The sequence below is a fragment of the Ruegeria sp. BHSC223 genome (genome assembly GCF_059613025.1).
This window is the reverse complement of the sequence record NZ_JBXWRR010000008.1, coordinates 1-56,835: the sequence shown is the minus strand read 5'-3', so window position 1 is coordinate 56,835 and position 56,835 is coordinate 1. Positions and strand designations below refer to the sequence as shown.

At 65.6% G+C, this 56,835-nt stretch carries 49 protein-coding genes (1 of these 49 only partly in view); 27 read left to right on the top strand and 22 right to left on the bottom strand.

The features are described from left to right. From AC2FNY_RS13630 to AC2FNY_RS13605, 6 genes are all read right to left on the bottom strand, one after another. Positions 1-202, bottom strand: partial view of a c-type cytochrome gene (locus tag AC2FNY_RS13630; RefSeq protein ID WP_234137964.1) — the beginning only. The gene continues 206 nt to the left of window position 1, outside the view; 202 of the gene's 408 nt are visible here — the first part of the coding sequence; it begins with the start codon at positions 200-202; its stop codon lies off the left edge, out of view. A 115-nt stretch (positions 203-317) separates the two neighbouring features. After that, the gene (locus AC2FNY_RS13625; protein WP_496802796.1) at positions 318-1,109 is read right to left on the bottom strand and encodes an ABC transporter permease; all 792 of its coding nucleotides are present in this window, start codon (positions 1,107-1,109) and stop codon (positions 318-320) included. After that, on the bottom strand, positions 1,106-1,837 hold the full coding sequence (locus AC2FNY_RS13620) for an ABC transporter ATP-binding protein (protein WP_496802795.1): 732 nt from the start codon (positions 1,835-1,837) through the stop codon (positions 1,106-1,108). The genes AC2FNY_RS13625 and AC2FNY_RS13620 overlap by 4 nt, the downstream gene beginning before the upstream one ends. Then, on the bottom strand, positions 1,834-2,280 hold the full coding sequence (locus AC2FNY_RS13615; protein ID WP_496802794.1) for a hypothetical protein: 447 nt from the start codon (positions 2,278-2,280) through the stop codon (positions 1,834-1,836). Before AC2FNY_RS13615 ends, AC2FNY_RS13620 begins: the two co-directional genes overlap by 4 nt. A 13-nt stretch (positions 2,281-2,293) precedes the next feature. Further along, positions 2,294-3,250, bottom strand: a complete 957-nt coding sequence (locus AC2FNY_RS13610) for a YVTN family beta-propeller repeat protein (RefSeq protein ID WP_234166815.1) — start codon at positions 3,248-3,250, stop codon at positions 2,294-2,296. A 5-nt stretch (positions 3,251-3,255) separates the two neighbouring features. Further along, positions 3,256-4,437 (bottom strand): ABC transporter substrate-binding protein, encoded by a 1,182-nt coding sequence (locus tag AC2FNY_RS13605; RefSeq protein ID WP_496802793.1) that lies wholly within the window; start codon positions 4,435-4,437, stop codon positions 3,256-3,258. A 156-nt stretch (positions 4,438-4,593) separates the two neighbouring features. Between AC2FNY_RS13605 and pedF the strand changes: the two genes are divergently transcribed. The 6 genes from pedF (at position 4,594) to AC2FNY_RS13575 (ending at position 10,638) form a co-directional block, all read left to right on the top strand. Next, the gene (pedF, locus tag AC2FNY_RS13600) at positions 4,594-5,268 is read left to right on the top strand and encodes a cytochrome c-550 PedF (protein ID WP_496802792.1); all 675 of its coding nucleotides are present in this window, start codon (positions 4,594-4,596) and stop codon (positions 5,266-5,268) included. Between the two features lie 2 nt (positions 5,269-5,270). Continuing rightward, positions 5,271-6,182, top strand: coding sequence for a substrate-binding periplasmic protein (locus tag AC2FNY_RS13595; protein ID WP_496802791.1), 912 nt, complete (start codon positions 5,271-5,273; stop codon positions 6,180-6,182). Between the two features lie 115 nt (positions 6,183-6,297). Next, positions 6,298-6,822: an SRPBCC family protein gene (locus AC2FNY_RS13590; RefSeq protein WP_496802790.1), complete on the top strand. Its 525-nt coding sequence runs from the start codon at positions 6,298-6,300 to the stop codon at positions 6,820-6,822. Between the two features lie 34 nt (positions 6,823-6,856). Further along, entirely contained in the window at positions 6,857-7,342 is a 486-nt protein-coding gene (locus tag AC2FNY_RS13585) for a (2Fe-2S)-binding protein (RefSeq protein WP_234137973.1), read from the top strand. Between the two features lie 51 nt (positions 7,343-7,393). Then, a complete protein-coding gene (locus tag AC2FNY_RS13580) occupies positions 7,394-9,760 on the top strand; it encodes a xanthine dehydrogenase family protein molybdopterin-binding subunit (RefSeq protein WP_496802789.1) in 2,367 nt (788 codons plus the stop codon). A 95-nt stretch (positions 9,761-9,855) separates the two neighbouring features. Continuing rightward, positions 9,856-10,638 (top strand): FAD binding domain-containing protein, encoded by a 783-nt coding sequence (locus AC2FNY_RS13575; RefSeq protein ID WP_496802788.1) that lies wholly within the window; start codon positions 9,856-9,858, stop codon positions 10,636-10,638. 97 nt (positions 10,639-10,735) lie between these two features. On the opposite strand, the gene AC2FNY_RS13570 is transcribed toward AC2FNY_RS13575, so the two are convergent. Further along, positions 10,736-12,802, bottom strand: a complete 2,067-nt coding sequence (locus AC2FNY_RS13570) for a 4Fe-4S binding protein (RefSeq protein ID WP_496802787.1) — start codon at positions 12,800-12,802, stop codon at positions 10,736-10,738. 176 nt (positions 12,803-12,978) lie between these two features. On the opposite strand from AC2FNY_RS13570, the gene AC2FNY_RS13565 reads away from it, so the two are divergent. Further along, positions 12,979-13,566, top strand: coding sequence for a PQQ-dependent catabolism-associated CXXCW motif protein (locus AC2FNY_RS13565; protein WP_234166810.1), 588 nt, complete (start codon positions 12,979-12,981; stop codon positions 13,564-13,566). A 7-nt stretch (positions 13,567-13,573) separates the two neighbouring features. Here AC2FNY_RS13565 and AC2FNY_RS13560 read toward each other — a convergent pair whose 3' ends face one another. From AC2FNY_RS13560 to murJ, 8 genes are all read right to left on the bottom strand, one after another. Further along, a complete protein-coding gene (locus tag AC2FNY_RS13560) occupies positions 13,574-14,530 on the bottom strand; it encodes a quinoprotein relay system zinc metallohydrolase 1 (protein WP_496802786.1) in 957 nt (318 codons plus the stop codon). Next, the gene (locus tag AC2FNY_RS13555) at positions 14,530-15,312 is read right to left on the bottom strand and encodes a quinoprotein dehydrogenase-associated SoxYZ-like carrier (protein WP_234166808.1); all 783 of its coding nucleotides are present in this window, start codon (positions 15,310-15,312) and stop codon (positions 14,530-14,532) included. Before AC2FNY_RS13555 ends, AC2FNY_RS13560 begins: the two co-directional genes overlap by 1 nt. Positions 15,313-15,387: 75 nt before the next feature. Beyond that, entirely contained in the window at positions 15,388-18,594 is a 3,207-nt protein-coding gene (locus AC2FNY_RS13550) for an efflux RND transporter permease subunit (protein ID WP_496802785.1), read from the bottom strand. Continuing rightward, entirely contained in the window at positions 18,587-19,567 is a 981-nt protein-coding gene (locus tag AC2FNY_RS13545; RefSeq protein WP_234183247.1) for an efflux RND transporter periplasmic adaptor subunit, read from the bottom strand. Before AC2FNY_RS13545 ends, AC2FNY_RS13550 begins: the two co-directional genes overlap by 8 nt. Before the next feature lie 145 nt (positions 19,568-19,712). Further along, positions 19,713-20,309: a VTC domain-containing protein gene (locus tag AC2FNY_RS13540; protein WP_234137984.1), complete on the bottom strand. Its 597-nt coding sequence runs from the start codon at positions 20,307-20,309 to the stop codon at positions 19,713-19,715. Next, positions 20,306-22,540 (bottom strand): hypothetical protein, encoded by a 2,235-nt coding sequence (locus AC2FNY_RS13535; protein WP_496802784.1) that lies wholly within the window; start codon positions 22,538-22,540, stop codon positions 20,306-20,308. The genes AC2FNY_RS13540 and AC2FNY_RS13535 overlap by 4 nt, the downstream gene beginning before the upstream one ends. A 5-nt stretch (positions 22,541-22,545) precedes the next feature. Further along, entirely contained in the window at positions 22,546-23,181 is a 636-nt protein-coding gene (locus AC2FNY_RS13530) for a DUF4956 domain-containing protein (RefSeq protein WP_496802783.1), read from the bottom strand. Between the two features lie 242 nt (positions 23,182-23,423). After that, positions 23,424-24,947: a lipid II flippase MurJ gene (gene murJ, locus AC2FNY_RS13525; RefSeq protein ID WP_234183251.1), complete on the bottom strand. Its 1,524-nt coding sequence runs from the start codon at positions 24,945-24,947 to the stop codon at positions 23,424-23,426. 202 nt (positions 24,948-25,149) lie between these two features. Here murJ and AC2FNY_RS13520 point away from each other — a divergent pair, with 202 nt between their 5' ends. Both AC2FNY_RS13520 and AC2FNY_RS13515 read left to right on the top strand, forming a co-directional pair. Then, a complete protein-coding gene (locus AC2FNY_RS13520; RefSeq protein ID WP_496802782.1) occupies positions 25,150-26,223 on the top strand; it encodes a GNAT family N-acetyltransferase in 1,074 nt (357 codons plus the stop codon). Continuing rightward, positions 26,220-27,269 carry a GNAT family N-acetyltransferase gene (locus AC2FNY_RS13515; RefSeq protein WP_496802781.1) on the top strand — a complete coding sequence of 350 codons (1,050 nt, stop codon included), beginning with the start codon at positions 26,220-26,222 and terminating at the stop codon, positions 27,267-27,269. Before AC2FNY_RS13520 ends, AC2FNY_RS13515 begins: the two co-directional genes overlap by 4 nt. Here the strand turns inward: AC2FNY_RS13515 and AC2FNY_RS13510 are convergent. Beyond that, positions 27,266-27,973: a hypothetical protein gene (locus tag AC2FNY_RS13510; protein WP_496802780.1), complete on the bottom strand. Its 708-nt coding sequence runs from the start codon at positions 27,971-27,973 to the stop codon at positions 27,266-27,268. The genes AC2FNY_RS13515 and AC2FNY_RS13510 overlap by 4 nt on opposite strands. Before the next feature lie 30 nt (positions 27,974-28,003). Continuing rightward, positions 28,004-29,146, bottom strand: coding sequence for a glycosyltransferase (locus AC2FNY_RS13505; protein WP_496802779.1), 1,143 nt, complete (start codon positions 29,144-29,146; stop codon positions 28,004-28,006). A gap of 234 nt (positions 29,147-29,380) precedes the next feature. On the opposite strand from AC2FNY_RS13505, the gene AC2FNY_RS13500 reads away from it, so the two are divergent. From AC2FNY_RS13500 to AC2FNY_RS13465, 8 genes are all read left to right on the top strand, one after another. After that, positions 29,381-30,580 carry a sugar transferase gene (locus AC2FNY_RS13500; protein WP_496802778.1) on the top strand — a complete coding sequence of 400 codons (1,200 nt, stop codon included), beginning with the start codon at positions 29,381-29,383 and terminating at the stop codon, positions 30,578-30,580. A 9-nt stretch (positions 30,581-30,589) separates the two neighbouring features. Then, positions 30,590-31,870: a polysaccharide deacetylase family protein gene (locus tag AC2FNY_RS13495; protein WP_496802777.1), complete on the top strand. Its 1,281-nt coding sequence runs from the start codon at positions 30,590-30,592 to the stop codon at positions 31,868-31,870. After that, the gene (locus tag AC2FNY_RS13490; protein ID WP_496802776.1) at positions 31,867-33,102 is read left to right on the top strand and encodes a glycosyltransferase family 4 protein; all 1,236 of its coding nucleotides are present in this window, start codon (positions 31,867-31,869) and stop codon (positions 33,100-33,102) included. The genes AC2FNY_RS13495 and AC2FNY_RS13490 overlap by 4 nt, the downstream gene beginning before the upstream one ends. Then, positions 33,099-34,067, top strand: coding sequence for a sulfotransferase family protein (locus AC2FNY_RS13485; protein ID WP_496802775.1), 969 nt, complete (start codon positions 33,099-33,101; stop codon positions 34,065-34,067). Before AC2FNY_RS13490 ends, AC2FNY_RS13485 begins: the two co-directional genes overlap by 4 nt. Then, positions 34,055-35,836, top strand: a complete 1,782-nt coding sequence (locus AC2FNY_RS13480) for a hypothetical protein (RefSeq protein ID WP_496802774.1) — start codon at positions 34,055-34,057, stop codon at positions 35,834-35,836. Before AC2FNY_RS13485 ends, AC2FNY_RS13480 begins: the two co-directional genes overlap by 13 nt. After that, complete coding sequence (locus AC2FNY_RS13475; RefSeq protein WP_496802773.1) at positions 35,833-37,230, top strand: O-antigen ligase family protein; 1,398 nt, start codon at positions 35,833-35,835, stop codon at positions 37,228-37,230. The genes AC2FNY_RS13480 and AC2FNY_RS13475 overlap by 4 nt, the downstream gene beginning before the upstream one ends. Next, entirely contained in the window at positions 37,227-38,369 is a 1,143-nt protein-coding gene (locus AC2FNY_RS13470) for a glycosyltransferase (protein WP_496802772.1), read from the top strand. Before AC2FNY_RS13475 ends, AC2FNY_RS13470 begins: the two co-directional genes overlap by 4 nt. A gap of 100 nt (positions 38,370-38,469) precedes the next feature. Further along, positions 38,470-39,318, top strand: coding sequence for a fumarylacetoacetate hydrolase family protein (locus AC2FNY_RS13465; RefSeq protein WP_238905777.1), 849 nt, complete (start codon positions 38,470-38,472; stop codon positions 39,316-39,318). A 12-nt stretch (positions 39,319-39,330) separates the two neighbouring features. Here the strand turns inward: AC2FNY_RS13465 and AC2FNY_RS13460 are convergent, their stop codons facing one another. After that, the gene (locus AC2FNY_RS13460) at positions 39,331-40,242 is read right to left on the bottom strand and encodes a LysR substrate-binding domain-containing protein (protein WP_238905778.1); all 912 of its coding nucleotides are present in this window, start codon (positions 40,240-40,242) and stop codon (positions 39,331-39,333) included. A gap of 112 nt (positions 40,243-40,354) precedes the next feature. Between AC2FNY_RS13460 and AC2FNY_RS13455 the strand changes: the two genes are divergently transcribed. The 9 genes from AC2FNY_RS13455 to AC2FNY_RS13415 all read left to right on the top strand — a co-directional run bounded on the left by AC2FNY_RS13455 (position 40,355) and on the right by AC2FNY_RS13415 (position 51,015). Further along, entirely contained in the window at positions 40,355-41,413 is a 1,059-nt protein-coding gene (locus AC2FNY_RS13455; protein WP_496802771.1) for a dipeptidase, read from the top strand. Between the two features lie 50 nt (positions 41,414-41,463). Continuing rightward, positions 41,464-43,068 (top strand): ABC transporter substrate-binding protein, encoded by a 1,605-nt coding sequence (locus AC2FNY_RS13450; protein ID WP_234166790.1) that lies wholly within the window; start codon positions 41,464-41,466, stop codon positions 43,066-43,068. Further along, a complete protein-coding gene (locus tag AC2FNY_RS13445) occupies positions 43,069-44,127 on the top strand; it encodes an ABC transporter permease (protein WP_234145533.1) in 1,059 nt (352 codons plus the stop codon). Beyond that, positions 44,124-45,038, top strand: a complete 915-nt coding sequence (nikC, locus tag AC2FNY_RS13440; RefSeq protein WP_496802770.1) for a nickel transporter permease — start codon at positions 44,124-44,126, stop codon at positions 45,036-45,038. Before AC2FNY_RS13445 ends, nikC begins: the two co-directional genes overlap by 4 nt. Beyond that, positions 45,035-45,889, top strand: coding sequence for an ABC transporter ATP-binding protein (locus AC2FNY_RS13435; protein WP_234138038.1), 855 nt, complete (start codon positions 45,035-45,037; stop codon positions 45,887-45,889). Before nikC ends, AC2FNY_RS13435 begins: the two co-directional genes overlap by 4 nt. After that, entirely contained in the window at positions 45,886-46,650 is a 765-nt protein-coding gene (locus tag AC2FNY_RS13430; RefSeq protein ID WP_234145534.1) for an ABC transporter ATP-binding protein, read from the top strand. Before AC2FNY_RS13435 ends, AC2FNY_RS13430 begins: the two co-directional genes overlap by 4 nt. A gap of 350 nt (positions 46,651-47,000) precedes the next feature. Continuing rightward, on the top strand, positions 47,001-47,942 hold the full coding sequence (locus AC2FNY_RS13425; RefSeq protein WP_234145535.1) for an ABC transporter substrate-binding protein: 942 nt from the start codon (positions 47,001-47,003) through the stop codon (positions 47,940-47,942). 83 nt (positions 47,943-48,025) lie between these two features. Next, positions 48,026-49,039 carry a quaternary amine ABC transporter ATP-binding protein gene (locus AC2FNY_RS13420; protein ID WP_234138048.1) on the top strand — a complete coding sequence of 338 codons (1,014 nt, stop codon included), beginning with the start codon at positions 48,026-48,028 and terminating at the stop codon, positions 49,037-49,039. Continuing rightward, complete coding sequence (locus tag AC2FNY_RS13415; RefSeq protein ID WP_496802769.1) at positions 49,039-51,015, top strand: ABC transporter permease; 1,977 nt, start codon at positions 49,039-49,041, stop codon at positions 51,013-51,015. The genes AC2FNY_RS13420 and AC2FNY_RS13415 overlap by 1 nt, the downstream gene beginning before the upstream one ends. Positions 51,016-51,186: 171 nt before the next feature. Here the strand turns inward: AC2FNY_RS13415 and AC2FNY_RS13410 are convergent, their stop codons facing one another. Next, the gene (locus AC2FNY_RS13410; RefSeq protein ID WP_234145537.1) at positions 51,187-52,536 is read right to left on the bottom strand and encodes a trimethylamine monooxygenase; all 1,350 of its coding nucleotides are present in this window, start codon (positions 52,534-52,536) and stop codon (positions 51,187-51,189) included. 165 nt (positions 52,537-52,701) lie between these two features. On the opposite strand from AC2FNY_RS13410, the gene AC2FNY_RS13405 reads away from it, so the two are divergent. Next, positions 52,702-54,003 (top strand): ABC transporter substrate-binding protein, encoded by a 1,302-nt coding sequence (locus tag AC2FNY_RS13405; RefSeq protein WP_496802768.1) that lies wholly within the window; start codon positions 52,702-52,704, stop codon positions 54,001-54,003. Positions 54,004-54,039: 36 nt separating this feature from the next. Here AC2FNY_RS13405 and AC2FNY_RS13400 read toward each other — a convergent pair whose 3' ends face one another. From AC2FNY_RS13400 to AC2FNY_RS13390, 3 genes are all read right to left on the bottom strand, one after another. Beyond that, positions 54,040-54,759: a FadR/GntR family transcriptional regulator gene (locus tag AC2FNY_RS13400; protein ID WP_234138067.1), complete on the bottom strand. Its 720-nt coding sequence runs from the start codon at positions 54,757-54,759 to the stop codon at positions 54,040-54,042. Between the two features lie 133 nt (positions 54,760-54,892). Next, entirely contained in the window at positions 54,893-56,266 is a 1,374-nt protein-coding gene (locus tag AC2FNY_RS13395; RefSeq protein WP_496802767.1) for an ammonium transporter, read from the bottom strand. A 152-nt stretch (positions 56,267-56,418) separates the two neighbouring features. Continuing rightward, on the bottom strand, positions 56,419-56,835 hold a 417-nt coding region (locus AC2FNY_RS13390; protein WP_496802853.1), incomplete at its 5' end, for a hypothetical protein.

The window sequence follows — 56,835 nt, the reverse complement described above, 5'->3', positions numbered from 1 at the left end:
GATAGGTACCGGCCCCGCGCCCCAGCACGTTTTCCAGCGGTGGGCCATAGCTCTCGTGATCAGTGTCCGAGGCATGGCAGCGCCGGCATTCGGCATCATAGAGCGCCGCGCCGGCCTCGATCTTGATCTGTTCGAATTTGGTGTCGGCCAGGGCGGGCGAAGCCGCCATCATCAGCGCCAGCGCATAGGAAACAGGTCTCATTTCTCACTCCTGAATGAGGTCCCCGCCGGGGCGGGTGCAAGCGCGCGTTTCCTGTTGCCGTCATAGCAAGCGCTGGAGCGGTTTTCCCTTGTTCTTTGGTCGAAGGCGGGGCGGCTCAACCCTTGCGCCGCAGCAGGCCGCGCGCCGGGTCATACCCCCAAAAGGCCAGCCCCAGAAACACCGCCCCCGCCAGCACGGTCCAGCCCAGCGCGGGTCCGTTGAACTGGCCGTAGAGCGCAAAGCGGATCAGTTCGACCGCATGGGTGAACGGGTTCAACGCGCAGATATCGCGCAAAAGAGTCGAGCTTTCGGCCATCTTCCACAGCGGGTAGAGCGCGGTGGACAAAAAGAACATCGGAAAGATGACAAAGTTCATCACGCCCGCGAAATTCTCCAGCTGCCGGATCAGCGAGGACAGCGCCAGCCCCAGCGCGCCCAACATGATGCCCGCAACCACCAGCGCCGGCAGCACCGCCACATAACCCCAGACCGGAAGCTGGATGCCAAAGGCCGCCGCCACCGCCAGAAAGCAATAGGTTTGCAGGATCGAAATGGCGGTCGAGGCAAGCAGCCGGCAGAACAGGAGCCACCAGCGCGGCAGGGGCGAGGTCAAGAGCAGCCGCATCGACCCCATCTCGCGGTCATAGACCAGGCTGAGGCTGGATTGCATGCCGTTGAACAGGGCAATCATGCCGCAGAGGCCCGGCACGATATAGACCTCGTAAGTGATATAGGTCTGATAGGGCGGTGTGATCGACAGGCCCAGCGCGGCGCGAAACCCGGCGGCAAAGACCAGCAGCCAGATCAGCGGTCGCACCAGCGCTGCCACGAACCGCCCCCGCTGGCGGACAAAGCGCAGCGCCTCGCGCAGGACGATGGCGCGCAGGGCGATCAGCGCGGCATTCATGCCCGTTCCCCGATCCGGTCGGATGTCTGGGACAGGAAATGCTCGCGCAGGGGCAGCGCCCCGCGTAGCGTGCCCGCGGTGCCGTCCTGCAACAGCCGCCCGCGATGCAGGATCAGCAACTGGTCGTCATCCTCGATCTCGTCGGTCAGATGGGTGGCCCAGAGCACGGTCAGCCCCCGCTCGCGCGACAGCGCATGCACATGGTCGGTGATCGCCTTGCGGCTGGCCGCGTCCAGCCCCACGGTGGGTTCGTCGAGCAGCAGCACCGAGGGGTCGTGGATCAGGGCGCGCGCAATCTCGGTCCGGCGCCGGTGGCCGCCATTCAGGTCGCGGGCGCGCTCGTGGGCGCGGTCGCTCAGGTCGAGCCGCTCCAGCGCCGCGGCGATCCGGGTTTGCGCGGTGCGCCCCGACAGCCCGTGGAGGGCGGCGAAATAGGTCAGGTTGCGCGTCACGCTCAGATCCAGATCCAGCGTCGGCTGCTGGAACACGACCCCGATCCGCGCCAGCGCCGCGCGCGGATTCTTAGACAGGTCATGCCCGGCGACCGAGATCTTGCCCGAACGGGTGGTGAAAAGCCGGGTCAGCAAGGAAAACAGCGTCGATTTCCCCGCACCATTGGGCCCCAGCAACGCCGCAAACCGGCCCGGCGCCACGTCAAAACTGACCGTGTCCAGCGCCTTGCGGCTGCCATAGGAATAGTCGAGATTTCGGACACTTAGCCCTGTCACTTGATGGTGATCTCCAGCCGCTGGGTTTCGCCGGTGCTGCCCGGTACCTTAAGGTAATAGCGGCCCGGCTTGATCGCGACAAAGCCTATCTCCATCTCGCCCGCCTCGTCGAATTCGACCGAGTCGAGGCCCAGCGGCCGGATTTCCAGACCTTCGACCACGATCTCGTCGATCCAGATGGCGCGAAAGAACTCAGGCCCCACCAGCGCCAGCTCCTGGCTGCCGTCGCCCTGGATCTCGAACTCGTAATAGGTGCCCGATTGCAGCACCCAAGGCGCATCGGCCAGCGGCATTCCGGCCGACAGGATGATTGGTGGCAGGTCCTCCTTGTTCTTGGCCGAGAGCAGCCCGGCCAGACCCAGCCGACCGTCATCGCCGTCGGCCTGTGCGTTCAGGGGCAGGGCCGCAACCAGAAGGGCGGCAAGACAGGGTTTCAGCATCATGTGTCCTTTCCTCTCACGGGCGCAGGGCGGCGCCCCAGGGGAAGCGCCCGACCTTGATGGATTTGATCGCCTCGCGGCGGGCCACGTCGATCACCGTTACGTCTCCCGAGACACCGTTGGTGGTGAACAAGAGCGACTTGTCGCTGTTGAACGCCATGTGCCAGACCCGGCGGCCCACCAGGATGTAATCGACCACCTCATAGGTGGCGGTATCCACCACCGCCACATGGTTCGAGGGGCCAAGCGCAACAAAGGCGGTTTTCTCATCCGCCGTCAGCTCGAACCCGACCGGCTGCACCCGGTCGGGATGCACGCCCTTGACCTCGAAGGCGATCTTGGCCTTTTCGGCCTGCGTGGCCACGTCGAACACGGTCACCGTGCCACCGATCTCGGAACTGACCCACAGCTCGGCCCCGTCATGCACGAATTCTGCGTGGCGCGGGCGGGCATCGACCAGCGTATTGGCAAAAAGCTGGCGCGTCTCGGTGTCGATCCAATGCGCCATGTTGGTGGTTTCAGAGGTGGTGATGGCGATGCGGCCATCGGGGCTGACCGCCATGCCCTCGGGTTCGATGCCCACGTCGATCTGGGCGATGACCCGGCGGGTTTCGGTATCGACCACGGTGGTAATCGCGTCATCCTCGTTGGCGATATAGAGATGCCGATCATTGGGGTGCAGGACAAACTGCTCGGGGTCTTCGCCCGAAGGCAGGTCATGCAGGATCTCACCCGTCTCAGGGTCCATCACCTGCACCGTGTCGCTGTCCGAGGCACAGATATAGACCCGGCTGAAATCGTGGGAAAAGGTGATGCCGCGCGGCCGCTCGCCGGTGGCGATGGTGCGCACCACCTCGAGCGTGGCGACGTCGATCACGCTGATCGTGTCGTCCTTTTCATTGGTGACCCAGATTTCCTCGGCGGCCAGCGGCGCGGCGAGGGTCAGGGCCAAAAGGGCAAGGGCAGTCCGCATGAGGCTCACTCCTGAAACGCGGTGCAACGGGATTCGGGCGCGTCGAGGCCCAGCGTGTCAAGCTCGCTGCGCTGGTGCAGGAAGCCCTCGACCGGGGCCTGCATCACCACCGCGCGCTCGGTAACCACCGGGATCGGCTGACGCAGCTGACCGTTCCAGGGGCGAAAGCTCATCGGGCGGCCCTTGAAGCCGGCCAACTCGAACGCGTCCGAGAGGATATAGGCGCGCAGGGTGGCGGGATCGGTGCTGTTGGTGCGGGTGACCGCCTCGCCCAGCACACGCAGCGCCGCCCAGGCGGCATAGTCGCGCGGGCGCATGTCGCGGCCGGTCAGGTCCCAGAACCGCGATTGCAGCTGTGCCGCGCCCCATTGTTCCACCACCCGCGACCAGGTCACCGGCACCAGCCCCTCGGACCCGGCCACCGGTCGTGGCGACCAGGTGTTATAGGCGATATAGCGCCCGAAATCGCCGATCTCGTCGGCGACCAGCAGGATGTCATGCTCGGCGAAATCCTGGGTGAACAGAGGCACTTCCTGGCTGGCATTGCGGCGCATGTCGGCGTCAAAGGGCCAGGGTGTGTCGGCCACCATCTTCAGGCCGAACTTGGCCGCCGAGCGACGGAGCGCCTCGGCATAGGCCAGGTCTGGGGCGCCATGGCCCGTGATCATGGCCAGCCGCGAGAACCGCTTGCGCTGCAATACCTGCATCAGCGCATCCGCCCGCATCGCCAGCGAGGGCACCGTGTGCAACAGGTTGGCGCGGCAGTCGGCATCGCGTAGCGCGCTCTCTTCGGCAGCGGCGTTGAACAACAGCGCGCCCTGCGCCTCGGCCAGATCGGCGATGCGCAGCACCGCCTCGGCGGGGGCGTCGATGACCAGCATCTGCGCCTCGGCCAGCGCCGCGCGTGCCGCCGCCTCGAGATCGCCGCCGATCGCGACCTCAAAGGTGTCGAGCATATAGGTCTGGCCCAGAAATCGACCGCTGGTCCGGTTGTCCTCCAGCCCCAGCCGGGCGCCGTCGAGGCCCAGCCCGGCGGGCTCGGGATCGAGATTGGACAGGACCGGCGGACGCTCGACCTCCTGCCGCAGATAGGCCACGCGCAGCTGCACCTCGCCCAAGGCGGGCAGGGCGGCCATTCCCATCGCCAGTGCTGCGATGATCGGTCTCAGCAGGCTTTGCACGCGCATTCTCTCTCCCTTGTCGGCCAAGGCTAGAGCGCGCGTGCGGGACGGTTCTATTCGACCAAAGTCCACATTCCCCGGCAGATCAAACCAAGGTCGAATACCAGCGCAGGGTTCGAGGCGTTATCACCAGCCCCGAACGAGGAGACTGGAGGACCGCAGATGATCAACGCTGCAAAAGCAGGTGCATTGGGCCTGTGCCTAAGCGCGGGGATGGCGCTGGCGCATGGAGACGTCGCACCGCAACCCGTCAACACCGACGCCCTGCCTGATGTGGGCGAGGAATGGCTGATCGAGAACCCCTATCGCGCAGAGGCGGCGGGAGAAGAGGTCTGGGCCGCCGCCATCCGGATCGGCGATTCCGGCTATAACCAGAACTGCGCGCGCTGCCATGGGCTGGGCGTGGTGTCGGGCGGTCTGGCGCCGGACCTGCGCTATCTCGAGGCTGCCGAATACGGCGATGAATGGTATGTCGAGCGGTTCCGCCACGGCTATACCCAGAACGGGATCACCAAGATGCCCGGCTTTGGCGAGTTGCTGGGCCAAAAGGCCGCCTGGGCCATCCGCACCTATATCGAGACCCGGCCCGACGACGGCGCGCTCGACGCCCATACGCCGCGCCTGAAAGAGATCCGCGACCAGCTTGCGGCGGGCGAGGGCGATGCCGCCGTATTGGCTGCCGAACTGACCCAGATCGCCGCCGAGGTCGAGACCGCCTCGGGGGCGCCGGTGGCCGACAGCGCCGCCTCGCGCGCGGCGATCCTGATCTCGGGCGACGCGCCTGATTTCACCGCCGCTGCCGAGGCGCTGACCATCGGCCTGTCGGCGGCCCATTGAGCATGGCGCGGGCGGGGACGCTGCGGGTCGCGCTGGCGGGGTTGCTGCTTGGGACCGGCTTGGCGCCGGCCTGGGCACAGACCCGCTGCGCCGATCACGTGCCCCAGGCCCGTCCGCAGAATGCCAGCCGCGATATCGTCGGCGCCGATCTGGACACCATACAGGAACGCGGCTGGATATCCTTCGCCGTCTACGAGGACTATCCACCCTGGAGCTGGGAAGAGAATGGCGCGCCAAAGGGTGTCGATATCGATCTGGGCCACCTGATCGCCGGGGAACTGGGGGTTGAGGCCCGTTTTACCCTGGTCGCGGCGGGCGAGAACCTCGAGGCCGATCTGCGCAACTGGATCTGGAAGGGGCCCATCGTGGGCGGGCGGGTCGCCAATGTGATGCTGCATGTGCCCTATGACAGCAACTTTGCCTGCCGGGTCGAACAGGTGGTGTTCACAGGACAATACCATGTGGAGCGGATGGGGATCGCCTTTGGCAAGGCAGAGTATCCCGAGGACAAACCGGTTCCGGCCTATTTCCGCTTTGACACGGTTGGGGTCGAGAACGACTCGATTGCCGATTTCTACCTGACCGCCTTTCCCGGCGGCCAGCTGCGCGGCAACATCCGCCGCTATCCCGACATGGGTGCGGCGATGGCCGGGCTGGCGGCGGGCGAGGTCAAGACCGCGATGGGGCCGCTGGCGCAACTGGAACATGGACTGACCGCGGATCTGGATGTGCACAGCCCGCCCTTGCCGGGCTTTGCGACAGGCAGCTGGACCGTCGGGGTTGGGGTGCATTTCGCCTATCGCCCGCTGGCCTATGCCGTCGACGATGCTATCGTTGCCGGGATGGGCGACGGTCGGATCCAGGAAATTTTCCGCAGTTACGGGCTGACCTTTTCGCCGCCCGAGCTGCGCTGACAGGGCGATCGACGCGCCCCGCAGGCGGCCCTTCCAGGGACGTCTACACCCAAGGTCGAATGGAACAACCCGACCGCGCCGCGTAGCGTGGTCGCAACGGACGGAGACGAACGACATGGAACTGAGCGATTCAAAGGTGATCGCGGCGGACCGGGAAACGGTCTGGGAGGCGCTGCTCTCGCCCGATGTGCTGAAGGACTGCGTACCCGGCTGCCAGGAGATGAGTGGCAACGCCGAGGACGGGTTCGAGGCCACGGTGGTGCAAAAGGTCGGGCCGGTAAAAGCCACGTTCAGGGGCGGCGTGACGCTGTCCGACATGGTGGCGCCCGAAAGCCTGACCCTGACCGGCGAGGGCAAGGGCGGGGCGGCGGGCTTTGCCAAGGGCGCGGCGCGCGTGCGGCTTGAGGCGGGCGAGGATGGTACCACCGTCCTGTCCTACGAGGTCGAGGCCAAGGTTGGTGGCAAACTGGCCCAACTGGGCAGCCGGATCATCGACGGTTTCGCGCGCAAGATGGCCGACCAGTTCTTCACCCGCTTTCAGGAAGTGCTCGAGGGGCCGGCTGAAGCGGATGGTCCCGAGACCGAAACCACTGATGATGCAAAAAAGAAAGGCTGGTTCAAACGGGTGATTTCCGGTTGAATTGCCGAAACGAGACACACAAGGGAGGATTGTCGTGCCTGAGATAAACATGGTTGTGAATGGCCGGAGTATGCGGGCTGAAGCTGAGCCACGTGCTTTGCTGTCTGATTTCCTACGCGAGGACCTGTCGCTAACGGGGACGCATGTGGGCTGTGACACCGGTCAATGCGGTGCGTGTGTCGTGCATGTGGACGGCGTAGCGGTGAAGTCCTGCAACATGCTGGCTGTCGAGGCAGCGGGATGCGAGGTTTCGACGATCGAGGGTCAGGCGGGGCCGGACGGGACGCTGAACGCGTTGCAGCAGGCGTTTCAGGATCATCACGGTCTGCAATGCGGTTTCTGCACGCCGGGGATGGTGATGTCGGCGGCGGCGCTGCTGAAGGAGAACCCGACGCCCAGCGAGGCCGAGGTGCGGGCGCATCTTGAGGGCAACCTGTGCCGGTGCACGGGCTATCACAACATCGTCAAAGCGATTTTGGCAGCGTCCGGTCAGGACGTGAGCGGGATCGCGGCCGAATGAGGCCACGCGGAGCTTTCCGCGGACCATTCTGATATCTGGAGGAGACGAGACATGCCCAAGGACAGTGGCATCGGGGCCAGCAGCAAGCGACGCGAGGACGTACGCTTTCTGACCGGCGCCGGCAATTACACCGACGACATCAACATTCACGGCCAGGCTTACGTGCATTTCCTGCGCTCGGACGTGGCGCATGGGCGGATCGTGTCGCTGGACACGTCTGCCGCGGCGGCGATGCCCGGCGTTGTGCGCATCTTTACCGGCGCCGATTTCGAGGGCGTGGGCGGTCTGCCCTGCGGCTGGCAGGTGACCGACAGGCATGGCCAACCCATGGCCGAGCCGGGGCATCCGGTTCTGGCGCAGGGCAAGGTGCGCCATGTGGGCGACCCGATCGCGGCGGTTGTGGCCGAGAGCCCCGAACAGGCGCGCGACGCGGCCGAGGCGATCGAGGCCGAGATCGAGGAACTGCCGGCGGTGATCGACATGAAGGCGGCGCTGGCCGAGGGCGCGGCGAAGGTGCATGACGATCTGCCGTCGAACCTCTGCTACGACTGGGGTTTCGTCGAGGAGAACAAGGGCGCGGTGGACGCGGCCTTTGCCGAGGCGGCGCATGTGACAACGCTGGAACTGGTGAACAACCGGCTGGTGGCCAACCCGATGGAACCGCGGGTGGCGATCGGCGATTATGCCCGGGCGACGGGGGAGTCGACGCTCTACACCACCAGCCAGAACCCGCATGTGATCCGGCTTCTGATGGGGGCCTTCGTGCTGGGCATCCCCGAGCACAAGCTCAGGGTGGTGGCGCCCGATGTGGGGGGCGGCTTTGGCTCGAAGATCTTCCACTATGCGGAAGAGGCGTTCTGCACCTTCGCGGCCAAGGCGCTGGCGCGGCCGGTCAAATGGACCTCGTCGCGGTCCGAGGCCTTCATGTCGGACGCGCATGGGCGCGACCATGTGACGAAGATCGAGCTGGCGCTGGACGCCGACAACAACTTCACCGCGCTCAGGACCGAGACCTATGCCAACATGGGCGCCTATCTGTCGACCTTTGCGCCGAGCGTTCCGACCTGGCTGCATGGCACGCTGATGGCGGGCAATTACAAGACGCCGCTGATCTATGTGAACGTGAAGGCGGTGTTCACCAACACGGTGCCGGTGGATGCCTATCGCGGCGCCGGGCGGCCCGAGGCGACCTATCAGCTGGAACGCGTGATCGACAAGGCGGCGCGCGAGCTGGGGGTCGACCCGATCGCGCTCAGGCGTCAGAACTTCGTGACCGAGTTCCCCTATCAGACGCCGGTTGCGGTGGTCTATGACACGGGCGACTACAACGCCACGATGGACAAGCTGGAAGAGATCGCCGACATCGCGGGTTTTGCGGCGCGGCGGGCGGAGTCCGAGGCGCGCGGCAAGCTGCGCGGCCTGGGCGTGAACTGCTATATCGAGGCCTGCGGCATCGCGCCGTCGAACCTGGTGGGCCAGCTGGGTGCGCGGGCGGGTCTTTACGACGCGGCGACGGTGCGGGTGAACGCCACCGGCTCGATCTCGGTGATGGTGGGGGCGCATAGCCACGGCCAGGGCCACGAGACGGCGTTTCCGCAGGTGGTGGCCGAGATGCTGGGCATCGACGAGAGCATGATCGAGATCGTGCATGGCGACAGCTCGAAGATCCCGTTCGGCATGGGCACCTATGGCTCGCGCAGCCTGGCGGTCTGCGGTTCGGCCATGGTGCGGGCGACCGAGAAGATCATCAACAAGGCCAAGAAAATCGCGGCGCATCTGATGGAGGCCAGCGAGGCCGATATCGAGCTGAAGGGCGGCCAGTTCACGGTTGCGGGCACGGATAAATCCGTGGCCTGGGGCGACGTGACGCTGGCGGCCTATGTGCCGCACAACTACCCGTTGGAGGATATCGAGCCGGGGCTGGAGGAGACGGCGTTCTACGACCCGTCGAACTTCACCTATCCGGCCGGGGCCTATGCCTGCGAGGTGGAGGTGGACCCCGAGACCGGTAAGGTGACGGTGGAGCGGTTCAGCGCGGCCGATGATTTCGGCAATATCGTCAACCCGATGATCGTGTCGGGGCAGGTGCACGGCGGCCTGGGCCAGGGGATCGGCCAGGCGCTGCTGGAAAACTGCGCCTATGATCCGGAGACCGGGCAGCTTTTGAGCGCGTCCTACATGGATTACGCGATGCCGCGCGCCGATGACGTGCCGTTCTATGCTGTGGATCATTCCTGCGCCACGCCCTGCACCCACAACCCGCTGGGGGTGAAGGGCTGCGGCGAGGCCGGGGCCATCGGCAGCCCGCCTTCGGTGGTGAACGCGGTGATCGACGCGCTGCAATCGGGCGGCAAGGCGGTCACCCATATCGACATGCCGATGAGCCCGTCGCGGGTCTGGTCGGCGATGCAGGGCTGAGACGAGAGGGCGGACCGGGGGCCAGCCCCCGGACCCCCGGGATATTTTCAGCAAGAGGAAAGGGCAGGACCCGGCCCTCTTGGAGGAGGAACGAGATGTATAATTTCGAGTTTGAGCGGCCCGGCAGCGTGGCCGAGGCGGTTGCGGCGCTGAAGAGCGAGGAGGCGCAGGCGCTGGGGGGCGGGCAGACCCTGATCCCGACGCTGAAACAGCGGCTGGCGGCGCCGGCGAAGCTGGTGTCGCTGGGCGGCATCGCCGAGATGAAGGGTGTGTGTCTGAACGACGATGGCTCGCTGTCGATCGGCGGCGGCACCACCCATGCCGAGGTGGCGCGCGCGGCGGCGGCACATTACCCGGCGCTGGCGGCGCTGGCCGGCGGCATCGGCGACCCGGCGGTGCGCAACCGGGGCACGATCGGCGGCAGCCTGGCCAATAACGACCCCTCGGCCTGCTACCCGTCGGCGGCGCTGGGGTCGGGGGCGACCATCGTGACCGACCGGCGCGAGATCGCGGCGGACGACTATTTCCAGGGCCTGTTCACCACGGCACTGGAAGAGGGCGAGATCATCACCAGCGTGCGCTTCCCGGTGCCGGAGAAGGCCAATTACCAGAAGTTCCTGCAACCCGCCTCGCGCTTTGCGCTGGTGGGCGTGTTCGTGGCGCACTATGCCGGCGGCACAAGGATCGCGGTGACCGGCGCGTCCGAAGATGGCGTGTTCCGCTGGAGCGCGGCCGAAGAGGCGCTGGCCAGCGGCGCCGCGCTGGACGGAATGGCACCCGAGGCGGACGGCATGATCGCCGACCTGCACGGCACCAAAGCCTATCGCGCCCACCTGACAGGCGTCCTCACCCGCCGCGCCCTCCAGGCCATGGCCTGACACCAAAACCCGCGCGCGCCAAGCCGCGCGCGCGGACCTCTTCTCAAAGAGCAACATCGCAGAGTTTGCAAAGGCAAACTCTGTCAACAAAATCTCATCAGAGATTTTGGGGGCTTTGCATCGAGCGCCGGCGCGCCAGGATCAGCGGCACGCATTGATTGGGCGAGTCGTGAATGGTCACGCAGTCGAGACACTGGAAGCATTCGTCATAGTCGATTTCTCCGCCCGGCCGGATGGCGCGATAGTTGCAGCGTACCCGGCAGAGCTGGCAGGGGCTGCCGCATTCGGGTCGGCGCGGAATCCAGCGACGCAGGCGCAACAGCCCGCCAATCGCCATCAGCGCACCCAGCGGGCAGACATAGCGGCAGAACCCCTTGAAGGTCACCATGGAAATCACGACCCAGGCCCCGGCATAAAGCGCGAAATACCATTCGCGCAAAAAGAAGGTGGTGATCGCGGTCTTGAACGGCTCCACTTCGGCTGCGGTTTCCAGTTCGCCGGGCGCCAAGAGCACCACCGCCACCAGACCGGCCAGCACCGCGTATTTCAGCCATTTCAATCGCCGGTCCCAGGCGTCGGGCAGGGGCAGGCGAGGCAGGCGCAGCCAACGACCCAGATGATGGGCGAATTCCTGCATCGCGCCATAGGGGCAGAGCCAGCCACAGAACAATCCGCGCCCCCACAGCAGGAACCCCAGCACCGCAGCGCCCCAAAGCAGCAGCGAGACCGGATCATAGAGCAGGAACGCCAGACTGCCGCCATCCAGAGCACCCCGCAGCACTGCCAGCGGGGTCACCACCGACAGCTGGCCCTGTGCCCACCAGCCGATAAAACCCAGTGTTATTGCCAGCACCCCCAATCGCAGCGGGACATAGGCGCGCAGCGCCGCCAGCTGGCTTTGTCGCAGCAGCAGCGCCGGCACCAGCAACCCCAGAAACACCGTGAGCAGGCCGATATCGAACGCGCGTCCACGCAGCGCCTCTTGCCAGGGCGGCAGCGCCGTGGGGCCGGTCTCGGACAGAAAGAACCGTTCGGGCGTGGCATGGGTGAAACTGAAGCTGCGCGCACCGATCACCGGCTGGAAACTGCCATGGGCGCGTTGCACTTGCAGGGTCAGCTCCCAGTCCGAGGCCGGATCGAAACCCAGCCGCCGGTCGGCCCGCAGGATCATTGCGCGGCCTTCGGGCAGGCCGGACGCCAGTTCGACAAAGAGATCCGCATCGCGCAGGGCTACCGGCAGGCTGCCTTGTTCCGCCGAAACCAGATCGGGGGCGGTGTTGCGAACGAAATCCTCGCCCACCAACCCGTGACGCGCGGTCTCGATCAGCAGGATCGGTTCATCATGGGGAGAGAGCGTCTGAAACTGCTGCAATTCTTCCAGCGTTTGCGACGACAGGACGGCGCGGGCAATCGCGGGCGGACCCAGATCGAGGATCCAGAGGTCGACAAAGGGCGCTTGGGGATCGGCCAGCGCCTGCGCGTCGTCGCCCGCCCAGAGGGTGCCGTCGAACCCTGCCTGCACCTGCGCGTTGCTGACCACGTGATGGCTGGCGATCCCTTGGGCCACTAGCGCGGCCCAGTCGAGCGGTTCGTCATGATCGGGGTCGGGCGCGCGCGGCGGCGCGGTGGCGATGCCCTGCATGCGTTCGCGCGCCACGGCCAGGCTGGCGGCCAGCACGGTTTCATGGGCGATGCGGACCGAGGCGGTCGCCTTGGTCACCCCGTCCAAATAAGTCAGTGCCGAGGCGCCGCCGCCGCTGTTGCCATAAGGCGTGCCCACCACCATCGGCGTGGCGATGTTGAGACCGCGATACTGCTCCAGAAACTTCTCGAACGGGGCCACGCCCAGACCCGAGACAAAGATCGGCTCGTTCTGCTCGATCAGGCGCACCTCGATAAAGCTGCCCGACGCGTCCAGCAGGACCAGCAGGTTGACCGGGGTACCGGAAAAGCCGGGCAGGGGCGCCAGCGGTTCGGTTTCGAACACGTAGCCCGCCGGTTTCCCATAGACGTCGATCAGCGCGTAAACCCCGGTCTCGTCGATCTGTTCGCCCAGCAGCAGTGGCGGTTTGACATAGGCGGCGAGCTCGTCCGGGGTGAGCGGATCGGCGGTGGCCACGAAGGCTGCCAGCATCAGGCAGAATGAGAGCACAAGCGCGCGCATGGCGCCAAGGCTAGGCCGGGTTTTCGGGCCGTGACATTGGACCAAGGTCTTAGGACTGGCCGTTGAAGAACGTGGGGCAAGCAGAAGCAATCTCTGGATACTTCAACTTATTAGCGCTTGACAGCTTGTGCGATCCGGGTCCCAATCGCCCAACCCTGGGGCAATGGAGATCGTGCATGCGGCTTGTGGCTGCACTGTTGGCAATTGCCTTGTTGGTGGATGCGGGTTCGGCTTTGGCCGAGACCTCTGACGCCATCCGCGCGCGCAAGCCCGACCTGTTCCATCCTGAAACCGGCCTCAGGATCGACCGTCATCGGGCACCGGTGCCCGAGGATATTCCGCCGCCTGCAAGCAAGATCTCGGCCCTTTGGGCGCGCAAGCTGATCGCGCGCGGTGCGGTGGCGCTGGATGTCTATGGTGCGTCGCAATCGCGCTATGACGAGTTGGACGGCACCTGGCTGGTGCCGGAACCGCGCCAGAGTCTGCCGGGCGCGGTCTGGCTGCCCGAGGTCGGGCGCGGGGTGCTGGAACCTGCCATGCAGGCCTATCTGGAGCGCGAGTTGCAGCGGCTGACCGGTGGCAGCAAGGCCCGTGCCATCGTGGTGTTCTGCGTGGCCGATTGCTGGATGAGCTGGAACGCCGCGCAGCGGATCGCCGGGTTGGGGTATCTTCAGGTGCACTGGTTCCCGCTGGGCACCGATGGCTGGCGCGAACTGGGCTGGCCGCTGGAGCCGGTCGAACCGGTGCCTGTTCCGGTGGACTGACCGGGCGCTAGTTCGCGCGCGGTAGCACCGCGCGCTCCACGCCGGGGAACAGATGCGCGACCGAGCGGTGAAACTCCTGCGGTTGCGCGCCCATGGCGGCGAACTCCTCTGGCAGCGGCAGATCCATCACCTCGACCATGTCGAGGCCGGTGCGGGCGGCATCATGCAGGGTCTCGTCCAGCCAGGACAGATAGGCGCGGGTCTGGCGCAACGCCGCGCCGGTGCGGTCGAACGGACCATGGCCCGGCAGCACGGCGGGGGCGCCCAGCCCTTCGAGCGTGGTGAGCGCCTCTTGCCAGCGCGCCAGATCCGCGTGCGGGGTGGTGGGGGCGCGGTCGAGAAAGGCGAGATCGCCGGTGATCAGCAACCCGGTTTCAACATCGACCAGCGCCAGATCGGCCTCGGTATGTCCGCCGAGCGGCAGCGCGGTGAACCGGCGACCGTCTATGGTCACTTCGCCCCCGTCCAGCGCGGTATTGGGCGGCACCGGCTCGGTGCCGCGCATCCAGTCGCCCAGCAGCCGATACATGTTGTCGGCGAAGGCGTCGCCGTCGCGGCGGGCGGCCTCCAACGTCTGGCCCAGGGCAAGGATCGGCCGGTCGACAAAGACCTGGTTGCCAAAGAAATGATCCGGGTGGTGGTGCGTGTTGACCACCGCCGACACGCCGCGCAGGTCGAGCGGTCGCAGGGTTGCCGCCAGCGCCTCGCCATAGCGGCGCGAGGGGCCGCTGTCGATCAGGATCAGCCCCGATTGCCCCTGCAGCACCGCACAATTGACGATGGCGCCGCCATTGACCTTGTCGAAATAGTCGGTGACGCCCTCGACCATCCAGACGCCGGGCAGCACCGGGCGCGGCGCCAGATCATAGCGCAGCTTTGCCTGCGCAAAGACCGGGGCGGCGGGCAGGGCGGACAGTCCCAGCCCGGCGGCGGCACCGGCCAGCAGGGCACGGCGGCTTGGCATCAGTTGACTTCCTCGCCCGTCAGCGTGCCCGCGATCCGGTTGCCGTTGTTGTCGCGCCCGCTGACATGCAGCAGCGGCGGCATCCGCGCGGGGTCGAAATAGAGGGTAAAGGCCGGGTCTTCGTTTACCGGCTCGCTCAGCGCCAGCCGTGCCAGTTCCTGTCCGGCGTCGTTGGTAAAGCTGAGATCGCGGATGATGAAGACCGGGATGCCATCGGCCAGCCCGGTATCCATCGGGTGATCCACGATCAGCCGGGCCCGCCCGGTGGCGGCCCAGAGCCGGCCATGGATCTCGCCCAGCTTCTCCTCCCAGTCGTCCGAGGCATAGGCCTGCGCGGGTGCGGTACAACCGCCGCCCGCCGCGTCGATCAGGGTGCCGCCCACATGCCAGCTGCCGCTTTTGGTGCGGACCGAGGCGCGCACGGCGGTGGCCTGGTCGATCTTGAAGCGCAGCGCCAGTTTCGCCTGCGCCTCGCCGGGGAAATAGCTGAGGATCTTGGGGATCGGGCCGTAATCGGCTGTGACCACGATCTCCTCGACATCGGGGATGGCGGTGGCGTCGATCAAGAGCGGCACGTGAAACGCATCCTCGGCCGCGGCGGGCGCAAACACGCGCACCCGGTCGTCGAACCGGATATCGGCGGGGTCGCCCAGGATCGCGATCTGGTGGTCCTCCCACATGCCCGAGGCAAAGGGATCGTCAAGCGGCACTTGCGGCGTGTCGGCGGCCAGCGCCGCACCCGCCAGCAACGTGGCGCACAGGGAAAGCCCGTATCTGAACATCTCTCTCTCCTCCGCGCCGCATTGGGCCAGATGGCGGCGCGAAGGGCAATGGCACTTTGGTTCTATACCGCCTGCTCAGGTCTTGAACACGCGGTAGATGGCCGGGATCACCAGCACCGTCAGCAGGGTCGAGCTGAGCAGCCCGAAGAGCAGCGACAGCGCCAGCCCCTGAAAGATCGGGTCGGTCAGGATCACCGCCGCCCCGATCATCGCCGCCACCGCGGTCAGCAGGATCGGCTTGAACCGGATCGCGCCTGCCTCGATCAGCGTCTCGATCTTGTCCAGCGACGGGTCCGCATGGCGGATGAAATCCACCAGCAGGATCGAGTTGCGCACGATGATCCCCGCCAGCGCGATGAAACCGATCATCGAGGGCGCCGAGAAGGGTGCGTTGAACAACCAATGCCCGATGATGATGCCCAGAAAGGTCAGAGGCACCGGCGTCAGCACCACCAGCGGCAGCCGGAACGAGCCGAATTGCGCCACCACCAGGATGTAGATGCCCAACAGCGCCACACCAAAGGCCGCGCCCATGTCGCGGAAGGTGATCCAGGTGACCTCCCATTCGCCGTCCCACAGCAGGGTGATGCCGCTTTCATCCTCGGGCTGGCCGTTCAGACGGATCTGGGGTTTGCCCCCTTCGGGCCAGTCCATCGCGTCCAACGCCTCGGCCACCGCGAGCATACCATAGAGCGGCGCCTCGAAATCGCCGGCCAGTTCGGCCATCACCATCTCGGCGGCGCGCCCGTTATGACGGAACACGGGGTACGAGGCGCGCTCTTCGCGCAGCTCGACCACATCGCCCAGCTCGACCACGCCGCGCGCGCCCGGCAGCACATTGGCCGGAACCGGGGTCGACAGGAACCGTTCGTCCACCACCCGGTCGGCGCTGTCGCGCGCGACCTCGATGGGGATCGGGCGGCGGCCCTCGCCCCGGTGCGAATAGCCCACCGTCTGGCCCGCGTTCAGGATCGCCAGCGTCGAGAACACGTCATGCTCCTGCACGCCGAAGAATTCCAGCTGATCGGTCGAGACCGTGGCCCTGAGGCGGCGGGCCTGAGTGCCGAAACTGTCATCCACATCGACCACGAAAGGCACGCTTTCGAACGCCTCGCGGATGCGGGTGGCGGCGGCGCGGCGGCTGTCGGCATCGGGGCCATAGACCTCGGCCAGCAGGGTGGCGATGACCGGCGGGCCGGGGGGCGGCTCGACGGTTTTCAGCACCGTGCCCTCGGGCAGGTCGAGCGTGGAGATCCGCTGGCGGATATCCAGCGCGATGTCGTGGCTGGTGCGCTCACGTGCATCCTTGGGCAGCAGGTTGATCTGTACATCACCCAGTTCGGGCCGGGCACGCAGATAGTAATGGCGCACCAGCCCGTTGAAGTTGAAGGGCGCCGCATCGCCCGCATGGGTCTGGGCCGAGATCACCTCGGGCAGATCCAGCACGCGACGCGCCACCTGTTGCGCTACCGCGTCGGTCTCCTCGACCGAGGCGCCTTCGGGCAGGTCGATCACCACCGAGAGTTCGGACTTGTTGTCGAACGGCAGCAGCTTGACCGTCACGTCACGGGTGTAAAGCGCGCCCAGCGAGCCGAAGGACAGAACCGCCGCCACCAGCAGGAACAGCCCGCTGCCGGATTTGGTGCGCAACAGCGGACGTGCCACCGCGCGATAGAGACGCCCCAGCGTGCCGCCATGCTGGGCGGCCTCGTCATGGGCATGGGCGGGCGCGCGACCGGCGATCTTGACCATCAGCCATGGGGTGATGATCACCGCCACGAAAAAGGAAAAGATCATCGCCGCCGAGGCATTGGCGGGGATCGGGCTCATATAAGGCCCCATCAGCCCCGACACGAACAGCATCGGCAGCAGCGCCGCCACCACGGTCAGCGTGGCGACGATGGTGGGGTTGCCCACCTCGGCCACCGCGCGGATCGCCTTTTGGGTGCGGCTGGCGCTGTCGGGCATGGCCCAGTGACGGGCGATATTCTCGATCACCACGATCGCGTCATCGACGAGGATGCCGATGGAAAAGATCAGCGCGAAGAGAGACACCCGGTTCAGCGTGTAGCCCATGACCCAGGCCGCAAAGAGCGTCAGCAGGATGGTGACCGGGATCACCACCGCGACCACGATGCTTTCGCGCCAGCCGATCGAGAACAGCACCAGCACCACGATGGACACGGTGGCCAGGCCAAGGTGGAACAACAGTTCGTTGGCCTTTTCATTGGCGGTCTCGCCATAGTCGCGGGTCACCGTGACCTCGACACTGTCGGGGATCAGGTCGTGCTCCAGAAGATGCACCCGGTGCAGGATCTCTTCGGCCACCACCACGGCATTGGCCCCGGCGCGCTTGGCCAGCGCCAGCGTCACTGCCGGGCTGCGGCGGATCTCGCCGCTGTCGTCGCGGGTGACATTGGCCACGATCCGCTCGGACGTGTCGGGGACAAAGCGCACATCGGCCACGTCGCGCACATAGACGGGCCGGTTGTCGCGGGTGGTCAGCAGCAGGTTGGCGATCTCGGCGGGCGCGTGCAGCGTCTCGCCCGCCACCAGCGCGATCTGTTCGCCGCCGTCGCGCACCAGCCCGGTGGCCAGCGCCCGGTTGGCGCCCTCGACCTTGGCCGCCAGCTGTTGCAGCGTCACGCCGAACAGCGCCAGCCGCTCGGGGTCGGGCGCGATGCGGATCGCCTCGGGCGCCTCGCCCACCAGATAGGTCAGGCCCACATCGCCGATCTTGGCCAGTTGCACCTGCAATTCCCGCGCGATGCGGGTCAGATCGTTGGCCGAGACATCCCCGGCCCCGTCGCGCGGCGACAGGGTCAGCGAGACGATGGCCACATCGTCGATGCCGCGCCCGACGATCAGCGGCTCGCCGATGCCCACCGGGATGCGGTCCATGTTGGCGCGCACCTTGTCATGCACGCGCAGGATGGCGGTATCGGCAGGGGTACCGACCAGGAACCGGGCGGTGACCATGGCAAAATCGTCGCCGGTCTGCGAATAGACATGATCCACATCGCCGATCGCCTTGACGATGGTCTCCATCGGTTCGGTGACCAGTTTCACCGCATCCTCGGCCTTGAGCCCCGGTGCCTGGATATGGATATCGACCAGCGGCACCGAGATCTGCGGCTCTTCCTCGCGTGGCAGGCTGATCAGCGCCACCAGCCCCATGGCAAGGGCCGCAAGGATCATCAGCGGCGTCAGGGCCGAGCCGATGAAGCCGCGTGTCAGCCCGCCCGCGATGCCCAGGGGCGTGTCCTGCGATTTGTCACTCATGTCCGGCCACCAGCACTTCGCCACCCTTGAGGCCGGACAGGATTTCGATCAGGCTTTCGCCCTCGGCCTCGACCGGTGTTCCGATCACCACCACACGTTCGGTGGCGCCGCCATCCGGCCCGGCGACGCGCACGAAATCAAGCCCCATGCGCGAGGCGACCGCCGCGGGTGGCACCGCCACCACCTCGGCCCGGCCCACCGGCAGGCGCACCAGTACCCGGCGCCCGATGAATTCGGAGGACAGGCCAGCAACCTCGACATCGGCGATCACCCGGCCATTCTCGATCTGGGGATAGAGCTTGGCGAGGGTGCCGGTCTCGGCCCCCTCGATCCCGGCGATGGCGATGCTGTCGCCCTCGGCCAGGAAATCGGCATGCCGCTCGGGCACCGCAAGGCGCAGGAAGAAACCGCCACCGCCGATCACCGCGATCATCTCGCCCGGCAGAACCACCGAGCCTTCGGTCACCGGCACATCGATCACCGTACCGGTGATCGGCGCCAGGATGCGGCCCTCGTCGGTGCGTTGCAACAGGACGTCCCGCTGGGCGCGGGTGGTGCCGATGCGGCCCTCGATCACCTGCACACGGGTGCGCAAGGCGTCGACATTCTGTTCGGTGGTCACCCCGCGTTCCAGCAGGTTCTGGCCGCGTGTCAGCTCGGCCTCGGCATTGCTCAGCTCCGATCCCAGCGCGTTCAGCTGCGCGTCGATGGCGCGCAGTTCCAGCTCCAGCTTCTCGTCCACCGTGGTGCCGATCTGCTGGCCCCGGGTGACGGCGCTGCCCTCGGCCACGGTGATTTCCTGCAAGATGCCACCCAGCCGCGAGCGGGCGGGCAGGCTGTCGCGCGGTTCGACCTTGGCAAAGACCGTTTTCCATTCGGTGACAGTCACGCGGCGGGCGGTGGTTTCGGCCAGCACGGGCGCCGCGATCAACGCGGCAAGGCTCATCAGCAGGGCAGGGAGGATCACTTTCATAGGGCACCTTTCGGTTCGGTCGACCGATCTGGGTGACGGGTCGAAACCGCTTGGTTTATATATATTCAAAAAAACGATTGCGTTTCAATGGGCGGCCCGTGTTTTTTGCATAAAACACAGCGCCAAAGCGTCGCGCCGGGGGGCGTTATGCGCGGGCGATTACTGCGCTTATCCCGTTGCAAAACTTGGAAAAACGCCGTCTGGGGACGGGCAGGACATGGTGCAGCGCATCCAGAGGCGCCCCGGCGGGGGCCTTGAGTTCGCAAACGGTCCAGGACTCGCGATGCGCCAGCTGTCCGTCAGGGCGTGCATAGGAGATGTCGCGATCAAAGGTGATGCGCAGCCCGTTCAGGCTGTAATAGGAGCGGCGATAGCTGACCGCGACCATCGGCATCAAGGTGCCGTAGTCGCGGTCGAAATGACCCTGTCTCAGCAACCGTGCTTCGGTTCCGGCATCGACGGGCCGGGTGGTCTTGAACCGTCCCTCGACCGAGGAGATCTTGGTCTCCAGCACCGCGCCTGCGTCGGTCTGTTCGGGATAGCGGCGCAGGCGAACCTTCTTGCGCGGCAGCACCCCTTCCTCTGAGTCCGAGAACATCTGCAACCCGGTGGTGTCGAAATAGACCGAGCGGATCAGCCGCGCGGGATAGAGCGGCACCATGCCACGGCCTTGCAGATCGGCTTGCAGGCGGGCCATGTCGCTTGCCGTCAGAACCACCTTTTCTTCGATCCGGAAACTCATCCGCTGTCACCGCGCGGATCGAGGACCGAGTCGGCGTCGACCCAGCCCGCCGGACCGTTGCATTGGCCGGGACCAAGACGCAGATAGGCGCCGGGGAATTCCTGTTTCTTGCGAAAGACCTCGTGGCAGAACAGCGTGGCCTCGATCCCGACCCGGTCGACGGTCACGCTTGATCCGTCCTTGGACGAGATGCCGATGGCGCTGGCACGCGCGTCCAGATCGCCGATGGCGACCGCGCTTGCCTCGCCGACCGACACCGCCTTGTCGCCGCAGTTGGCCGCCAGCACCAGATCGAACCGATAGTGGCCGCCGCTGAGATCCAGACAGTCGTTGCCCGCGCCGGTGATCCGTGCCTCGGCCACATGCAGATCGGCAAAGTCCATGTCCACCGCATCCGAGGCGGCACCGTGGACCTCGAGCAGCGCGATGTCCCCCCGGCTGGAGACGATGTTGACGCCGTCTTCGCATCCGCCGCCTTCGGCGCTGATCCGCACCCGGGAGAGGGTCATGCCATAAAGGGTCAGGCAGCCGGTCAGCCCATAGGGGTTGAACCGCTGCTCGGGCGGAGCCTCGGCGGTGGCGGGGGGCGGGGGCAGGCCCTTGAACGCGATCTCGACCCCCTCCAGCCGGTCGCCCATCAAGAGGACCCAGTCGTCGGGTGCCGACTGGGTCAGCACCAGCCGCCGGCCTTGCGGGTCCGTCTCGATGGCAAGGCCCGGACTGTGGCGCAGGGTCAGGCCCCAGCCGCTCAGGGGCGTGGTGGCATAGGCCGTGCCATCCGCTGTTTGCGCGGTCAGGGTCATGGTCAGTTGCATGCCGTCCAGCACCGCGCCGGACAGGGCCGCCACATGGGCGGCGCGGTCCAGAAGCTGCGTTTCGCAGGTGTCGCGGGAGCAGAGCTCTGCTGTTGCGATCCCGCTGACCGGATCGGCGGCGGCGATGTCCCGGCTGCGGGCCTCGGGCAGTCGCTGGAAGAGGCGCGCGCGGAAGACGGGCCAGGGATCGGCGAGGGCGGGCCCGGTGCCCTCCGAGGGCAGGACCAGCGCGGGCATGTTCGCGGCCAGACGGTCCAGCAGATGGGCCGCCGCATCGGGTGCGCAGCCGCTGTCGCAGAGCGCCCGGTAGCGCGCGGTCAGGTCGGCGCCGTCCAGCGCGGCCACCGCCGCTTGCAGTCGGGCCATGCGTTCGGCGCTGAAATGCGGTGCATAAAGCACCTTGTCGAGTGCGCGCAGATAGCGCGGATCGGTCCGTTTCGGATCGGCCTCGCCATCGTAATAGATCGGCTCCATGCCTTGCAGAAAGGCGTTCCAGTAGAATTTGCGGTTATGCGGGCGCAGCCCGTGGCTGGCGCGCATGGCGAACATCAGCGCGGCATAGTCCCACCAGATGCGCGCGGCCTCGGCGCTGTCGGTTGCGGGCACAGGCATGCCGGTCAGGGCCTGCGAAGGATCGGGCGCATGGGCGTTGCCATAGGTGGCGTAAGCGGCCTGCAACCGGGTGAAGGCATCTGCCGTCATCGCCACCGAGGCAGCACCGCGCTCGGCCCATTTGTCGTTGACCACCCGCGCCAGGCCCAGATCCTCGTACAGATAGCCGCCCCGGTCCGACCACAGCGCCAGCAGCGCCTCGTCGCCCTCGAACATGGGGCCCTCGCGGCGGCGGTTGTGTTCCAGAAACTCCTTGGCCACGGTTTCCTGCCATAGCATCCGCACCGGCGTGCCGTTCTGCACCACATCGACGACCCGGGTACGCGGCGCCAGAAAGCCCAGCCGCGACAACAGCAGGGCGGCCAGCACCTCGTTTTCGGAATTGCGGGTTTTTTGCAGAAACAGCTTGAACCGTACCGCATGGGCGATATTGCCCTCGTCCAGACGGATGTTCAGGCTTTGCAGCAGGCGGCCCCGGTCCAGCTCCACATGATCCTTGAAATCGCCGTTCTGGCGCAGTCGGGCCGGGTGGTCGCAACGGCCGAAATCGTAGAATACCGAGACGGTTCCGTTAAAACTCCGCTTGTATTTCTCGGCGATCTGTTCGCCATCCGACGTAATGATCCGCAGCCCGTTGCGGGCCCATTTTCGGGCCTTGTCGACACTCACTTCGATCCGCCGGACCGAAGCAATATCCGCCAGTTCCGCCCGGTATTGCCCGGTCGGAAAGTCGCAGCCCGCCTCTGCCACCGGCGCCAGCAGCAGGGCGGGCGCCATGACCAGAAGATGCAGCCGCCGCCACATGGCGTTCAGGCCGCCGCAAAGGCGATGCGGGTGATCCCGGTCTGGCCGTTGACCGCACCGCTCAGCGCCAGCAGGTCCTGCCGCGAGGGGCTGGCAAAGCGATAGACGACTCCCTCGGGCGTCTTGTCGAACCCGACCAGCGCGGCATGGCCCAGCAGGTCGGGCATCTCGGTTTCGGAGAACACCTCGAGCGTGTGCAGCGCATTGCCCTCGGTAAAGGACGTTGTGTAGAGCGGCACCCCCCGGACCCGTCGCGACCAGCGGTTGAACAGTTCCGCCGCCACCAGCGTTCCCACCGCGCTGCCGACCAGCAGCACTAGCCACGAGACGCTGACCGCCGCCGCGATCCCGCAGGAGATCATCAGAAAATAGGTCACCAGTTCCAGCGGCGATTTCACCGGGTTGCGGAAACGCACGATCGACAGCGCCCCCACCATGCCCAGCGACAGCGCGATAATGCCCGAGATGACAGAGGTCAGCGAATAGGTGACCAGTGGCAACAGAAGCAATGTCAGCGTATGTGAAAAGGTCCGGATCCAGGTCTGGCCTGAAAAGATCACAGCCTGGCGCACCAGCAGCGAAGCGCAAAGCAGCAGTGCAACCGCCAGCAGCTTGTCCAGTTCGGATGACAATACGCCCATATCCCCCTCCCGAGATGTGCGACAGTCCTGAAGGGCGGCAACACCGAACCTGCGCCATGCTTACGCGCGTCACATGGCTGTCCAGCGAAATCGGCAAGGCCCCCACCTTTGGATCACGCTTCTTGCGACCGATGCCTTCGACCCCCCGAGGCAACCGGATACGATTATCCTAATCAGTAACTTGCCTTGTGGCCACGGTAATCGACCACGTTGGAAACTGTCTGTTTCCTAAACCGGTACCCCTAGCGCCGCCTGCGACGCAAAAGCGCCAGCAGGGCCTGCATTTCAGGCAAGCGCAACAGAGCGCATCCAGCCAGGAACAGCAGTCCGACGGTCAGCGCATGGGCGCACAGCAGGGCCAGGTCGCCCAGGTCCAGTTGCCACCAGACCAGCGTCGAGACCGCCGCCGCCACCACCGCGGCGCCGATCATCAGGGCGATCTCGCGCAGGTCGTGCCAGGTGCCCAACGCGCCGTGGCGGCGATGGAGCGCGCGTGCCAGCACCAGCGCCGACCCAGTCGAGGCCAGCAGGATCGAGCTTGCCACCCCCTTGAGGCCGAACAGCGCGCCCAGCGGCAGGCCGGCGGCAAAGCGGATCAGCAGCGCGACCGCCGAGAACCACAGGAACACCCGCACCAGCGGCAGCCCGTCATCGGCCAGCGTCGCGGGCAGAAAGGCGGCCAGCACCGCGTTCACCAGCAAGAGTGGCGCCAGGAAACGCACCAGATCGGCGGTGGCGGCGGTGTCCTCGGCGGTAAAGGCGCCACGTTCCAGCAGAAAGGTAATGAGCGGTGTTGCCGCGATCATCACGAAAGCCACCAGTGGCAGGGTCAGGAACAGGCTGATCCGCACGGCGGCGGCGATGGTGGGGCGGGCGCCGGCCTCGGCCCCGGCGGCATGGGAGTATTCGGTGTAATAGGCCGAGTTCACGGCCGAATTGACGGCGCCGGGGGCCGCGCTCAGCAGGCGCTGGGCGACAAACATGATGGTAACGCCACCCAGGCCGGTCAGCGAGGCAAGCGCCGCGTCGGCCCAGCCCATCGCCATCTGTGCGGCGGCGTTGATGGTGACGGCGGCAGCCCGGCGCGGGGTGGTCGACCGGCGCGGCATCGAAAGCCCGCCACGGTCCATCCGGCGCAGGTCGCGCAGGCCCTGAACCACGATCATCAGCGCCATAAGCGCGACCCCGATGACCAGCGCCCATGACAGCGACAGCGGCGTCACCGCCGCGCCCATCACCAGGAGAACCGGCAACAAGGTCACGCGCGGCAGCAGCCGCGCCAGCGTGGTCAGGCCAAACCGGCGGCGGGCAAAGTTGAACGCGCCCGCAAGCGCGGCGATCCCGGTCAGCGGCAGGCACAGCGCGACCACGCCCAACAGCTCGGCCGCCTGTGCCAGCCGGTCGTCGTCGAAGCCCGGCGCCAGCAGCCGTACCACCGGTTCGGCAAAGACCCACAGCGCCAGCGCGATCAGGCTGAGCAACCCCACGATGGGGATGCCGAAACGCAAGAGCGCCCGCCGCATGCCGGCATGACCGCCGCTCTGCACCTCGCGCACGAATTCAGGCACCGCCAGCTGGTTGGTCGCCTCAAAGGCCATGGCGATGGCCGACAGTACGAAGCGGCGTACGGTGAAATAGGCATCTGCTGCCGGGGTGGTGCCAAAGGCGGCGGTTTGCAGCACGATCAGCAGAACGCTGAGCAGCAGCCCCACCAGCTTCAGTCCGGTCATCAGCACGATATTGGCCAGCAGGCGCGCGGCGGACATGATACGGGTCAGGCCTTTCTGCCGGGGGCTGGGCCGCGCCCGAACAGACGGGCGGCGGTCGCGTCCGCCGGGAAACAAAGTGTTTCGGTGCAAATCATCGAGATTAAGGTTGAATGCTTTCCAGCCTTGCATGCAACATGAATCATTCGTTCCGTCCGCCACATTGTGCAGTGGGTGGGGGCGGAAACCGTCGGGGGGACGGATGTACGCGTATGAACGCATTACCGATCCGGCCGGGTTCGCCGCGATCGAAGGTGAGTGGCACGCGCTGGCCAAGGCCAGCGGTGGCGGCGTCTTTGCCAGCCACGCCTTTCTTCTCAGCTGGGCCGAGACATATGGCCGGGGCCGCCCGCTGGTGGTCTCGCTGTTGCGCCACAAGGGAAAGCTGGTGGGCGCCATGCCGATGTTCCGCACCGGACAGGCCCGCGCGGTGGCCGCCATGGGCGAGGGACGGGCGGGCATGGCGCAATGGCTACTGCATCCCGACCTGCCCGATGCCGACGCGGCGCTGGCGGCGCTGCTGCGGCCCGACTGGCTCAGCTTCTGGCGGCTGGAGCCGCTGGAGACCCCGGATGCCGAGATGCTCGAACGCGCGGCCCGGCTGGCCGGGCTGGCGGTGCGGCGCAAGGCCACCATGAGTGCCTGCAGCGTGACGGCCAATGGCGATTTCGACAGCTATCTGGGCGGGCTCAAGTCCAAGACCCGGCAGGTGTTCCGGCGCAGCGAGCGCAAGCTGGCCGAGATGGAGGTGCGCGATCTGCGCTCGGACCGGGACGGGCGCGCGGCGCTCGACGCCTATCTGGCGGCCTCGCGGGCCTCGTGGAAGGGGCTGACCGGCACCGGGTACGGGGCCGCGCCCGAGGGCGTTGCGTTTCTCGAAAAGCTCTTTGCGAGGCTTGGACCCGAGGCCTGTTTCTTTGCCGCCCGACAGGTGGACGATGTGGCGATCTCGGGCCGCTTCGTTCTGGTGCATGACAATATGCATTACGGAATGGCCAATGATTTCAACGAGGAATACGCCGAACTTGCGGTGGGTCGTAACTCGGTCATGCAAAGTGTCCGCGACGCGTTCGAGGGGGGCGCGGCGGGCTTCGACTTTACCCGTTGCAATGGGTTGGTGCGCGAGGTCTCGACCGACGAGCGCCCGATGGAACGGCTCTTGATTCACCGGCCTGGCGATCCGACGCTGGCGGCCTTCTTTGCCGCGCGCGGGGTCCGGCGGTTGCGGCGCAAGGCCAGCGGCTGGCAAAAGGGCCGGCGCGGGGTTGTGTCGTGAAGGTCGTGCTGAGCCGCGATCTGACGCCCGGACAGCACGCGGCGGTCAGGACCTTTTGCGATGCCAGCCCCGGCTACAGCTATCTGCAGGATCCCGACTGGCCGGGCCTCATGCAGGACGAGGGCGGGCGGCACAGCTATCGGCATGTGCTGGTCGAGCGCGATGCGGGCGGGCTGGCCGCCTATGGTGTGCTGCGGCTCAGCCGGGTGCCGGGCGGTTTGGCGCTGGGCGCGTTCCGGCGCGGTCCGGTGGTGGCCGCCCCCGCCGATCTGGAACCGGTGTTGGCGGCGCTTCTGCCTGCCCTGCGCAATGCGGGCCTGATCACCGTCGCCATGAACCCGCGATGGGAGGATGCCGAGGCCGAGACCGTTGAACGCCTGCTGGCGCGGCTGGGCGGGCAGGTGGCCCCGCCTGCACGGCAGCGCCTGCACAGTTGCACCGGCCTGATCGATCTTGCCCCGACGCCCGAGGAGATCTTTGCCGCCTGCACCGCCCATGCAAGGCGCAACCTGCGCAAGCTTGACAAGCTGGACCTGACCCTGCGCCCAGTCGCGGCCGGGGCCGAGATGGCGCGGGTCCGCGACTGGACCCAGGCCTTTGCCCGCGCGCGGGGTCTGACCACGCGGGGCCTGCCGGGGCTTGAGGCGCAGCGCGACTGGATCGCCCGCCATGGCGGCGCGCTGATACTGGTCGAGGCCGAGGGCGCCCCGGTCGGGGCCTTTTCCCTGCTGCGCGACGGGCCGCGCGTGCTCAACATGTCCAATGGCTGGGCCGATCCCGATGCGCGCCTGCCGCGGTCCTACCTTGTCTATTGGTACGCGATCCGGCGCTGGGCGGGCGGCGCCGAGCCGGGCGGGCCGCGCTGGCTGGACCTGGCCGGACGCGACGACCCGCGCGTGCCCCGCAGCGATGCGGGGGCCGAGGGGCGCGAGCGGTTCAAGGACGGGTTTTCCCAGCGCCACGCGGTGCTGCCCCGGATGTACCGGTTCGTTCTGCGCCCGCTGCTGGCCCGGGTGCTCGACGGGGTCGAGTATCTGCGCGGCTAGGGCCAGCGTTCCAGCGTGACGGCGCCCAGATAGAGGATGACGGTCTCGGGGTTGGAATTGGCGGTAATGCCGATCTGCAAGCGGTCGATGGCGGCGCGCTCGGCGGGCACATCGGGCAGGGTGCGGCCCCGGTTGTCGAGAACCTTTTGCCCGTCGAGATAGACCTGCGATCTGCCGGGCGCCGCATCGGTGCCCAGGTTCAGCTCCCAGGTGACCATATGCCATCGGCCCGTGGTCAGCGCGGGCGCGCTGTCGTCGGTCCAGGCATGGCCGCCACCGATCTTCTTGCGATCCACCCGCAGGCGGCCGTGGCGGAGGTAGAGCCGCAGCCCGGGATTGCCGGATGGGCCGCAGAACTTGCATTCCAGATCGAACAGGTGGATCGAGTTCGCCGGGGTGCCGAGGGGCAGGAACAGCTCGGCCGTGACCCGGATGCGGGCGCCGGGGCCAAGCGGGTCAAAGGGCAGGATCAGCGCCGCCTTGCCCACCTTACCCGCCTGTTTCGCTCCGGCCCGTGCCCGGATCACCTGTCGGGTGCCGACCGGGTCGGGAGCGGGGGCAAGGGTGCCGTTCTGCTGCTGCAGACGCAGGTCGGGGCGGGCCATCAGTTCCGGCGCGCTTGCGTGATGCTCGGCCAGCGGCGTTGCCTGCGCCGTGGCGGCGGCGATCAGCAGCGGGACAAGCGATCTGAACAGCGGGTGCATCGGGGCCTCGGCTCTGGTCGCCTCAGGCTGTCATTCCGAAGGTCGCACTGCAAGGGGGGCGATCCGGTCGGCAAAGATACGCGCCGCGGCAGCATGCGCATACAACCCGGCCTGCGCGGGGGCGGCGGCCAGCGCCGCGCGCAGGGCCTCGTCCTGGCCCGCCATCTCGGCAATGCCCAATGCCATGGCGTCGGTGTCGCCGATGGGAACGATCCGGCCAGCCGCCCCGGCCTGACCGAGCAGCCGCCTTGGCCCGTCGCAATCGGTGGCCAGCACCGGCGTACCCTGGGCCAGTGCCTCGACCACCACATTGCCGAACCCCTCGCGATGCGAGGGCAGCACGAACAATCCGGCGCCCGCCATATGCCGCGCCACGTCCGGGCTGTAACCGGGCAGGGTGACCCGGTCCTGCAAGTCCATCGCCGCAATCAGCGCCTCCAGCTCGGGCCGGGCCTCGCCCTCGCCGAGGATGGTCAGCCGCAACTCGGGGCGGGTCCGCAGGGCGTGGGCAAAGGCGCGGATCAGGTCGGCATGCCCCTTGGCCGGATGCAAGCGACCGACCGCCAGCACCTGCGCCGGATCACGGGGCGGGCCGTCGCCTTGTACCACTTGCGTGGACAGCGCCAGCGCCTCGGGCGACAAGACCGGGTTGGGCAGGGTTGCCACCGCCGGCCGGTCCAGTTCCAGCGCCGCCAGCCAGTCGGCGCCCAGCCCCTCGGTCGGGGCCACCAGCAGATCGGCCATCGGATAGAGCCGACGCATCAGCCAGCGGCGCATGCCCGGATGGCGCGCCGTCGCCAGATAGGCGGCGGGAGAGCTGTGCTCGCTGATGATCACCGCCGGGCGCTGGTGGGCGGGCAGCAGCCGGGCCGCCATCAGCGCCGCGATATTGCGCGCATTGGTGCCGGAGTAGACCGCGTCCATCCCTGCCAGCGCCGCGCGCAGTGCCCAGAGGGAGGTCATCGCCCGCTGCCCGCCCAGATCGACGATCTCCACCGTGTCAGGGATTTGGTCCAGCAACTCGCCGGTACGGTTGCCCAGGATCAGGCGGATCGCGAACCGATGACCTTGCAACTGTTGGATCAGCGCGACAGTCGATGTCTCGATACCACCGCTGCGCAGATGCGGCAGCAGAACGGCGAGCGAGGATCGTGAGTCGAAAGAACTACACATGATCGGATCGCGCAAAAATTGTGGGCGAGCTACGATTGCAGCCTCTTGTGAGCGACATTCTCATATCATGACAAAACAATAGCGACCATCGAGCTTAACTGTATCGGAAACAAACTGTTTCCAGCCACTTATTATGTTCAAGGTTAATGTGGCGATAAGGTGTCAACATTGTGACCGTTTCAAAAGTTGGAGTCCTTTCAGGGGCGCGCGGGACGGGTATGAGGGGTTTGGCAGATGAAGAGAGACATCTATGAGGTCGATGCCGACCTTGCCGGTCTCGACGCGGGGGTGCGCCTGTTTGAGACGATGGCCCCGCTGCCGGCACAAATGTTACGCGAAGCGCAGTTTGCGCCCGGACTGAATGACGGGGCATTCGCCCCGTGGCCAGCAAAGTCACAGCGGCGTGAGAGAGCGTCTGCACCGCGTGGGCTAATGTCACCGGCGATCGTCAGATCGGGCTATGTGCCGCGCTATCCGCTTTTTGACACAGCATTGAACCGGGTGCTTGCCGGTCTGGTTCTGCTGGCGATGGCGCCAGTCATGTTTATCCTTTCGATCTTGGTCTTGCTTTCGTCCGGTCGACCTATCTTCTATTCCGGTTCGAGATTAGGTAAAGGTCGCAAGTCATTCAAAATATTGAAATTTAGGACGCTCGTGCCTGATGCTGCCGCACGGACCAGCCAGTCTACACTGCCAAGGGGAACCCTGTTGGAAACCAATGTCGGGTCCTATTTGCGCAAGTCCCGGCTGGATGAGCTGCCGCAGCTGATCAACATTCTCAGGGGCGACATGGTCTTTTTTGGCCCGCGCCCAGTACGCCCCGAACTGCTGGAACTATACATGCGCGAGGCGAGCGGCTTTGCGCTGCGGTTCAACGTCAAGCCAGGCCTGGTGGGCATGTCGCAGGCGCTGTTGCCGCATTCGGCTGGCAAGCGGCTGCGCGGGCGGTTCAACTCTCTCTGCTGCCGGGCGCCGATAAACTACTGGGCGACGCTGGGTTTCGTGCTGCATGTGGGGCTGACGGTGCTGCGCCGGGCCGGGCGTGGGGTACTTGACATGGTTCTGCACCTGGGCAGCCCGGCGATGCGGTTCAATTTTCTGCGCTCGGGCTTTCACCGGCCCCGCCACACGGTGGCGCAGTTCGAGATGGAAGGCGAGACGGTCACCGCCGGCGTGGTCGGCATTTCGGATCAGATCGTGCAATTCGTCAGCCCGCTGCCGCCCCGGCGCCGGTGTTATGCGCTGACCGTCGACCGCAAGCTGGCCTCGGGTCGGCACCTGCGGATCGGGCTTGAGGCCGAGGTGAAATCGGTGTTTCCGCTAGGTGTAGGCAAATCCGGATTCCTGTGTCATGCCTCTTATACGGCGCGCACCCCTTATCAGCGGTACCGGATCGAGCGCTATCTGCTCGACGAGACCGTGTTGTCGACCTGAGGTGCCGTGATGTCCGATGCCCGGCCCCTGACTGCGCATACCACCGCACGCCGCGCCCTGCGTCGGCGGTTGCTGGGGGGGCTGCTGTCAGTGGCGCTGATCTGCGGCCTGTCTGGCGGTGCCCTTGCTGCGCTGACCGGGGCGGCGGTTTGGGCATTTTGGCTGTTGGCGGCGGTTGCCGGTTATCTGGCGGCGGCGCGCCTTTGGCGGCTGGAGCCGGGCAATCCCGTACTGACCTATCACAGCGTCAGCGATGATGCCGCCTGGCTGCCCTGGCAAGCAGAGATCTCGATCCGTCCGGCCTCGCTCGACCGGCAGCTGCGCCTGTTCCGCCGCATGGGGATGCAGATCGTTGACAGCGAGACCCTGGTGCGGGCGCGGCTGGCGGGGCGGCCGGTGCCGGGCAACTGGATGGCGCTGCATTTCGACGATGGCTATCTGGACAATTGGGTCGCCGCCACGCCGATCCTGCGCCGCCATGGCGCCTGTGCAACGCTATTCGTGTCCACAGATTTTATCGCACCGTCGCAGCCCTTGCGCCCGATGATGGGGCACGAGGAGCCGCTGCGCTGGGATGGGTATCTGAGCTGGGACGAGCTTCGCGCGCTCGAGGCCGAAGGCACCTTTCGCATCGAGGCGCATGGCACCGATCATGGCCGCATCGCAACGGGACCCGAGACGGTCGACCGCCTGACGCCCGAGAACGCGGGGCGGCTGTCGTGGATGCAATGGGCGCGGATGCCGGGGGACAAGCATGACTGGTACCTGCGCCGCAACCGGCCGGTGCCGATGGGCAGCGCCGTGCCGGTCAGCGCGCCGGCGCTTGCCGCGCGGGGCTGGTCGTCGGATACGGGTCAGGAAAGCGATGCCGCCTATGATGCGCGGGTGCGGGCGGTGCTGGCCACCAGCCGTGCGGTGATCGCCCGCGAGATGGGCCGCGCGCCGATGCTGTTCTGCTGGCCGCAAAACCAAACTAGCGACCGCGCGCGGGCTCTGGCGCGCGAGGCGGGGTTCCTTGCGACCACGGCGGGGCAGGCGCGCAACGCCGCATCGGACCCGGCGGCGATCCTGTCGCGGGTTCATATCGGCGAAGACTACGCAGGCTTCCGCTGCGGCTGGATCGACGATCTGGCGGTGCGGGCGCAGATCCGCTGTTTCCAGGGTTACGTGGGATGGGTCGCCGTGTTGGGCGCAGTGGGCGCGCTGCGCCGCGCCGTGCGGCTGCTGGCCCGGACGCGTGTCCGGGGCAGTGGCGCCGGATCGGGCGCCTTGCAGGAGGGGATGTCATGAAACTGGCCGTTATCGTTACCGAATTTCCCAAGACCACCGAGACCTTTATCCTGCGTGATCTGATGGTGTTTCTCGAGGCCGGGGTGGACCTGCGCCTGTATCACCTGGCGCCCTGGCGCAATGATCAGATCCTGCACGATTTCGGGGCCGAGGCGGGACGCCGCGCGCGGCACATACCGCTGTTTTCGCCGCGTTCGCTGGCGGCGCTGGCGTCGCAACCGCTGGCTGCGACACAGCTGGCGGGCAGCATCGCGCTGCATCAGGGGCGCGAGGCGAAATTCGCCGCCAAGTCCTTGGCCTTGCTGCCCGCGGCGCTGCGGCTGGGGCAAGAGCTGCGCGACTGGGGCGCCGATCACATCCATGCCGAGTTTGCCGGTCATCCCGCTACCGCCGCCTGGATCGCCCATCGCGTGTCTGGCGTGCCCTACTCGGTCAGCTGCCGGGCGCATGACATTTTCCGCAGCCAGCGCCTGCTGGAACAGAAATTCGCCGATGCCGCGCTGGTGCGGGCGGTCAGCACCTATGCCAGCCGGTTCCTGGCCGAGCATGTGCCCGGCATCCGCCAGCAGGATATCGCCGTCATCCATTCCAGTGTCGATGTCTCGGCCATCGCGCCCAGCGACCCGCCCCCGGCCGAAGACGGGTTCCGCATCCTCTATGTCGGCTCGCTGCAACAGCGCAAGGGCGTCGACGTCTTGCTGCGGGCGCTGGCCGGGTTCGACCGGCCGGGCTGGCGGCTTGACATCGTGGGTGACGGCCCGGATCGCGCCAAGCTCGAGGCGCTGAGCGCCGGGCTGGGGTTGGACGACCGGGTGCATTTTCTCGGCCAGCGGCCATTCGGCGAGATCGACGGGTTCTACCGCGCCGCCTCGGTCTGCGTTGCGCCCTCGATCATCGGGCCCAATGGCCGGACCGAGGGCATTCCGAACGTGATGATCGAGGCGCTGACCTATGCCCGGCCCGCCATCTCGACCAATGTGTCGGGCATTCCCGAACTGATCCGGCCCGGCGAGACCGGCTGGTTGACCGAGCCGGGCGATGTGGCGGGGCTGACGGCGGCGCTTTGCGCGGTGCATGACGCACCTGAGGCGGCCAGCAAACTGGCCTGGCAGGGGCGGGCGCTTGTCGAGCGCGAGTTCGACCTGCGGGTCAACGCCAGGCGCCAGCTGGAACTGTTCGCCGCTGCCGGCAAGGGGCAGGCGCCGCAGGGCGCCCGCATGGTGACGCCATGACCACGCCGCGCCCCATCTTTGTTCTGGGTCTGCAACGTTCGGGCACCACGCTCATCGGCAACCTGCTGGCGGCGCATCCGGATGTGGCGGGGGTGACCGATCCGCGCCATAGGGGCATCCACGAGAGCGTATTCTTTTCTCATTTCGCCCGTGCCTGGGACTGGACCGATGCCATCGCCCGCGCGCAGGCGGTGGCGGCGTTTCTGGACAGCGACTATGGCCGGCTGCTGGACCTTACGGACGAGGACAGGCACCGGTTGGAGCGCGTTGGCGATCCGGAGGTGTTCTTTCACCAGGCGATGACCGCCCATGCCCGCCAGCAGGGGGCGCTGGCCTGGGTCGAAAAATCGCCCCATCACGTGCACGAGGCGGCCCGGATCGCGGCGGCCTATCCCGATGCGCGCTTTGTCGCGATCCATCGCGACAGCGCCGGTCTGGTGCGCTCGCGGCTCTGGGCCTATGGCCGGGTGCCGCGCACGGGGCTGGCCCGGTTGCCCGCGGTGCTGCGCGGGGCGCTGTCCAATGCCTATCACCGGCGGGTTCTGCGCCGGTTCGCACGCCAGTTCCCCGAGCGGGTGAGCGTGCTCGACTATCGCGGCTTCGTCTCGGGTGGCGCCGCATCGGTGGCGGCGATGGTCGATGCGCTGGGCTTGCCGCCCGCGCCGGGCCTTGCGCCGGAATACGCGCCCAACAGCAGCTTTGCCGCGCCCGGTGTGGCGGGCGAGCTGACCCGTGCCGACCATGCCGCCATCGCGGTGGCCGAGACGCTGTCGGCGCTGGTGCCGCTCTGGCTGCTTGATCGTCTGCGTACCGGCGTCTCCAGGCGTCGTCCCGAATTTCCCCGCTGGGTATGGAGCGGCCTCGTGCCGCCGCCAACCACTCGTTCCGGACCCTCGTTCGCGGCGCCGCTTGGCGCCGAGGCGGCGGCCCCATTGCAGGAGAGCCCCTCGCCATGTCGCGACTAGAGTTGATCCACGACCTGCCCAGCCCCGCCCGCAACCGGCCCACCGACCCGTCCGGCCCGCGCGAGGGGGGTGGCGAGGGACCGCGTCAGAACGAGGCGGGCGCCGCCATCCGCCATGTGGCCGAACTGATGCGGCAGAGCCGTCGGCTGATCCTGCTGCTGATGCTGGCCTGCGCGGCGCTGTCCTGTGCCTATGCGGTCTACAAGCTGAATTTCTCGCCGGTCTACCGGGCCTCGGCCAAGGTGACCGCGCAGCCCACCGACGCCGAGTTGCGCTATTCTCAGGTCTATGTACGCTCGTCCTCGCTGGACAGCGCCAATGTGATCACCCGTAGCCATATCGAATATCTCAAGAGCCGCGAGATCGCCGAACGCGCCCGGCTCGAGGTGTTCGGCGCCGCGGGGGCCGCGCCCGAAGAACAGCAGATCCCGGCGCTGCTCGCCTTTGCCAAGGAGGCCAAGCAACAGGTCGAGGCCGCTCTGCGCTGGCTCAATTCCGGCAGCGCCGGGGCAGCGGCGGGCGAAAAGGATCTGGTGACCGAGATCCAGGACGCGATCGAGTTGAAGATGGTCGAAAGCTCGTTCGTGATGGAAATCTCGGTAGCCTGGGAGGATCCGAAGATCGCCGCCGAGCTGGCCAATGTACTGGCGCGGGTCTATCGCTCCCGCAGTCGCGAACAGGTGGCCGCCACCACCGGCGAGTTGGCAAGCTTCCTCGAGACGCAGAAACTGGCGACCGAGCGCCGCCTGTCCGACCTGATCGACGAGCGCAACGCACTGCGCACCGCCTCGGGGGTGGTCGAGATCGAGACCGAGCGGCGCGAATTGCTGGCCCGGCTGTTTGCCGAATCCGCCCAGCGTGATGCCGACCGTCGCAACCTGCTGGCCATCCAGGCTCAGCTGCGCGCCTTTCTGCCCGACCGGCCGCTCAACCGGCATGACGGTCTGACCCAGACCACGAAGGAAGAGCTGAACCTGGCCCGCCTGCGCGAGGTGGAACTGGCCGCCGCGGTGGTCGAAAGCGACAAGATCGTCACCCGGCTGGAACAGCGCATCGCGGCGCTGGCCAAGTTGGAAACCCGGTTCGAAGGGCTGAACTCGGAAATCGAGCGTACGCGCGTGCAGCTTGATGATATCGACGCGCGCCTTTTGGAGGTTCGCATCAGCGAGGCGGAAAGTATCGAGACCCTGCGCATCGTTGACCTGGCAACGCCGCCCGCGCTGCCCGAGGAACCGAAGGTGGTGAACCGGACCGTGATGGGGGCGGTGTCGGGCTTCCTTCTGGCGATGATGGTCGTGCTCAGCCGCGATTACATGGCAACCCGCCTGCGCACCCAGACCGATCTGTCCGGCGTGGCCGGGCTGCGGGTTCTGTCTCCGGCGGCGCTGGAGGAGACCGAGCTGACGGGCGCGGCCGCCAGTCCGGCGATGGCCGCCGCCGAGGAGGGCATGCGACCCTATCTGGACTGGGATGCGCTGGATACCGATGACATGGTGGCGGTCCTCGACGTGTCGGACCCGCGCCGGGCCGAGGCGGTGGGCCGCCGGGTGATGCAGAGCTATCCCTATAGCGACCAAGTCTACACGGGGCTGCTGCGCCGGGCGGTGCGGCCGGGGAATATGGCTCCTAGTGCTGCGGTGTTGATCACGCTCGGCCGGGACGAGGTGTCGGCGGCCGAGCTGCGCGACTATCTCGATCAGCTTCGCAACCTGTCGCGGTCGCTGCCTGTCGCGGTGGCCTATGTCGATATCCGGGGACGCGTGGGATGACCCCGGCGCCGCGGCAGCTGGCGCTGGGCTTTGGCGGCGCGCTGCTGGCCGCCGCCGCCGCGCTGTCTGGGCCGGGCTTGGCGGTGGGGCTTCTGGCTACTGCGCTTGGCGGGTTTGCCGTGCTGGGCAACACCGTGCTGGGCGCCTATCTGCTGGTCGCGCTGGCCCAGCTCGACGGGATCGCGCTGCTGGTCGATCAGAGACTGCCGATCTCGCTGTTCAAGGCGCTCACCGCGCTGGTTCTGCTGTCGCTTGTGCTGACGGTGCGGCGCCATCCGCTGATGCAGGGGCGGTTGCGGCTGTCGCCCACGGCGATGTTCACCCTGCTGTTCGCCATCTGGCTGTGTGTCTCGTATCTGGCCTCGGGCTGGCAGAGCTATTCCTATGATCATACCAAAGGGTTCTTGCAGACGCTGCTGCTGGTGCCGATCCTTGGTCTGACGGTCACCTCGCCCCGGCACCTGCGGCGCATGGTGCTGGTGATCGCGGTCAGCGGCGCGATTTCGGCGGTCTTTGTCATCCTCGAGACCGTGTTCGGACTGCGGCTTTTGCCCTATGCAGACGAGGCCGATGTGGCCGCCTGGCTGGGGGCGGTGCGGTCCGCCGGGGCCTCGGCCTATAACCCCACCACCTCGTCACATCTGATGGCGGTGAGCCTGATGCTGGCGCTGGTGATGGCGCTCTATGACCGGCGCGGGCGGCGGCTGTGGATGGCGATTTCGCTGCTGTGTCTTGTGGCGCTGCCGATGATGGGCGCGCGATCGGGCGCGATTGCCGTGGCCATGGGGATCGGGCTGATCGGCTTTCGCATGCGGCATCACCGGCTGTTCCCGGTGGTGGCGCTGGGGGCGCTGGCGGCACTGGTGGTCGCGGTGCTGAACGCGCCCGATACGCTGGTCGAGCGGTTCGGCGTGCTGGGTGATTTCCTGGGCGAGGGCGATACATCGGACCGGTCGCTGCTGCGGCGGCTCAGCTACAACCAGATCGGACTGGCGCTTTGGGCCGAACATCCGGTGACCGGACTGGGGCCGGGGGCCTATCCGGTCAATTATGCCAGCGACGCCTTCCGCTGGTATCCCGGGCGCGAGGCCGAGGCGCGCCAGCTTCACAATGCCTATCTCGAGGTGGCGGTGGAAACCGGGATCGTGGGTATCGCGCTGTTCCTGGGCGCGCTGTTGAGCGCGGCCTCGGCGGCGCTGAAGGCCGGGCTGCATCCGGTGACCGAGACACAGGTGCTGGCCCAGGCATTGGGGGTCGCGATGGCAGTGTTCATGTTTGCCAGCCTGTTCATGCCAAACGAGGACATCAAATACACCTGGATCCTCGCCGCGCTCTGCGCGCGCGCGGCGCAGCTGGCGGGCGGTTGGCGGGTGGACACGGGGCAGGCGGGATGACGGTATTGTTCTGGACCTGCCTGGGGCTGATCCTGTTCTCGCTGGTTGGTTATGGCCTGCTCTGGATCGGATTGGCGCGGCTGGTGCGCGACCGCCCGGCGCATCCGCCGGTGACGCAGTCGGCCACGGTTCTGATCGCGGCGCGCAACGAGGCGCGCGATATCGGCGCCAAGATCCGCTCGCTCAGGGCGCAGCGCCGGGATGGTCACCGGCTGCGGGTGCTGGTGGTTTCGGACGGGTCCGAAGATGCCACCCTGACCGAGGCCGCGGCGGCGGCTGAGGGTGACGCTGATATCCAGGTGATCGGGCTTTCACAGCATGGCGGCAAGGCCGCAGCGCTCAATCACGGTCTGGCGATGATCCCCGAGGACGAGATCGTGATCTTCTCGGATGCCAACAGCCTGCTCGACCCGGACGCCTTGATCCGCCTGCTGGCACCCTTTGCCGATCCAGGGGTCGGGGGCAGCATCGGACAACTGGGGATCAAGGGTCGTGACGGGCTGATGGCGCGGGCCGAGCAGCTTTACTGGCGTTATGACAATGCGCTGAAACGGGCCGAAGACCGGATCGCGGGCACGGTCTCGGCCCAGGGCACACTTTACGCGGTGCGCCGGAGGCTAGTTGGGGTGGTGCCTGCGGACATGGCCGACGATCTGGCGATCTCGCTGGGGGTGGTGGCGCGCGGATACCGGCTGGCCTATGCGCCGGGAGCGGTGGCGCGCGAGGCGGTGACATCGAACCTGCGCGGAGAATTCGGGCGGCGGGTGCGCTCGACCGAGCGCGGCTGGCGTGGATTGATGCATTATGCGGGGCTGATGAATCCGGGCCGGACCGGGCTTTATGCGGTGCAACTCTTCTGCCACAAGCTGCTGCGCCGTCTGGTGGCGGTGCTGCTGCCGCTGCTGCTGCTGGCCAATATCGCCCTGCTGGATCAGGGCGCGTTCTATGTGGCGATGTTCGGCGCGCAGGTCGCGCTTTGTGCCGTTGCGCTGGCCGCGGTGACGACCCGCTGGGGCCGGCGGCTTCCGGGCGCTTCGGTGGCGGTGCTGTTCGTGATGGGGCACGCGGCGATTTTTTGGGCGCTGCTGCGTTATGCCATGGGAGTACGCTCGACCAAATGGGCGCCCGTGCGCGGTTAGCGGCCAAGACTTTTAAGCAAAAGTCTTGGCAAAAGTCTGATTTCAGACTTTTGTTCCGCCAGGCCCGCGCGTCGGGTGACACAAGATCGGGAGAGAGTTCATGAAACTGCTGCGCCATGGGGCTCCGGGAGCCGAGAAGCCCGGACTGCTGGATGCCGAGGGCAACATTCGCGACCTGTCGGATCATGTCGACGATATCACCGGCGACGTGCTGGGCGATGCCGCGCTTGAGCAGTTGCGGGCGCTTGATCCGGCCTCGCTGCCGCTCGTATCCGGCACCACCCGGTTGGGCCCCTGTGTCGGCGGCATTGGCAAGTTCCTCTGCATCGGCCTCAATTACCACGATCACGCGGCCGAGATCGGTGCCGATATCCCGGCCCATCCGATCCTGTTCCTCAAGGCCAATTCCGCCATTGTCGGCCCGAATGACGATGTGGTGATCCCGCGCGGCTCGACCAGCACCGATTGGGAGGTCGAACTGGGCGTGGTGATCGGCAAGACCGCGAAATATGTCACCGAGGCCGAGGCGCTGGATCATGTGGCGGGCTATTGCATTGTCAATGATGTCAGCGAACGGCAGTTTCAGACCGCGCTCAGCGGGCAATGGACCAAGGGCAAGTCCTGCGACACCTTCGGTCCCACCGGCCCCTGGCTGGTCACCCGGGACGAGGTGCCGGACCCGCAGGCTCTGGGCCTCTCGCTGGAGGTCAACGGCAAGCGGATGCAGACCGGGACCACCGGCACCATGATCTTTGGCGTGGCGCAGATCATTGCGCATCTGAGCCAGCTGTTCACCCTGCATCCGGGCGACGTGATCTCGACCGGCACGCCGCCCGGTGTCGGCATGGGGATGAAGCCCGCGCCGGTCTACCTCAAACCGGGCGACGTGATGGAGCTGCGCATCGAGGGGCTGGGCCAGCAGCGCCAGACCGTGCGGGCCGACGTCTGAGCCGGGACCGGCTCAGGCCTTGCGTGAAAACGGGTCGGGCGGTGTGTTGAGCCGCAAATGCCGCATGAAGGCGCGGGCGGGCCTTGTCATCGGCCGGGTCTCGGACACAAGGAAATAGCTGCGATACTCCAGGTCCGAGGCAAAGGGCACAAAAGCCAGATCCCCGGCGCGGTAATGGTAGATCGGAAAGGGGTTGATCACGGTCAGCCCCAAACCCTCCCTTGCCAAGTCGGCGGCGGCGAAAGAGGTCGAAACCTCGGCCACGATGCGCGGCGTGGCACGGGCCTGGTGCAGCAGCCGTTCCAGCTGCCCGCGCCGCACGTGGCGGCGGGTCAGCGCGATCATGTCCTGCCCGTGCAGATCGGCCGGCCCGACCCGATCACGCGTTGCCAGCGGGTGATCCGTCGGCATGGCACAGACCGCGCCCGACACCCGATAGGGCATGGTCTTGACGCCCGCGCGGCTCTGCTCGACCCCGCTGATGCCCAGGTCAAAGCGGTCGTCCAGAATGCCGCGTGTCACCTCGTCCGAGGTATTGACCTCGAAACTGACGAAAAACGTCGGGTTCATGTCCAGGAAACTGCTGATCTGCGCTACCAGGAAACGGTGCGCGTAAGAGGGCGGGGCGATCAGGCGCAGCGTCTCGCGCACCGGCTCGGTCTGTCCGTCGATCCGGTCGAGCGCTTCGAACAGCGGGTCGAGGCGCAGGTTCAGCCGCACCGCTTCTTGCGTCGGGCGCAGCCGACCCGCCTCGCGCTCGAACAGAGCGGTTCCCAGCCGGTTCTCCAGGCTGGCGACCGAGCGGCTGACCGCCGATTGCGACAGGCCCAGCTGATGCGCGGCGCCGGTGGTGGTGCCGGTCTGCATCAGCGCGCGCAGGGCGAAATACTCGGGCAGCGAGTGCCAGGTCTTGGGCTTGGCCATGGGCGGTCTCAAGTTCAGACTAGTTCTATGAGTACAACTCATACAGTTTTGACTCTGCCATGCAAATTTCTTCTCCTATCATCCGGGCAACCGCCAACGGGGGAGGCTCACCATGCCGGCAACGCATCCGGCGATCATCGACGGGCATAACGATGTCCTGCTCAAGCTCTACCGCGCAGGTGGGCTGGCACAGGCGGGCACGTTCCTGAGCGGCCGCGATGGTGCGCTCGACCTGCCCAAGGCGCGGGCGGGTGGCTTTGGCGGCGGCTTTTTTGCCGTCTACGTGCCCTCGCCGATGGATCGCGAAGCCCGCGATGCCGAGATGACCAATGCCAGCTATGACCTGCCTCTGCCCGAACCGATCGACTGGGAGGACGCGCTGCCGGTGGTGCTGAGCCAGGCCGCGATCCTGTTCGAGCTGGAGCGTCAGGGCGCGTTGAGCGTCTGCCGCAGCGTGGCCGAGATGCGCGCGGCGCTGGCGGCGGGCCGGATCGCCGCCATCTTTCACATCGAAGGGGCCGAGGGGATCGACCCCGACCTGCATATGCTGGACGTGCTGCACGCGGCCGGCTTGCGCTCGCTGGGTCCGGTCTGGAGCCGCAACACGATCTTTGGCCATGGGGTGCCGTTCCGCTTCCCTTCGGGGCCGGATATCGGGCCCGGCCTGACCGATCACGGCATCCGGCTGGTGCGGCGCTGCAATCAGTTGGGCATTCTGATCGACCTGTCGCACATGAATGCGGCAGGGTTCTGGGATGTTGCCCGTCATTCGGACAAACCGCTGGTGGCGACCCATTCCAATGCCCATACGCTCTGTCCGATCTCGCGCAACCTGACCGATGATCAGCTGCGCGCGATTGCCGAGAGCGACGGGATGGTGGGGTTGAATTTCGCAGTGGCCTTTCTGCGCGAAGACGGGCGCAAGCTGAGCGATGTGCCGGTGGAGACCATGCTGCGCCATCTCGATCACATGATGGGTATCCTGGGCGAGGACCGGGTTGGCCTCGGTTCGGATTACGACGGTGCCATCGTGCCCGAGGCGTTGACCACGGTTGCCGATCTGCCGGTGCTGCGACAGGCCATGGCCGATCACGGTTATGGCGCGGCGCTGATCGACAAGCTGTGCCGTGACAACTGGCTGCGCGTGCTGGAACGCACCTGGGGCGCATGACCACCGCAAGAATTGACCAAGACCAAGACAACAGGAGAGGAAAAGACAAAATGAATGCTTTGAACCGACTTCTATCGACCGCCGTGCTGGGCGCGGCCGTCGTGATGACCGCTCCGGTGCCGATGGCTCAGGCCGAGACGCCGCCCAACATGCTGGTGATCGCGAACCGGATCGACGATATCACCACGCTGGATCCGGCCGAGAGCTTTGAATTCGCGGGCTCGGATGTCAGCCGCAATGTCTATATGAAACTGGTCAACTTCGATCCGATGAACCTGAAGGCGGGTTATCAGCCCGAGATCGCCGAAAGCTGGACGGTGAGCGAGGACAAGCGCTCGATCACCTTTACCATCCGCGAGGGGCTGAAATTCCATTCCGGCAACCCGGTGCGCGCCGAGGATGTGGAATTCTCGTTGCAACGGGCGGTGATCCTGAACAAGACGCCCGCATTCATCCTGACCCAGTTCGGCTTTACCGCCGAAAACGTGGCCGAGACCATCAAGGCCGAAGGCAACACGGTCACCATCACCACCGACAAACCCTATGCGACCTCGTTCGTGCTGAACTGTCTGACGGCGACCATCGGCGGCATTGTCGACAAGGACGTCGTCATGGCGAACGAGCAGGATGGCGACATGGGCAATACCTGGCTCAAGACCAACACCGCCGGGTCGGGCGCCTACAAGCTGGTCAGCTGGAAGCCCAATGAAAGCGTGACCATCCAGTCGAACCCCGATTATTACCGCGGTGCCCCGGCGATGGAGCGCGTCATCGTGCGCCACGTGCAGGAAAGCGCCAGCCAGCGTCTGCTGCTGGAGCGTGGCGATATCGACATCGCCCGCAACCTCAACCCCGAGGATATCGCGGGCGTTCGCGACGCCGAGGGCGTCAAGGTCGAGGAAGAGCTGAAGGGGCGGCTGATGTATGTCTCGCTCAGCCAGAAGCACCCCGAACTCAGCAAGCCGCAGGTGCGGCAGGCCTTCAAGTACCTGATCGATTACGAAGGGATGAAGAACAGCTTCCTCAGCGGTCAGTATACGATCCACCAGAACTTCCTGCCGCAGACCTATCTGGGGGCCTCGGATGCCGCGCCGTTCACCTATGACGTGGAAAAGGCCAAGGCGCTCTTGGCCGAGGCTGGCATCCCCGAAGGCATGGAGATCGAGGTCGGCGTGCGCGAGGCGCAGGAACGCATCGAGATTGCCCAGTCGCTGCAGAACTCGCTGGGGCAGGTGGGGATCAAGATGAACATCACCATCGGTACGGCCAAGCAGATCCTCGGACGCTACCGCGCGCGGGAACTGGATGTCTATCTGGGTGCCTGGGGACCGGACTATCCCGATCCGCACACCAATGCGGGCACCTTTGCCTATAACCCGGACAATTCCGACGCGGCCCAGGCCACCGGTCTCTTGGCATGGCGCAACAGCTGGGACACCGGCGGGCTGACCGAAAAGACCGCCGCAGCGGTCATCGAGAACGATCGCGACATTCGCGCCAAGATGTATGACGAGATCCAGGCCGAGTTCCGCGAAACCTCGCCCTTTGTCGTCATGTTCCAGCAGATCGAGCAATCGGCGCAGCGCGACAACGTGATGAACTTCTCGACCGGGCAGGCCATCACCTCGGCGTCCTACTGGCAAGTCACCAAGTAAATGGCACTGACGGAAAACACTCGCGAGAGGCGCGTTCGCGCGTCTCTCGCCCCTTGGTTGAAGGGGGTCCTGGTGGCATTGGGGTCGGTCTCGATCACCATGCTGGGGCTGCTCTTTGTCACCTTCGTCATTGGTCGGGTCATGCCGATCGACCCGGTGCTGGCGATCGTGGGCGAACGCGCCAGCCAATCCACCTATGACGCCGTGTACGAGCAGCTTGGCCTCGACAAGCCGCTGTTGGTGCAGTTTCTCTATTACCTCTGGGACGTGCTGCATGGCGATTTCGGCATGTCGCTGCTGAACGCGCGCCCGGTCTCCGAGGATATCGCCCGCGTCTTTCCCGCCACGCTGGAACTGGCCACGCTGGGCACGCTGATCGGCGTGTTGCTGGGCGTGCCGCTGGGCGTCATCGCCGCCGTGCGCCGGGGCAGTTGGATCGACCAGATCGCCCGTGTCGTGGCGCTGGTGGGCTATTCGATGCCGATCTTCTGGCTGGGCCTGATGGGCCTGCTGGTGTTTTACGGCGTGCTGGGCTGGGTCGGCGGGCCGGGGCGGCTCGATATCTTTTACCAGGACATCGTGCCCTCGCGTACCGGCATGATCCTGATCGACAGTGCCATCGCCGGCGACTGGGGCGTGTTCCGCAACGCCTTTTCCCATATCATCCTACCTGCGACCCTGCTGGGCTATTACTCGCTGGCCTATATCAGCCGCATGACGCGATCCTTCATGCTGGAGCAGTTGTCGGCGGAATACATCACCACCGCCCGCGTCAAGGGCATGTCCGAGCGGCAGGTGATCTGGGGTCATGCCTTTCGCAACATCCGCGTACAGTTGATCACGGTGATCGCGCTGAGCTATGCCAACCTGCTCGAAGGGTCGGTGCTGACCGAGATCATCTTCAGCTGGCCGGGGATCGGCAGCTATATCACCACCGCTCTCCTCAGCGCCGACATGAACGCCGTTCTGGGCGGAACCGTCGTGGTGGGGCTGATCTTCATCTGTCTCAATCTCTTTTCCGACCTGCTCTACCGGGTCTTCGATCCGAGGGCGAAATGAGCGAAACACTCACCTTGCGGCAATGGCTCTTGACCGACGAGCCGACCTCGCGCCGTCATGCGCGGCTGGCCAGCCTTTACAAGGGCTGGCTGACCCTGCGCGGCAATACCATGGCGATGTTCGGGCTGGGCATTCTGGTGGTGCTGGTGCTGATGGCGCTGTTTGCGCCCTTTCTGGCACCGCATGATCCCTATGTGCAGAACCTGGGCAACCGGTTGCAGCCGCTGGGCAGCCCCGGCCACCCGTTCGGCACCGACAGCCTGGGCCGCGATATCCTGAGCCGTTTGATCTATGGCAGCCGCATTACTCTCTATATCGTCACGCTGGTGGCGCTGATCGCGCCGGTGGCGGGGCTGTTGGTGGGCACAGTGGCGGGCTATGTCGGCGGCTGGGTCGATGTGATCCTGATGCGGGTCACCGACATCTTTCTGGCCTTTCCCCGGCTGGTTCTGGCGCTGGCCTTTGTGGCGGCGCTGGGCGCGGGGATCGAAAACGCGGTTCTGGCGATTTCACTGACCGCCTGGCCGCCCTATGCGCGCATGGCGCGGGCCGAGACGCTGACCATCCGCGCCTCGGACTATATCAGCGCGGTGCGCCTGCAGGGGGCAAGCCCGGTGCGGATCATCACCAAGCATATCTGGCCGCTTTGCATCTCGTCGCTGATCGTGCGGGTGACGCTGGACATGGCGGGGATCATCCTTGCCGCCGCTGGCCTGGGCTTTCTCGGTCTGGGCGCGCAGCCACCCAGCCCGGAATGGGGCGCGATGATCTCCGAGGGGCGCCGCTTCATCCTCGATCACTGGTGGGTGGCCACCATGCCGGGGTTGGCGATCTTTACCGTCAGCCTTGCCTTCAACCTGCTGGGCGACGGGTTGCGCGATGTGCTCGACCCCAAGGAGGGCAGTCAATGAGCCTCTTGGACGTTGAAAACCTGTGGGTCAAGTTCCCCACCCGTCAGGGCGTGGTCGAGGCGGTGCGCGGCATCTCCTTCTCGCTGGGGCGCGAGCGGCTGGGCATCGTGGGCGAAAGCGGCTCGGGCAAGTCGATGACCGGCCGCGCCATCCTGCGCCTGATCCGCCCGCCGGGGATGATCGAGGCTGACCGGATCGCGCTGGAGGGGCAGAACCTGCTGGACCTGAGCGAGAAGGACATGCGCGCGGTGCGCGGTGAACGCATCTCGATGGTGATGCAGGACCCGAAGTTCTCGCTGAACCCGGTGATGCGCGTGGGCGACCAGATCATGGAGGCCTATCTGCTGCACAACAAGGTGGGCAAGGCAGAGGCGCGCAAACGCTCGCTGGAGATGCTTGACGCGGTGTCGATCCGCGACCCTGAACGGGTGATGCGGGCCTATCCGCACGAGGTTTCGGGCGGCATGGGGCAGCGGATCATGATCGCGATGATGCTGATCCCCAACCCGCAGATCCTGATCGCGGACGAACCGACCTCGGCGCTGGACGTGTCGGTGCAGCGGCAGGTGCTGAACATCATGGACGATCTGGTGAAACAGCGCGGCATGGGGCTGATCTTCATCAGTCACGACCTCAATCTGGTGTCCGAATTCTGCGACCGGGTGCTGATCATGTATGCGGGCCGCATCGTCGAGGTTTGCGACGCCGACAAGCTGCATCAGGCCACCCATCCCTATACGCGGGGTCTGCTGAATTCGTTACCGCGATTGGACCAGCCGCGCGCCAAGCTGGAGGTGCTGAGCCGCGATCCCGCCTGGTCCGAGGCGCCAAGCGTCGGAGGCCGGGCATGAGCATGATCGAGATCGAGGGGCTGAACGTCTGGTTCGGCCATGGCCCCGACCGGGTCGACGCGGTGCGCGGCGCCAGTTTCTCGGTGGCGCGCGGCGAGAGCTTTGGCCTGGTGGGGGAAAGTGGCTCGGGCAAGTCCACCATCCTGCGGGCGATCACCGGGCTGGCGCCAGATTGGTCGGGCCGGGTCGATATCGACGGTCAGGCACTGGCGGGCGGCAAGCGTGACCGTGCCTTCTTCCGCAAGGTGCAGATGGTGTTTCAGGACCCCTATGCCTCGCTGCATCCGCGCCATTCGGTGGATCAGGTCCTGTCGGAAACCCTGCATCTGCACGGCATTCCTGATATCGACGCCCGCGTGCGGCGTCTGCTGGACGATGTCGGGCTGGGCGGGCGGTTCCGCTTTCGCTATCCGCACCAGCTCTCGGGCGGTCAGCGGCAGCGGGTGGCGATTGCCCGCGCGTTGGCGGGCGAGCCCGAGATCCTGCTCTTGGACGAGCCGACCTCGGCGCTGGATGTCTCGGTTCAGGCCGAGATCCTCAATCTGCTCACCGATCTGCGCGAGGAACACAAGCTGACCTATCTGATGGTCAGTCACGATCTGGCGGTGATCGGTCACATGTGTGACCGGCTGGCGGTGATGAAGGATGGCGAGATCGTCGAGGTGATGGGGGTCGAGGCCCTGCGCGCGATGCGGGCCGAGCATGCCTATACCCGAGACCTGCTGGCGGCCTCGGTCGCGCCGGGCGCGCAACCGGTTTGACCGGTCAGGACACGAAAAGAACGCGTCAGGTCTGGCTTGAACCCTTCGTATCCGTGTCTTGATAAATGGTGATATTTCAACGGTAAGGCCGATCACCTTCATGCTCTTTCTGAACATTGCGGCGCGATGCCTTCATCGCGCCGCGATCCGTTTGGAGACTGCCCAACCCGTGGTTCACTGCCCAAAAAACGGGCATCGGATTCAGTCCTAAAAAATGTAATATTCTACTGCAGTGAAAAATATTTGACAGAAAGTAAAGTTTTCGGAACACTCATGGCAGGCCCGGAAGCGCGCGATTGTTTCGAGAAGTCGTTGCAAATGATACCGGCCCAACAGGGAGAATGATGAAAATGAAGAAAATTACGACTGCGCTCGCCACCGGCGTTGTGGCGCTCTCTCCGCTGGCTGCGATGGCCGACAGCAGCGACCCGATCGTGATTCCGATCCATAACTGGTCCTCTCAGATCGTTATGTCGAACGTTGTGGGCCAGATCTTCGAAGAGATGGGCAACTCGGTCGAATATGTCACCACCGACAGCCAGGCGGTCTATGAATCGGTGCGCTTGGGCGATGTGACGCTGGAGTTGGAAGTGTGGGAAGGGGCCTTTGGCGCCTCGTTCCGCGCCGCGCTGGAAAAGGGCGGTATCGTCGATGTCGGCGACCATGACGCCGTCACCCGCGAGGATTGGTGGTACCCGATGTGGACCAAGGACGCCTGTCCGGGTCTGCCCGACTGGAAGGCGCTGAATGACTGCGCCGCCGTGTTCGCCACCGCCGAGACCGGCGACAAGGGCCGCTATCTGGATGGTCCGGTCGACTGGCTCAAGCATGGCAAGGAGCGGGTCGAAGCATTGGGCATGAACTTCGAGGTGATCAATGCCGGTTCGGCTGCGGCACTCTGGGCCGAGATCGGCGCGGCCGAGGCCGACAAGCGCCCGGTGGTGGTGTTCAACTGGACCCCGAACTTTGCCGAAGCGGTCTGGCCGGGCGAATTCGTCGAATTCCCCGAATGGGTCGATGGCTGCGACAAGGACCCCGCGGTCGGCCCCAACCCCGATGCGCTTTATGACTGCGGCAACCCCGCCACCGGCTATCTGAAGAAAGCCGCGTGGGAGGGGATGGAGGCCAAATGGCCCGATGCCTATGCGGTGCTGACCCGTATCTCCTTCACCAATCCGCAGATCGCCGAGATGGCCAAGCTGGTCGATGTCGACGAGATGGAGCCCGACGAGGCCGCCGAGGCCTGGCTGGAAGCCAACGAGGATATCTGGCGCCCCTGGCTGGATGGCTGAGCCGTTCACCTGAGAACGACAGACCATCGCGCTTGTCCGGCACACGCGGTCGGACAAGCCATTTCTCTTGAAAGGTGAGGATCATGGGCAGTCCTGTCATCTCGGCAAGGAATGTGTGGAAGATATTTGGCAAGGACCCGGTCGGTTACCTGAAAACGCTGCAACCGGGCCGGTCGTTCGAAGATATCCGCGCCGACGGCTATATCGCCGGGGTGCGGGATGTCTCGCTGGATGTGGGGCGGGGCGAGATGCTGGTGATCATGGGCCTTTCGGGCTCGGGCAAGTCGACGCTGGTGCGCTGTTTCTCGCGCCTGCACGAGATCACCGGCGGCAGTATCGAGGTCGATGGCCAGATCATCGGGGATCTGAGCGAAAAGGATCTGATCGAGCTGCGCCGCAACAAGATGGGCATGGTGTTCCAGTCCTTTGGTCTGTTGCCGCATCGCACGGTGCTGGACAATGTGGCCTTTCCGCTGGAAATGCGCGGGCAGGACCGGCACACCCGGCGCAAACGCGCGCTGGAGGTGATCGAACTGGTCGGCCTTGCCGGGCGCGAGGATTACTTCCCGCGCGAGCTGAGTGGCGGTCAGCAGCAGCGCGTCGGCATTGCCCGCAGCCTGGCGATCGAACCCGATATCTGGTTCCTGGACGAGCCGTTTTCGGCGCTGGACCCGCTGATCCGGCGCGAGATGCAGGACGAGTTTCTGCGGCTTCAGGCGATGCTGGGCAAGACCATCGTCTTCATCACCCATGATTTCGACGAGGCGCTGCGTCTGGCCGACCGGATCGCCATCATGAAGGACGGCGCGGTCGAACAATGCGACACGCCCGACCAGATCGTGATGAACCCGACCACCGACTATGTCGCCAAGTTCACCGAAGAGATCGACAAGGCCCGCGTGGTGCATGCCGGTGTTCTGGCACGCGCGGGCGTGGCGGGCGAAGGCCAGCCGGTCGAGGCCGGGGCCACGGTACAGCAGCTGGCCCGCCTGTTGGTCAATGACAGCCGCGACCTGATCCCGGTTGCCGACAAGGGGCAGGTGATCGGTGCGCTCGATAGGCAAGGCGCGCTCGACATCCTGCTGAAGGCAAGCTGATGACGGCGACAACCACAGAAGCCGCCACAACCGCCCCGGCGCTGCCGCGCAAGACGCTGGGTCTGGCCATGATCGGTCTGGCGGTGGCGATGACGCTGCTGCACTATGCCGGGCTGTTGCCCGCATGGCTGCACCGGCTGCCCGAGGCGATCATTCCGCCCTTTGCAACCTGGCTCGACGCGATTTTCAACTTCGTCAAGGACGATCTGGGCCTGCTGGCGCTGACCCGTCTGCTGACCGACGGGCTTGAGGTGGTGCTGGACGCCACTGCCAACCTGCTGTTCGGCAAGCGGCGCTGGCCCGATATCGGCCCCATCCCCTGGAGCGCGATTGCCGCCATGGCGGCGGTGGTGGGCTATTACCTGGGCGGCTGGCGCATGGCGCTGCTGGCGGGGGGCACCTTTGTCTGGACGGCGATGATCGGGCAATGGGACATCGCGATGCAGACCATGTCGGTGCTGGTCGTTGCGGCACCGCTGGCCTTTGTCATCGGGCTGGTCCTGGGCATCACGGCCTGGAAATCCCCCAGCTTTGACGCGGTGCTGCGCCCGGTGCTGGCGGTGTTGCAGACGCTGCCGTTTTTCACCTACCTCTTGCCGGCGGTGATCTTCTTCAAGGTGGGACCAACCGCGGGGGCGGTGGCGACCACCGTCTACGCCATCCCCCCGATGATCCTGATGACCACGCTGGGTCTGCAAAAGGTCAGCCCCGAAGTGGTCGAGGCCGGCAAGATGAGCGGCTGCACCCGCTGGCAGATGCTGCGCCATGTCTATATCCCCGCCGCCCGGACCGAGATCCTGGTGGGCGTCAACCAGGTCATCATGCTGTGTCTGGCGATGGTGGTCCTGACCGCCTTTATCGGCATGCCGGGGCTGGGGGCCAAGCTGCTGGCGATGATGGGCAGTTTCAAGATCGGCCGCTCGTTCGAGATCGGGGTGACCATCGTGCTGCTGGCGGTGACGCTGGACCGCATGTCCAAGGCCTGGGTGGTCAAGCTGCCCGAGCATTTCGAGCGCGGAACGCCCTTCTGGATCCGGCACAAGTTCCTGCTGATGGCTATCGGCGCCTTTGTCGGCTTTACCCTGATCGCGCAGGTCGTGCCGATCCTGTCCGAGGTCGGACGCAAGCAATCCTGGTCGCAGGGCAAGGAAATCGATACGCTGATCAAGAACTTTCTGGCCATTGACCTGGTGCAGTCGATCACCAATTCGATCCGCTATGTGCTGAATATCTGGGTGCTGAACCCGCTGCGCGATTTCATGCTCAGCATTCCGACCGTGGCCTTTGTTCTGCTCATCTCGGCGGCCGCACTGCTGGTGGCGGGGCGGCGCGAGGCGGTGCTGGCGGCGGTCTTCTTTGGCCTTGTCGCGCTGACCGGCTGGTGGGATCGCTCGGTGATCACGCTCTATTCGGTGCTGGCGGCCGTCAGTATCGCGCTGCTGTTGGGCGTGCCCATCGGCATCGTCGCCGCGCGCAAGGAAAAGACGGCCAATGCGGTGCTGCTGGCCTGTGATACGGCGCAGACCTTTCCCAGCTTCATCTACCTGATCCCGGCGATCATGCTGTTCGGCATCACCGCGACTTCGGTCGTGATGTCGATCCTGATCTTTTCCATGGTGCCCTTGGTGCGCTACACGATCGAGGGGCTGCGCAACGTGCCCGACGAGATGACCGAGGCCGCCGACATGTCGGGCGCCACCCGGATGCAGAAACTGTGGAATGTGCAGCTGCCGCTGGCGCTGCCGACCATGGCGGTGGGGTTCAATCAGGCGATCATGTTCGCGTTCTTCATGGTTATCATCGCCGCTTTCATCGGCACCCAGGACCTGGGTCAGGAACTGCAACGCACCCTGGCAGGCACCGATCTGGGCAAGAACTTTGTTCTGGGCATCTGCGTGACGCTGATGGCGCTGACCTTTGACATGGTCATCATGAAATGGGCCGATGACAAGAAGGCGCGGCTGGGTCTGAACTGACCGGGCCGTTGCCCTGAATGGGGTCCCGCGGCAAGACGGGGAGAACAGAATCGAACCTGCCGCGGGAGTGTCGCCGGTACGGATGGGCCGAACGGGCGAGCGTGGCGACCTCTGCGGGCAAACAGAGGTGCCGGAATGTCCGGGGCGGTTTTCGAGCCCGCCCCGAACATGTCAGTTGCGCAGATACGCCTCCATGCTGTCGTCCAGCGCGTCTTTCCACGGGGTGTGATGGACCGGGGCCAGCGTGCCGGTGATCACCGAGGTATAGCTGTTGTTGCGGAAGGCCATGATGTCCTCGGCCTTGTGCTTCTTCCACTGGAAGAAGGCCTCGCAAGCGCCGTCGATGTCAAAGCTGGGATAGTCGGTTTCAGCCACCAGTTCCTTGACGTAATCGGCCTGATAGCGGATCGCGTATTTGACGTCGTCATCGGCCTCTTCGCGGGTCTCCCGCTCTTTCACATCGGCCAGCATCTGTTCCTTGGTGACATTGGACAGGTCGATCTTGCCCATGATCGCGTCGCGCACCCACCAGGCCTGGGCATCGAACATGTTGAAGGTGAACCACTGGTCCTGCATGCCCAGATAGAACATCTTGGGGTTATGGACATAAGCCACACCCTTGTAGAGATCGGCGGTGGCGAGGCGGTTGGCGGTCTTCAGGCGCAGATCGTCGGGCAGGAAGTTGAAGAAATGCTTGTAGCCGGTGCACAGGATGATCGCGTCCACCTCGCGCGAAGTGCCATCCGAGAAGAACACGGTGTTCTTGTCGACCTTGACCAGCGCGGGCTTTTCTTCCCAGTTGTCAGGCCATTTGAAGCCCATGGGCGCCGAGCGATAGCATGAGGTGATCGACTTGGCGCCGTATTTCCAGCATTGCGAGCCGATATCCTCGGCCGAGTAGGACGAGCCGACGACCAAGATGTCCTTGCCCGCGAATTCGCGCGCGTCGCGGAAGTCGTGGGCATGCACCAGCCGGCCGTTGAAGGTCTCGAAACCTTCGTAATGGGGCACGTTCGGGGTCGAGAAATGGCCCGAGGCACAGATCACATGATCGAATTCCTCGGAATAGACATGGTCCTTGGTGTGGTCATGCACGGTGACCTTGAACTGGCCGGTCTCGTCATTGTAGTCGATCCAGCGCACGGCGGTGTTGAAGCGGATCCAGTCGCGCACATTGGCCTTCAGAACCCGGCCCTCGATATAGTCGAACAACACGGCGCGCGGCGGGTAGGACGCGATCTGTTTGCCGAAATGCTCTTCGAACGAATAGTCGGCGAATTCCAGACCTTCCTTGGGGCCGTTCGACCACAGGTAACGATACATCGAGCAATGGACCGGCTCGCCATTTTCATCCAACCCGGTGCGCCAGGTGTAGTTCCACAGCCCGCCCCAGTTGTCCTGTTTCTCGAAACAGACGATCTCGGGGATCTCCTCGCCCTTGGCGGCGGCGGATTGAAAGGCGCGCAATTGCGCCAGGCCGGACGGTCCCGCGCCGATGATCGCCACTCGTTTGCTGGTCATGTCGGTCTCCCTGCTTGGTTGGATCAATTGGTTCTTTTTGGTCTGAACCAGATGTTGCTTTTCGCGGACCAGTCTGTCAACGATTTTTCACCGCAGGGATAAAATTTCCCCTCTGATAAAGGCGAACTCCTTTTGACATTGCGCGGCGGAGTGGTAGAAATTGGTATGCTATCCTCCAGTTTCGCACATCGCATGGCGGTCACGTCTCTCTTCCCGCAGGACCGGGTGGGGATGAGCGAGCCGATCAAGATCGGGTTTCTGGCGCCCCTGACCGGGCCGGTCAGCTCATGGGGCCTGCCGGGCCTGCATGGCTGCCGTTTGTGGGAGGATTGGCTGAACCGGGCGGGCGGTATCCTGGTGGGCGGGCGCCGCTATCCGGTCAGCATCGTGCCTTTCGACTGCGGCTATGACCCCGAGCGCGCGATGGAGGGCGCGCGCCATCTGGTTCATACCGAACAGGTGAAGCTGCTGATGATGCTGGGGGGCGATACCTTTACCCCGCTGCGCGGTTTTCTGACCGACAACAAGGTGCTGACCTCGACCCTGTTGCCCAGCGACCTGTCCCCCGATACCCGCTATCTGATCGCGCCGTCCGAGGTGCATCCGATCTATAACGTGACCGGTGTCGACTGGTTGGCGCGCAACCGGCCCGAGCTGCGCCGGGTCGCCATGTGCAGCCAGAAAGACGCGCTGGGCCTGCCCTCGATCGCCACCTATCGCGCCGCCTTCGAGGCCGCCGGTGTACCGGTGGTGAAAGAGGTGGAATACGACCCCGAAATGACCGATGTCGCCGCCATCGTGCAGCCGATGCTGGATGCGCAGCCCGATCTGCTGTGCTGGTGCACCAGTTACACGCCGATGGTGCATGCGATGACGGAATATGCCCATGCCAAGGGGTTTTCCGGGCAAATCCTGTCCTGCACGCTGGACAATTACCAGCGTCTGGTGGCACGGACCTCGACCGAATTCATGGAAGGCGCGCTGTTCCAGTTTCCCGATTTCGATGACCCGAAATTGGCGCGCAAGGCGTTCTTCTTCAACCGGCCCAGCACCTTCTTCAAGGAGTACAACGCCCGCTATCCCGGCAACTGGAGCGCGGTGAGCTGGGAATATGTCGCCATCCTCGATATCTGGCACGCCGCGGTCGAAAAGGTCGCCTCGGTCCACCCGGTCTCGGTGCTGGCCACGATGAAACAGATGGACCCCGTCACACATGCCTTTGGCCCGGCCCGCTGGTGGGGCGAGAGCATCTTCGGCATCGACCACGCGCTGGTGGGCGACTGGCCGGTGGTCCGCATTGAGGAGGGCCGCGCGCGCATCGTCGAATTCGGCTCGATCCCGGCCTGGCTCGACAAGCACGAGGACATGTTGCGCCGCCATATGCAGGCGGCGGGCCAGATGTGGCAGCAAAGGCTGGAAACCGGCGAGGCGCAGACCGGGCTGACCACCCGCGATCTGGTGGACTAGGCTCAGGGTCCTGAGCCTAAGGCGCCCGCGGCGCGCTCAGCCCTCGTGCAGGAACAGTTTCTGTTCTTCGACCAGATGCAGCTTGGTGATTTCGACCGCCGCCTCGACATCGCGGGTGGCGATGGCGTTGAACAACGAGTTGAAGCGGGTCTGATAGTTCTGGATGCGGTCCGGCGTCAGATGCTTGCGCATCAGCGCGGTGCGAAAGCTTTGGCGGCAAACCTCGATGGTCAGCTCATAGCAGGATTCCAGCAGCGGATTGCGGGTCGAGCGCGCGATCCGGCGATAGAAATCCTCTTCGCAGCGGGTGAATTCGGCCTGATCTGCGCGCACGGATTCGATGCGGGCGACGGTCTGCGCCAATTCGTCCAACTCCTTGGGTGTCATGTTCATCACCGCCAGCCGGATCATCTCGGGCTCGATGATCGAGCGCACGATCAGATGGTCCAGCGGGCTGGTGCGTTCGCCGACCGAGCCGGGGGCAGGGGTGTCCTTGCTGTCCAGCTGATAGGTCACGAAACTGCCGCTGCCCTGGCGGCGGCGGATCATGTCGCGGTTTTCCAGCACATCCAGCGCCTCGCGCACCGTATTGCGCGACACGCCCAGTTCGGCGGCCAGCGCCCGTTCGCTGGGCAGGCGCGAGTCCGGCGGATACTCGCCTGAACTGATGCGCGCGAACAGCGTATCCGCCACGATGCGGACGGTTTCGCCGATGGATTGGCCGATCGGCATCTCTGCCTTGAGTGTCTGGTTCATATGGCCCTCGTTGCGGCGCGCGTGCTGCTCTTTGCCTGCCCCATGTTAGGGCATTCGCCCGGCCAACCACAAGCGCGGCGGCGCAAAGCAAAAGGCCCCGGCAACCGCCGGGGCCTTGATGGCGCGTCAAAGATCAGGCGCGCGGGATGCTGTCGGCATGGGTATGCACATCCGGTTCCAGGTCCCAGATCTTCTTGTCCAGCCCGTCGATCTGGTCATGCTCGTCCACCCGCAGGCCAACGGTCTTGTCCAGGATCACCGACAGGATCAGCGCGGTAACAACCCCGGCGCCGATGCAGACCGCGATCCCCACCAGCTGCATCCCCAGCGAGATCTGGCCATGTTGAAAGGCATAGGCGCCCTCTTCAAAGCCCAGATAACCGCCGCGCGGCGTGCCCGCCTTGAACACGCCCAGCAGGATCATGCCAAAGGTGCCGCAGCCCAGGAACAGCGGGAACAGCTTGTGTTCGTCGATGCCGCGCTTGAGCGTGAACTCGTAGACCGCAAAGGCGACAAACGGCGCGGCCAGACCGATCAGGAAGGCTTGCCAGGGCAGGTAGACGTCAAAGCCCGACGCGCCGGCCACGTAACCGGCAAGCGGCCCCAGCAGCGTGTAGGCATAATTGCCCGAACGATAGGCCAGGATCAGCCCGGTCACCGCGCCGCCGGCCCAGACCAGCGCATAGTTGTTCAGCGCGATACCGACGCTGGTATCGGCCATGGTCACACTCACCGCCAGCGCCTCGGGATCAAAGAAGAACAGGCAGGACATGATCACCATCGGCAGCCCGGCAAAGATCAGCAACAGGCCCGGTGCGCACAGCCCGATGCTGGGCGCCAGATAGGCCGAGACACGGGCATGCGGCTCCATCATGCCGGGGCGCGCGCCCAGCTTCGGGGTAAAGATCAGCGCCATGCCGGCCGGGAACAGATAGACGAAACCGACGCCAAAGAAGTCGTGGAACCCCGCATTGGTCAGCGGCCCGACCGACCCCCAGGTGGCCCAGCTCAGCACCGAGGACACCACCGCGGCAACCACGCAGGTGATGTAATAGGCCGGGGCCTTCATCCGTTCCGAGACCGAGAAATGCAGCAGGATGTTGATGATCCCGGCAAAGACGGCGAGGAAGAAGACGAAGATCTGGAACGTGTTCAGCCCCGGAAACAGCGCCGGGTCCACGTGATGGGCCAGCGAGTTGGTCATGCCGCCACCCAGCCACCAGTCCTTGATCGAATCCGTCATGGTGGCATCGACCATGATGTAATACTGCGCCGCCCAGATGCCGAAGCCGATCACGTAGTAGGTGGCAAAGCCCAGGAAGAATCCCAGCGTCTTCTCGATGGTCGAATTGAACAGGTTCTTGCGCCGGGCGGTGCCCGCGTCGATCAGCAACAGCCCGACCACGACCAGAATGGCCCCGACCGTGCCCGAGGCATAGAGCAGGTTCTGCACCAGTGAATTCAGGGTGACCTGTTCTGCATATATTGCGCTTATGTCCAGTGACATCTTGTTTTCCCTCTTGGTTCTCAGTTGGCTCCGGCCTTGCTTTGCCGGGTGTGGCTGGCGTTTCAGGGGACCAATCGGGCGACCAGTGCCAGCGTCTTGTGGGCCAATTCAGACCAGAACGGCGATCTGAGCGGCGGTGCGGCGATGATGGATCAAAATTGGCACTTTTCAAACATCTTTTTTACCCAAGGGAAAGATTTTTCCCCCCTTGTATCTCGTTGGGATTGCTGAGTTGCCCGCAAAGAAACCAAAAAGAACCAATTCTGCGAAAAAACAGACGGTTCCGGTTCCGAGTTGGGCGCGAACCCTTGCCACAGCGCTGTCAGAGCAGGTGAACCGATGCAGAAAAGGGCCAATTTCATATTGACTGTCAGGAAAATAAATTGAGTATAGAGAATATTGCATACGGTGGTATGTCGTGTGCCGCAGGAGGTTTTGACAGATGTCGCTGGATGATGCGGGCGTATGGAAGAGTGGTCGTGGTCGAGGGCGTCGATTGCCGAAGGGTCGTGTTTATAGCGATGAGGGTTTGGCGGCTGTACGGGCTTTGCTGGGGGATCGTCCGCGGC

What these genes read in the sequence shown, in the direction of transcription:
- AC2FNY_RS13625 (WP_496802796.1), bottom strand. Translation starts at nt 1,109, where the DNA reads ATGAATGCCGCGCTGATCGCCCTGCGCGCCATCGTCCTGCGCGAGGCG.
- AC2FNY_RS13615 (WP_496802794.1), bottom strand. Translation starts at nt 2,280, where the DNA reads ATGATGCTGAAACCCTGTCTTGCCGCCCTTCTGGTTGCGGCCCTGCCC.
- AC2FNY_RS13610 (WP_234166815.1), bottom strand. Translation starts at nt 3,250, where the DNA reads ATGCGGACTGCCCTTGCCCTTTTGGCCCTGACCCTCGCCGCGCCGCTG.
- AC2FNY_RS13605 (WP_496802793.1), bottom strand. Translation starts at nt 4,437, where the DNA reads ATGCGCGTGCAAAGCCTGCTGAGACCGATCATCGCAGCACTGGCGATG.
- pedF (WP_496802792.1), top strand. Translation starts at nt 4,594, where the DNA reads ATGATCAACGCTGCAAAAGCAGGTGCATTGGGCCTGTGCCTAAGCGCG.
- AC2FNY_RS13595 (WP_496802791.1), top strand. Translation starts at nt 5,271, where the DNA reads ATGGCGCGGGCGGGGACGCTGCGGGTCGCGCTGGCGGGGTTGCTGCTT.
- AC2FNY_RS13590 (WP_496802790.1), top strand. Translation starts at nt 6,298, where the DNA reads ATGGAACTGAGCGATTCAAAGGTGATCGCGGCGGACCGGGAAACGGTC.
- AC2FNY_RS13580 (WP_496802789.1), top strand. Translation starts at nt 7,394, where the DNA reads ATGCCCAAGGACAGTGGCATCGGGGCCAGCAGCAAGCGACGCGAGGAC.
- AC2FNY_RS13575 (WP_496802788.1), top strand. Translation starts at nt 9,856, where the DNA reads ATGTATAATTTCGAGTTTGAGCGGCCCGGCAGCGTGGCCGAGGCGGTT.
- AC2FNY_RS13570 (WP_496802787.1), bottom strand. Translation starts at nt 12,802, where the DNA reads ATGCGCGCGCTTGTGCTCTCATTCTGCCTGATGCTGGCAGCCTTCGTG.
- AC2FNY_RS13565 (WP_234166810.1), top strand. Translation starts at nt 12,979, where the DNA reads ATGCGGCTTGTGGCTGCACTGTTGGCAATTGCCTTGTTGGTGGATGCG.
- AC2FNY_RS13560 (WP_496802786.1), bottom strand. Translation starts at nt 14,530, where the DNA reads ATGCCAAGCCGCCGTGCCCTGCTGGCCGGTGCCGCCGCCGGGCTGGGA.
- AC2FNY_RS13555 (WP_234166808.1), bottom strand. Translation starts at nt 15,312, where the DNA reads ATGTTCAGATACGGGCTTTCCCTGTGCGCCACGTTGCTGGCGGGTGCG.
- AC2FNY_RS13550 (WP_496802785.1), bottom strand. Translation starts at nt 18,594, where the DNA reads ATGAGTGACAAATCGCAGGACACGCCCCTGGGCATCGCGGGCGGGCTG.
- AC2FNY_RS13545 (WP_234183247.1), bottom strand. Translation starts at nt 19,567, where the DNA reads ATGAAAGTGATCCTCCCTGCCCTGCTGATGAGCCTTGCCGCGTTGATC.
- AC2FNY_RS13540 (WP_234137984.1), bottom strand. Translation starts at nt 20,309, where the DNA reads ATGAGTTTCCGGATCGAAGAAAAGGTGGTTCTGACGGCAAGCGACATG.
- AC2FNY_RS13535 (WP_496802784.1), bottom strand. Translation starts at nt 22,540, where the DNA reads ATGTGGCGGCGGCTGCATCTTCTGGTCATGGCGCCCGCCCTGCTGCTG.
- AC2FNY_RS13530 (WP_496802783.1), bottom strand. Translation starts at nt 23,181, where the DNA reads ATGGGCGTATTGTCATCCGAACTGGACAAGCTGCTGGCGGTTGCACTG.
- murJ (WP_234183251.1), bottom strand. Translation starts at nt 24,947, where the DNA reads ATGTCCGCCGCGCGCCTGCTGGCCAATATCGTGCTGATGACCGGACTG.
- AC2FNY_RS13520 (WP_496802782.1), top strand. Translation starts at nt 25,150, where the DNA reads ATGTACGCGTATGAACGCATTACCGATCCGGCCGGGTTCGCCGCGATC.
- AC2FNY_RS13510 (WP_496802780.1), bottom strand. Translation starts at nt 27,973, where the DNA reads ATGCACCCGCTGTTCAGATCGCTTGTCCCGCTGCTGATCGCCGCCGCC.
- AC2FNY_RS13505 (WP_496802779.1), bottom strand. Translation starts at nt 29,146, where the DNA reads ATGTGTAGTTCTTTCGACTCACGATCCTCGCTCGCCGTTCTGCTGCCG.
- AC2FNY_RS13500 (WP_496802778.1), top strand. Translation starts at nt 29,381, where the DNA reads ATGAAGAGAGACATCTATGAGGTCGATGCCGACCTTGCCGGTCTCGAC.
- AC2FNY_RS13495 (WP_496802777.1), top strand. Translation starts at nt 30,590, where the DNA reads ATGTCCGATGCCCGGCCCCTGACTGCGCATACCACCGCACGCCGCGCC.
- AC2FNY_RS13490 (WP_496802776.1), top strand. Translation starts at nt 31,867, where the DNA reads ATGAAACTGGCCGTTATCGTTACCGAATTTCCCAAGACCACCGAGACC.
- AC2FNY_RS13485 (WP_496802775.1), top strand. Translation starts at nt 33,099, where the DNA reads ATGACCACGCCGCGCCCCATCTTTGTTCTGGGTCTGCAACGTTCGGGC.
- AC2FNY_RS13480 (WP_496802774.1), top strand. Translation starts at nt 34,055, where the DNA reads ATGTCGCGACTAGAGTTGATCCACGACCTGCCCAGCCCCGCCCGCAAC.
- AC2FNY_RS13475 (WP_496802773.1), top strand. Translation starts at nt 35,833, where the DNA reads ATGACCCCGGCGCCGCGGCAGCTGGCGCTGGGCTTTGGCGGCGCGCTG.
- AC2FNY_RS13470 (WP_496802772.1), top strand. Translation starts at nt 37,227, where the DNA reads ATGACGGTATTGTTCTGGACCTGCCTGGGGCTGATCCTGTTCTCGCTG.
- AC2FNY_RS13465 (WP_238905777.1), top strand. Translation starts at nt 38,470, where the DNA reads ATGAAACTGCTGCGCCATGGGGCTCCGGGAGCCGAGAAGCCCGGACTG.
- AC2FNY_RS13460 (WP_238905778.1), bottom strand. Translation starts at nt 40,242, where the DNA reads ATGGCCAAGCCCAAGACCTGGCACTCGCTGCCCGAGTATTTCGCCCTG.
- AC2FNY_RS13455 (WP_496802771.1), top strand. Translation starts at nt 40,355, where the DNA reads ATGCCGGCAACGCATCCGGCGATCATCGACGGGCATAACGATGTCCTG.
- AC2FNY_RS13450 (WP_234166790.1), top strand. Translation starts at nt 41,464, where the DNA reads ATGAATGCTTTGAACCGACTTCTATCGACCGCCGTGCTGGGCGCGGCC.
- AC2FNY_RS13445 (WP_234145533.1), top strand. Translation starts at nt 43,069, where the DNA reads ATGGCACTGACGGAAAACACTCGCGAGAGGCGCGTTCGCGCGTCTCTC.
- nikC (WP_496802770.1), top strand. Translation starts at nt 44,124, where the DNA reads ATGAGCGAAACACTCACCTTGCGGCAATGGCTCTTGACCGACGAGCCG.
- AC2FNY_RS13435 (WP_234138038.1), top strand. Translation starts at nt 45,035, where the DNA reads ATGAGCCTCTTGGACGTTGAAAACCTGTGGGTCAAGTTCCCCACCCGT.
- AC2FNY_RS13430 (WP_234145534.1), top strand. Translation starts at nt 45,886, where the DNA reads ATGAGCATGATCGAGATCGAGGGGCTGAACGTCTGGTTCGGCCATGGC.
- AC2FNY_RS13425 (WP_234145535.1), top strand. Translation starts at nt 47,001, where the DNA reads ATGAAGAAAATTACGACTGCGCTCGCCACCGGCGTTGTGGCGCTCTCT.
- AC2FNY_RS13420 (WP_234138048.1), top strand. Translation starts at nt 48,026, where the DNA reads ATGGGCAGTCCTGTCATCTCGGCAAGGAATGTGTGGAAGATATTTGGC.
- AC2FNY_RS13415 (WP_496802769.1), top strand. Translation starts at nt 49,039, where the DNA reads ATGACGGCGACAACCACAGAAGCCGCCACAACCGCCCCGGCGCTGCCG.
- AC2FNY_RS13410 (WP_234145537.1), bottom strand. Translation starts at nt 52,536, where the DNA reads ATGACCAGCAAACGAGTGGCGATCATCGGCGCGGGACCGTCCGGCCTG.
- AC2FNY_RS13405 (WP_496802768.1), top strand. Translation starts at nt 52,702, where the DNA reads ATGCTATCCTCCAGTTTCGCACATCGCATGGCGGTCACGTCTCTCTTC.
- AC2FNY_RS13400 (WP_234138067.1), bottom strand. Translation starts at nt 54,759, where the DNA reads ATGAACCAGACACTCAAGGCAGAGATGCCGATCGGCCAATCCATCGGC.
- AC2FNY_RS13395 (WP_496802767.1), bottom strand. Translation starts at nt 56,266, where the DNA reads ATGTCACTGGACATAAGCGCAATATATGCAGAACAGGTCACCCTGAAT.